The 56,729-nt window shown below is 75.3% G+C and carries 49 protein-coding genes and 1 pseudogene (1 of these 50 running past the window's edge); 20 read left to right on the plus strand and 30 right to left on the minus strand.

Going from position 1 to position 56,729, the window contains the following annotated elements; translation table 11 throughout:
- The 3 genes and pseudogenes from IE305_RS27540 to IE305_RS27550 form a co-directional block, all read right to left on the minus strand.
- Window positions 1-456, minus strand: a pseudogene (locus IE305_RS27540) (transglycosylase SLT domain-containing protein); the annotation flags it as partial.
- Window positions 457-771: 315 nt separating this feature from the next.
- Entirely contained in the window at window positions 772-1,059 is a 288-nt protein-coding gene (locus tag IE305_RS27545; RefSeq protein ID WP_190132495.1) for a hypothetical protein, read from the minus strand.
- A 147-nt stretch (window positions 1,060-1,206) separates the two neighbouring features.
- A complete protein-coding gene (locus IE305_RS27550) occupies window positions 1,207-1,869 on the minus strand; it encodes a TetR/AcrR family transcriptional regulator (RefSeq protein WP_190132496.1) in 663 nt (220 codons plus the stop codon).
- Between the two features lie 135 nt (window positions 1,870-2,004).
- Between IE305_RS27550 and IE305_RS27555 the strand changes: the two genes are divergently transcribed.
- The gene (locus IE305_RS27555; RefSeq protein ID WP_308440281.1) at window positions 2,005-3,210 is read left to right on the plus strand and encodes a cytochrome P450 family protein; all 1,206 of its coding nucleotides are present in this window, start codon (window positions 2,005-2,007) and stop codon (window positions 3,208-3,210) included.
- Here the strand turns inward: IE305_RS27555 and IE305_RS27560 are convergent.
- The 3 genes from IE305_RS27560 to IE305_RS27570 form a co-directional block, all read right to left on the minus strand.
- Window positions 3,173-4,441, minus strand: a complete 1,269-nt coding sequence (locus IE305_RS27560; protein ID WP_190132497.1) for a styrene monooxygenase/indole monooxygenase family protein — start codon at window positions 4,439-4,441, stop codon at window positions 3,173-3,175. The genes IE305_RS27555 and IE305_RS27560 overlap by 38 nt on opposite strands.
- 197 nt (window positions 4,442-4,638) lie before the next feature.
- On the minus strand, window positions 4,639-5,868 hold the full coding sequence (locus IE305_RS27565; protein WP_190132498.1) for an outer membrane protein assembly factor BamB family protein: 1,230 nt from the start codon (window positions 5,866-5,868) through the stop codon (window positions 4,639-4,641).
- 339 nt (window positions 5,869-6,207) lie between these two features.
- A complete protein-coding gene (locus IE305_RS27570) occupies window positions 6,208-6,900 on the minus strand; it encodes a DJ-1/PfpI family protein (protein WP_190132499.1) in 693 nt (230 codons plus the stop codon).
- A 196-nt stretch (window positions 6,901-7,096) separates the two neighbouring features.
- On the opposite strand from IE305_RS27570, the gene IE305_RS27575 reads away from it, so the two are divergent.
- Complete coding sequence (locus tag IE305_RS27575) at window positions 7,097-8,026, plus strand: LysR family transcriptional regulator (RefSeq protein WP_190132500.1); 930 nt, start codon at window positions 7,097-7,099, stop codon at window positions 8,024-8,026.
- 16 nt (window positions 8,027-8,042) lie between these two features.
- Here IE305_RS27575 and IE305_RS27580 read toward each other — a convergent pair whose 3' ends face one another.
- Window positions 8,043-8,807 (minus strand): class I SAM-dependent methyltransferase, encoded by a 765-nt coding sequence (locus IE305_RS27580; RefSeq protein WP_190132501.1) that lies wholly within the window; start codon window positions 8,805-8,807, stop codon window positions 8,043-8,045.
- A gap of 211 nt (window positions 8,808-9,018) precedes the next feature.
- Between IE305_RS27580 and IE305_RS27585 the strand changes: the two genes are divergently transcribed.
- The 4 genes from IE305_RS27585 (at window position 9,019) to IE305_RS27600 (ending at window position 12,529) form a co-directional block, all read left to right on the plus strand.
- Entirely contained in the window at window positions 9,019-9,915 is an 897-nt protein-coding gene (locus IE305_RS27585) for an alpha/beta fold hydrolase (protein ID WP_190132502.1), read from the plus strand.
- Between the two features lie 100 nt (window positions 9,916-10,015).
- Window positions 10,016-10,972: a pseudouridine-5'-phosphate glycosidase gene (locus tag IE305_RS27590; protein WP_190132503.1), complete on the plus strand. Its 957-nt coding sequence runs from the start codon at window positions 10,016-10,018 to the stop codon at window positions 10,970-10,972.
- Window positions 10,969-11,874 carry a carbohydrate kinase family protein gene (locus IE305_RS27595; protein WP_190132504.1) on the plus strand — a complete coding sequence of 302 codons (906 nt, stop codon included), beginning with the start codon at window positions 10,969-10,971 and terminating at the stop codon, window positions 11,872-11,874. Before IE305_RS27590 ends, IE305_RS27595 begins: the two co-directional genes overlap by 4 nt.
- 202 nt (window positions 11,875-12,076) lie before the next feature.
- The gene (locus tag IE305_RS27600; RefSeq protein WP_190132505.1) at window positions 12,077-12,529 is read left to right on the plus strand and encodes a hypothetical protein; all 453 of its coding nucleotides are present in this window, start codon (window positions 12,077-12,079) and stop codon (window positions 12,527-12,529) included.
- A 125-nt stretch (window positions 12,530-12,654) separates the two neighbouring features.
- Here IE305_RS27600 and IE305_RS27605 read toward each other — a convergent pair whose 3' ends face one another.
- Both IE305_RS27605 and IE305_RS27610 read right to left on the minus strand, forming a co-directional pair.
- On the minus strand, window positions 12,655-14,028 hold the full coding sequence (locus tag IE305_RS27605; protein ID WP_190132506.1) for an erythromycin esterase family protein: 1,374 nt from the start codon (window positions 14,026-14,028) through the stop codon (window positions 12,655-12,657).
- Between the two features lie 34 nt (window positions 14,029-14,062).
- A complete protein-coding gene (locus IE305_RS27610) occupies window positions 14,063-14,488 on the minus strand; it encodes a cupin domain-containing protein (RefSeq protein WP_190132507.1) in 426 nt (141 codons plus the stop codon).
- A gap of 208 nt (window positions 14,489-14,696) precedes the next feature.
- Here IE305_RS27610 and IE305_RS27615 point away from each other — a divergent pair, with 208 nt between their 5' ends.
- Together IE305_RS27615 and IE305_RS27620 are read left to right on the plus strand one after the other, a co-directional pair.
- On the plus strand, window positions 14,697-15,284 hold the full coding sequence (locus tag IE305_RS27615; RefSeq protein ID WP_190132508.1) for a TetR-like C-terminal domain-containing protein: 588 nt from the start codon (window positions 14,697-14,699) through the stop codon (window positions 15,282-15,284).
- Window positions 15,281-16,126: an alpha/beta fold hydrolase gene (locus IE305_RS27620; RefSeq protein ID WP_190132509.1), complete on the plus strand. Its 846-nt coding sequence runs from the start codon at window positions 15,281-15,283 to the stop codon at window positions 16,124-16,126. Before IE305_RS27615 ends, IE305_RS27620 begins: the two co-directional genes overlap by 4 nt.
- On the opposite strand, the gene IE305_RS27625 is transcribed toward IE305_RS27620, so the two are convergent.
- From IE305_RS27625 to IE305_RS27655, 7 genes are all read right to left on the minus strand, one after another.
- On the minus strand, window positions 16,107-16,394 hold the full coding sequence (locus tag IE305_RS27625; protein ID WP_190132510.1) for a hypothetical protein: 288 nt from the start codon (window positions 16,392-16,394) through the stop codon (window positions 16,107-16,109). The genes IE305_RS27620 and IE305_RS27625 overlap by 20 nt on opposite strands.
- A 26-nt stretch (window positions 16,395-16,420) precedes the next feature.
- Complete coding sequence (locus IE305_RS27630) at window positions 16,421-16,579, minus strand: hypothetical protein (RefSeq protein ID WP_190132511.1); 159 nt, start codon at window positions 16,577-16,579, stop codon at window positions 16,421-16,423.
- A gap of 13 nt (window positions 16,580-16,592) precedes the next feature.
- On the minus strand, window positions 16,593-17,483 hold the full coding sequence (locus tag IE305_RS27635) for a DUF2127 domain-containing protein (RefSeq protein ID WP_190132512.1): 891 nt from the start codon (window positions 17,481-17,483) through the stop codon (window positions 16,593-16,595).
- A gap of 89 nt (window positions 17,484-17,572) precedes the next feature.
- A complete protein-coding gene (locus IE305_RS27640) occupies window positions 17,573-18,949 on the minus strand; it encodes an NAD(P)/FAD-dependent oxidoreductase (RefSeq protein ID WP_190132513.1) in 1,377 nt (458 codons plus the stop codon).
- A 65-nt stretch (window positions 18,950-19,014) separates the two neighbouring features.
- Complete coding sequence (gene gad / locus IE305_RS27645; RefSeq protein WP_190132514.1) at window positions 19,015-20,454, minus strand: glutamate decarboxylase; 1,440 nt, start codon at window positions 20,452-20,454, stop codon at window positions 19,015-19,017.
- A gap of 57 nt (window positions 20,455-20,511) precedes the next feature.
- On the minus strand, window positions 20,512-21,912 hold the full coding sequence (locus tag IE305_RS27650) for a M1 family metallopeptidase (RefSeq protein WP_190132515.1): 1,401 nt from the start codon (window positions 21,910-21,912) through the stop codon (window positions 20,512-20,514).
- Window positions 21,909-25,796 (minus strand): Pls/PosA family non-ribosomal peptide synthetase, encoded by a 3,888-nt coding sequence (locus IE305_RS27655; RefSeq protein ID WP_190132516.1) that lies wholly within the window; start codon window positions 25,794-25,796, stop codon window positions 21,909-21,911. Before IE305_RS27655 ends, IE305_RS27650 begins: the two co-directional genes overlap by 4 nt.
- 394 nt (window positions 25,797-26,190) lie before the next feature.
- On the opposite strand from IE305_RS27655, the gene IE305_RS27660 reads away from it, so the two are divergent.
- The 3 genes from IE305_RS27660 to IE305_RS27670 all read left to right on the plus strand — a co-directional run bounded on the left by IE305_RS27660 (window position 26,191) and on the right by IE305_RS27670 (window position 29,868).
- On the plus strand, window positions 26,191-27,531 hold the full coding sequence (locus IE305_RS27660; RefSeq protein WP_190132517.1) for a cryptochrome/photolyase family protein: 1,341 nt from the start codon (window positions 26,191-26,193) through the stop codon (window positions 27,529-27,531).
- A 188-nt stretch (window positions 27,532-27,719) separates the two neighbouring features.
- A complete protein-coding gene (locus IE305_RS27665; RefSeq protein ID WP_229891605.1) occupies window positions 27,720-28,289 on the plus strand; it encodes a methanogen output domain 1-containing protein in 570 nt (189 codons plus the stop codon).
- A 1-nt stretch (window position 28,290) separates the two neighbouring features.
- Window positions 28,291-29,868 (plus strand): PP2C family protein-serine/threonine phosphatase, encoded by a 1,578-nt coding sequence (locus IE305_RS27670; RefSeq protein ID WP_190132519.1) that lies wholly within the window; start codon window positions 28,291-28,293, stop codon window positions 29,866-29,868.
- A 17-nt stretch (window positions 29,869-29,885) separates the two neighbouring features.
- Here IE305_RS27670 and IE305_RS27675 read toward each other — a convergent pair whose 3' ends face one another.
- The 12 genes from IE305_RS27675 to IE305_RS27730 form a co-directional block, all read right to left on the minus strand.
- Window positions 29,886-31,529, minus strand: a complete 1,644-nt coding sequence (locus IE305_RS27675) for a carboxylesterase/lipase family protein (RefSeq protein WP_190132520.1) — start codon at window positions 31,527-31,529, stop codon at window positions 29,886-29,888.
- Window positions 31,530-31,609: 80 nt separating this feature from the next.
- Window positions 31,610-33,652: a GAF domain-containing sensor histidine kinase gene (locus IE305_RS27680; protein ID WP_190132521.1), complete on the minus strand. Its 2,043-nt coding sequence runs from the start codon at window positions 33,650-33,652 to the stop codon at window positions 31,610-31,612.
- 2 nt (window positions 33,653-33,654) lie between these two features.
- Window positions 33,655-34,302: a response regulator gene (locus tag IE305_RS27685; RefSeq protein WP_190132522.1), complete on the minus strand. Its 648-nt coding sequence runs from the start codon at window positions 34,300-34,302 to the stop codon at window positions 33,655-33,657.
- Window positions 34,303-34,408: 106 nt separating this feature from the next.
- Window positions 34,409-35,335: a VOC family protein gene (locus tag IE305_RS27690; protein ID WP_190132523.1), complete on the minus strand. Its 927-nt coding sequence runs from the start codon at window positions 35,333-35,335 to the stop codon at window positions 34,409-34,411.
- 39 nt (window positions 35,336-35,374) lie between these two features.
- Window positions 35,375-36,937 (minus strand): FAD-dependent oxidoreductase, encoded by a 1,563-nt coding sequence (locus IE305_RS27695; RefSeq protein WP_190132524.1) that lies wholly within the window; start codon window positions 36,935-36,937, stop codon window positions 35,375-35,377.
- The gene (locus tag IE305_RS27700) at window positions 36,934-37,524 is read right to left on the minus strand and encodes a VOC family protein (RefSeq protein WP_190132525.1); all 591 of its coding nucleotides are present in this window, start codon (window positions 37,522-37,524) and stop codon (window positions 36,934-36,936) included. The genes IE305_RS27695 and IE305_RS27700 overlap by 4 nt, the downstream gene beginning before the upstream one ends.
- Window positions 37,521-37,922, minus strand: coding sequence for a cupin domain-containing protein (locus tag IE305_RS27705; protein ID WP_190132526.1), 402 nt, complete (start codon window positions 37,920-37,922; stop codon window positions 37,521-37,523). Before IE305_RS27705 ends, IE305_RS27700 begins: the two co-directional genes overlap by 4 nt.
- On the minus strand, window positions 37,919-38,659 hold the full coding sequence (locus tag IE305_RS27710) for a cupin domain-containing protein (protein WP_190132527.1): 741 nt from the start codon (window positions 38,657-38,659) through the stop codon (window positions 37,919-37,921). Before IE305_RS27710 ends, IE305_RS27705 begins: the two co-directional genes overlap by 4 nt.
- On the minus strand, window positions 38,652-39,878 hold the full coding sequence (locus IE305_RS27715; protein WP_308440282.1) for a sedoheptulose 7-phosphate cyclase: 1,227 nt from the start codon (window positions 39,876-39,878) through the stop codon (window positions 38,652-38,654). Before IE305_RS27715 ends, IE305_RS27710 begins: the two co-directional genes overlap by 8 nt.
- Window positions 39,879-39,888: 10 nt before the next feature.
- Complete coding sequence (locus IE305_RS27720) at window positions 39,889-41,055, minus strand: 3-dehydroquinate synthase family protein (RefSeq protein WP_190132528.1); 1,167 nt, start codon at window positions 41,053-41,055, stop codon at window positions 39,889-39,891.
- Between the two features lie 137 nt (window positions 41,056-41,192).
- Entirely contained in the window at window positions 41,193-41,762 is a 570-nt protein-coding gene (locus tag IE305_RS27725) for a methyltransferase family protein (RefSeq protein ID WP_190132529.1), read from the minus strand.
- Window positions 41,763-41,792: 30 nt separating this feature from the next.
- The gene (locus tag IE305_RS27730; protein ID WP_190132530.1) at window positions 41,793-42,275 is read right to left on the minus strand and encodes a nuclear transport factor 2 family protein; all 483 of its coding nucleotides are present in this window, start codon (window positions 42,273-42,275) and stop codon (window positions 41,793-41,795) included.
- Between the two features lie 239 nt (window positions 42,276-42,514).
- Here IE305_RS27730 and IE305_RS33590 point away from each other — a divergent pair, with 239 nt between their 5' ends.
- From IE305_RS33590 to IE305_RS27755, 5 genes are all read left to right on the plus strand, one after another.
- Window positions 42,515-45,478 carry an AfsR/SARP family transcriptional regulator gene (locus tag IE305_RS33590; protein ID WP_190132531.1) on the plus strand — a complete coding sequence of 988 codons (2,964 nt, stop codon included), beginning with the start codon at window positions 42,515-42,517 and terminating at the stop codon, window positions 45,476-45,478.
- Between the two features lie 120 nt (window positions 45,479-45,598).
- Window positions 45,599-46,588 carry an L-tyrosine/L-tryptophan isonitrile synthase family protein gene (locus tag IE305_RS27740; RefSeq protein WP_229891607.1) on the plus strand — a complete coding sequence of 330 codons (990 nt, stop codon included), beginning with the start codon at window positions 45,599-45,601 and terminating at the stop codon, window positions 46,586-46,588.
- Between the two features lie 32 nt (window positions 46,589-46,620).
- Window positions 46,621-47,463, plus strand: a complete 843-nt coding sequence (locus tag IE305_RS27745) for a TauD/TfdA dioxygenase family protein (protein WP_190132532.1) — start codon at window positions 46,621-46,623, stop codon at window positions 47,461-47,463.
- The gene (locus tag IE305_RS27750; RefSeq protein WP_190132533.1) at window positions 47,460-49,007 is read left to right on the plus strand and encodes a 4-hydroxyphenylacetate 3-hydroxylase family protein; all 1,548 of its coding nucleotides are present in this window, start codon (window positions 47,460-47,462) and stop codon (window positions 49,005-49,007) included. The genes IE305_RS27745 and IE305_RS27750 overlap by 4 nt, the downstream gene beginning before the upstream one ends.
- 1 nt (window position 49,008) lies before the next feature.
- Complete coding sequence (locus tag IE305_RS27755) at window positions 49,009-49,227, plus strand: hypothetical protein (RefSeq protein ID WP_190132534.1); 219 nt, start codon at window positions 49,009-49,011, stop codon at window positions 49,225-49,227.
- Here the strand turns inward: IE305_RS27755 and IE305_RS27760 are convergent.
- Both IE305_RS27760 and IE305_RS27765 read right to left on the minus strand, forming a co-directional pair.
- Window positions 49,202-50,389: an acyltransferase family protein gene (locus IE305_RS27760; protein ID WP_373311765.1), complete on the minus strand. Its 1,188-nt coding sequence runs from the start codon at window positions 50,387-50,389 to the stop codon at window positions 49,202-49,204. The genes IE305_RS27755 and IE305_RS27760 overlap by 26 nt on opposite strands.
- Window positions 50,382-51,386 (minus strand): alpha/beta hydrolase, encoded by a 1,005-nt coding sequence (locus IE305_RS27765; RefSeq protein ID WP_190132535.1) that lies wholly within the window; start codon window positions 51,384-51,386, stop codon window positions 50,382-50,384. Before IE305_RS27765 ends, IE305_RS27760 begins: the two co-directional genes overlap by 8 nt.
- Window positions 51,387-51,831: 445 nt before the next feature.
- Here IE305_RS27765 and IE305_RS27770 point away from each other — a divergent pair, with 445 nt between their 5' ends.
- The 4 genes from IE305_RS27770 to IE305_RS27785 all read left to right on the plus strand — a co-directional run.
- Entirely contained in the window at window positions 51,832-52,983 is a 1,152-nt protein-coding gene (locus IE305_RS27770) for a hypothetical protein (RefSeq protein WP_190132536.1), read from the plus strand.
- 389 nt (window positions 52,984-53,372) lie between these two features.
- Window positions 53,373-55,439, plus strand: a complete 2,067-nt coding sequence (locus IE305_RS27775) for an RICIN domain-containing protein (RefSeq protein ID WP_229891609.1) — start codon at window positions 53,373-53,375, stop codon at window positions 55,437-55,439.
- A 3-nt stretch (window positions 55,440-55,442) separates the two neighbouring features.
- Window positions 55,443-56,021 carry a hypothetical protein gene (locus IE305_RS27780; RefSeq protein ID WP_190132537.1) on the plus strand — a complete coding sequence of 193 codons (579 nt, stop codon included), beginning with the start codon at window positions 55,443-55,445 and terminating at the stop codon, window positions 56,019-56,021.
- A gap of 60 nt (window positions 56,022-56,081) precedes the next feature.
- Window positions 56,082-56,729: the 5' portion of a papain-like cysteine protease family protein gene (locus IE305_RS27785; protein WP_229891610.1), read on the plus strand. It continues 213 nt past the right edge of the window; the window shows 648 of its 861 coding nt (coding positions 1-648); its start codon is at window positions 56,082-56,084; its stop codon lies off the right edge, out of view.

Consider the following 56,729-nt stretch of genomic DNA (forward strand, 5'->3'; position numbering starts at 1 on the left):
GATGTCCAGCGCCTGGTTGATCCAGCCGTCCAGGTTGTCCGCGTACTTCTTCGGCGCCGGAGCAGCCGGGGCGGCGGGGGCGGCGGGCTTGACCGGGGCACGGTCGGCGGAACGGCTCGCGGCCTGCTCCTTGCGCTCCTTGTCCGCCTTCGCCTTCGCCTTCGCGGCGGCGTCGGCATCGGCCTTCGCCTTGGCATCGGCAGCGGTCTTGGCAGCGGCAGCATCAGCGGCGGCCTTGCCCTGAATGGCGTCCAGCTCCTTGGCCAGCTCGGCATCCTGCGTCGCACCAAAGCTCTCCGCGTTCCACGCCACCGGCTTCACCGTGGCGGAATCGGCGGCAACAGCGTTGCCCGCGACACCCAGCGCCACAGCAGCAGCACCGGCAGCGGCGAGAGTGGCAACGGAGATCTTGTGGGCCTTGGGCAGACGGGTATAGCCAGAGATGGTCGAACGCATAAGCGGAAAGAACCTCATCCAGTCGGGGACATCGCACCGGCCCACACACAGGGCACGAAACAAGCGCCGTACATCGGACACGGCGCCGCAGCGACCCCGTAATTGTTAGCGGCGGCGAAAACCCCCGACAAGAGGTGTGACCTACGACAAAACGCCGTAGAGAAGGGCAGGGAATGGCGAGTGATGCCCTGAAATGCCCCCTTCGGGGCCTTCGACCCTCCTACGTGACTTCGTATGTGACGGGCGCCTCATGAGGGGCCTCACAGCCGGGGCTGATCGGCTTCACAGCATGCATGCGTGCCCTTACGGACGGCGTCAGGAAGCCGAGTCGAGCAGCAGGCTTCCGGCCAGCGCCATCACCAGGCCGGCGAAGGCCAGGACCGCGCCCTGGAGACGGAAGCGCGTGACGCTGGTGGTCACGGACAGCCGCGGCGGGGTGCCCAGCATGTCGAGGCCGCCTCCGAGCCGACGGTGCATGCGCTCGGCGCGGTCCCGGGTGTACTGCGACCAGGCCGTGGTCATGCCGCGGACATTGAAGAGGAGGCCGACACCGAGAAGGGCGACGGCCACCCCGAGCACCACGAAGGCCAAAGAAAAGATCATCCACTGATCGTACGTACCGACCCCGGCAAGGGGCCGAGCCGCTCCTCGACCCGGGCTCGGAGCAGCAGGCGCGCAGCGCTCCGTCCAGGCCGAGCAGCGTCCAGGGTGTCATGCGCACAGCATCGCCGACGGCACCGACAGCCTCCGTCACGGCCGGACGCTCTCCCCGCCCAGGGCGTTGAGGACCTCCGTCAGCTGGCCGGGGGTGAGCGGCGGGGACGGGAGCGGGGGCGCGGCCGGGGCGGGGCGGAGGGCGGCCAGGAGGAGGTGGAGCTGGCGGCGCCAGGCGTCCGGGGCCACAGCGGTGGCCGCGGGGACGACGCGGCCCAGGGCGGCCAGGGCGAACAGCAGGTCCTCGACGACCACGTCGGCGCGGACCGCGCCGCGGTCGCGGGCGCGGGCCAGCAGGAGCGACACCGTTTCGTGGTGGTGGACCTTGAGGGCGTCGAGGGACGGGATGTCCGGGATGCCGGTGGTCATGAGGTCGTTCGAGCCGCGGTCCGTGGCCAGGCCCTCGAAGATGTGCTCCAGGTAGCGGACCAGGCCCTCCCACGGGTCCTCGGCGGCACGGGCCTCCTCGCCGCGGCGGAGCGTGCCGCCCAGGGAATCGCCGAAGACGGCCTCGATGAGCGCTCCCCGGGTGGGGAAACGGCGGTACAGCGTGGCGTTGCCGACGCCGGCGCGGCGGGCGATCTCGTCGAGCGGCGCGCCCAGGCCCTGTTCCGCGTAGAGCTCGCGGGCGGCGGCGACGAGGAGTTCGCGGTTGCGCCGCGCGTCCCGGCGCAGGGGGGTGCTCCGGCTGCCCGTCATGGCCCTCACCACTTTCCCGTCGGCCCGTTCACCGGGGCAGAGCCTAGCAACACAAGCGTGGACCGCTCCCCGGATAGCTGCTACGGTCACCGGCACAACCGGGGACTGCTCCCCATTTTGAAGGGACGGCACACCTTGTCCACCCTGCCCGTCTTCGACGGCCTCGCACCGGCCGGTACCGACTTCTCCCGCGACCCCCACCCCGTCCTCGCCCACCTGCGCGAGCAGGGCCCCGTCCACCGCGTGCCCACCGAGGGCGCGGGCGACGTCTGGGTGGTCGTGGGCCACGACGCGGCGCGCGCGGCGCTCACCGATCCCCGGCTCAGCAACGACGTACGGCACTCCGCCCGCTGGTCCGGCGACGGGGGCCACGCCATCGGCCGGAACATGCTGCAGACCGACCCGCCCGACCACACGCGGCTGCGCGGGATCGTCGCGCGGGAGTTCACCGCCCGGCGCGTCGAGGCGCTGCGGCCGCACATCGAGGAGATCAGCCGGGAGCTCCTCGACGGGATCGCGCCGCTGGGGCGCGCCGACCTCGTCGCGTCGTTCGCCCGCCCCCTGCCCGTCGCCGTCATCGGCGAGCTGCTGGGCGTGCCCGCGGAGGACCGCGAATCCTTCCGCACCTGGTCGGAGCTGATGGTCTTCGCCCCGGCCACCGAATCCGCGGCCGCGGCCGCCGGCGAGATGACCGCCTACCTCACGCGGCTCCTGCACGCCAAGGAGCGCTCCCCCGGCGACGACCTGCTGAGCGCGCTGGTCCGGGCGGAGGACGCCACGGGCGGGCGGCTGCCCGCCGGCGAACTCCTCGGCATGGCCTTCGTACTGCTCGTGGCCGGTCACGAGACGACGGTCAACCTGCTGGCCAACGGGACGTACGCCCTGCTCACGCACCCCGAGCAGCTCGCGGCGCTGCGGGCCGACCGGTCGCTCCTGGACGGCGCCGTGGAGGAGATGCTGCGCTACGAGGGCCCGGTGACGTCCGCGGCCTACCGCTGGACCGCCGCCCCGATGGACGTCGGCGGGGTGACGATACCGGCGGGCGAGGCCGTGCTGGTGCTGCTCGCCTCGGCGTCGCGGGACCCCGAGCGCTGCACCGAGCCCGATCGCTTCGACATCCGGCGCCCCCGCACCGGCGGCGGGCACCTGGCCTTCGGGCACGGTGTCCACCACTGTCTGGGCGCCCCGCTCGCCCGTCTGGAGGCGGCGGTGGCGTTCACGGCACTGCTCGACCGCTTCCCCGGCCTGGCCCTGGACGCCGACCCGGCGGACGTGCCGTGGCGGCCGGGCCTGATCCGCGGGATCACCCGGCTGCCGGTCCGCTTCGGCCCTCACCGGTGACCGCGAGCACCGCTTCCGCTCCCGCCGGGTCCATGAGCCAGTCGCGGTAGCCCACGGGGTCGGCGAAGCCGTTGACGTAGCGGTGCGCCAGGTCCGGGCGTTCGGCCGCGGCCGCGATGACGCGCTGGACGTGGTCGGGGAGCGGGCGCGTCAGCAGCATGCGGGTGAAGGCGTCGATGTGCCGGGCCCGTTCCCAGTACGAGGCGAACGTCGCCTCCATCCACGCCCGGTCGAACGGGCCCTCGCCGCGGTCGAGGACCGCTCGAAGGTAGTGGGCGGCGCTGCGGGCCGCGTTGTTGGCGCCCTGGCCGGTGAGGGGGTCGTTGAGGACGACGGCGTCCGCCATGCCGAGCACGGCACGGCCGTCGGCGCCCACCGGCGCCACCGGGTGCCGCACCACGGGGGTGATCGCGCCCGTCAGGGCGGCGCCGGCGTCGGTCGGCTCGGCGCCGGCGAGGAGGTCCGCCTCTTCCGGGCAGTGGGTCCGCAGCAGCTCACGGGTCCGGTCCAGGACCTCCTGCGGCGACGGCCGGTCCTGCCAGCGGTCGAACGGGCCTCCCGGCACGGCTTCCCACAGCACGATCGTGCACGGGCCCGACAGCGTCAGGGCGGGGATCACGAAGTACTCACCGGCGTCCGGGAAGGCGTACATGCGCAAGGTCCCGGCGGGCGCGGTGGGGTGGGGGGCCGCGCCGTGCACGTACACGACGGCGAGCCTGCGGCGGGGGCCGTCGAAGGGGCTGTGGGCCGCGTCGAGCGGGAAGATCCGGGCGAGGGAGCCGTGGCCGGTCGCGACGACCGTCAGGTCATGGGCCCGCGCCAGCGCGTCCAGGCCGGCGGGGTCGAGCGCCCGGTACTGGACGGTGCCGCCGCGCTCCTCGAACAGCTCCAGCCAGCGGGCGGTCTTGAGCCGCTGGTCGACGGAGCGGGCGGGCTCGTCGAGGGACCCCGCGATCGTGAGGGGCGGCCGGCTGCCCTCGGGGTCGGCCATGGCGAGGGTGACGCCGGGGATGGGCGGGGTGCGGTCGTCCCACAGGTCGAGGCCGGCCGCGCGCTCCAGGGCGAGCGCCGGCCCGTACATGAGCTGGGTGGACAGGACGGGGCCGGTGCGCACCTGGTCCGGCGTGCGGGCGGCGACGAGGGTGACGGCGCAGCCGCCCTGCTGGAGGCCCAGGGCGAGGTGGAGGCCGGCCTGACCGGCGCCGGCGATCGCGATGCGGGTGCTGGACATGGGGTGTTCCTCCCCGTGACCGCTCCGTCGCGAACCTGCCCGAACCCTGACCGGACCCTGCCTCCACCCTGACGTCTCCCGGATCCGCCGCACCGCGACAGCCGTTCCGCGGTCAACAGGAGGTCACGACCGCGAGCGGTAACCCGCGAGCCCTTTCAAGGACAGCACTGGCACTGGAAGCGCCAGCCATCGATGACTCACAGCTGGACAGCCTGGATCGCCTTGGCGGCGATGCCATACATGACGCCTGATACGACCTCGAAGCTGCCTGAGTAGGAGTCACCGGTATCCACGCGCCACGTCGGCTTGCCGGTGCGGGCGCTGTAGGCCCACCACGCCGAGCCATGTGCGACGATCACGTCCTCGCCGGCTGCACAGGGGGCCGACCAGCATGTCTGCAGGCGATCGGTGCGCCACAGCTTCTTGCCGCTGTCCGCGGACAGCGCGAGCACGTAGCCACGCTCGCCCCCCATGCCGAACAGTTCACCCAGCAGATCACCGACGCCCTCATGACCGAGCCCCTCTCCCGACGTGAGGAAGACACGCCCGTCATGCTGGACGGGGACGGGGCGGCAGACGTCCTTGGTGACGGTCCGCCGCCAACGCTGTTCACCGTTTGCGGCGTCGTAGGCGGCGAGCTCACCACGGTACGTACAGACATACACCGTGCTGCCGTCCTTCGTAGCGGTGATCACCCCGTCCATGGCGTCCGCCCGCCACCGGCGTTCACCGGCTTCGGTGCTGTAGGCACACAGCCGGTGCTGTTCGTCGAGCAGGTAGACGGTGCCACCGTCCGGCGCGAGAGCGACGGCGTCCTCCCCGCCGAAGGCGGAAGCCTTCCAGCGTGCCGTGCCCGTGCGAGGGTCCAAAGCCCCGACGGGGCGTGTGTCGCTCTGCCCACCGGCGAGCTCACCGGTGCGAGCCAAAAGAAGCTGCTGCTTCGGCAGCGCCATGAAGATCCTGGAGGGCGGGGCCGTCCAGCGCTCGCGCCCGGTGTCGGCGTCCAGGCCGCACAAGACGCCAGGCGCGAAAGGCCCGTCGTCGTCGGTACTGGCCATCAGGTGGACACAGACGGTGGAGCCGAGTACCAGGGGCGTCCTTGGAGTCCCGGTTCCAACCGGCCCGGCAGACCACGACTCCTGCCCGTCCTCCGCCCGATGCGCCCGCACCACGCCGTCTTCAGCGACCTGATACACGGTGCCATCGGCAACGGCAAGGGGCCCGCCCTCCCGGTACTCCTTGCCCACCTGCACCTTCCAGCCGGGCCGCCCCCCGGCGGCGTCCACGGCGAGGAGACGGGGAGGGTACTTGGTGGAGGCGAAGAGTCTGTGTCCGTCGCGAGCCCAGTCGGAACGCAGGTCGTCGTCGGCTTCGAAGGTCCACAGTGGTGTGCGCAGTGGAGGGGCTGGGACGTCCTCGTCTTGCATGAGTTGCCACCCCGTGTAAGTGCCGGCGCCAAGGGCGCCGGCTGCTGCGGTGAGCAGGAAGGCCCGTCGCGACGGGCGGCGTATGTTCGGGTTCAAGGGCACGCGCGCGTTTTCTTTCAGCTTGGTGTCGACGAGCCTGCGGGGCTTTGAGGGCCGGACTTAATGAGAACCCGTGCATCAGCTGCTGTTTCACCATGGATGGCGACGGCGGCTGCATCCGGGCTTGTTGCGTGACCGGGCTACTTGTACTTCCGCGCAGCCCCAGGTGCGCTCCGTTCCGCGCTCCACGGGCCCGCCGGGACGGGGCCGTGGAGCGCGGAATTCGCGGGGCGGGGCCGGTCAGAAGACCGCGGCGGTGGACGCGAAGGCCGTGGGCACCGGGCCCTGGACGCGCCAGGGGGTGCCGCGGCGTTCGTGGGCGAGCAACGTCTCCACGGTCTGGGCGATCTGCGGGCCGACCTCGCGCTCCAGCAGGTAGAGGGCCAGGTCCAGGCCGGAGGTGACGCCGGCGCCGGTGACGAGGTCCCCGTCGTCGACGACGCGCGCGGCCACCGCCTCGACGTCGGCGTCGACCAGCCGCCCCATCACGAGGTGGTGGGTGGTGGCGCGCCGGCCGCGCAGCAGCCCCGCCATGGCCAGCAGCAGCGAACCGCCGCACACGGCGGCCACCGTCACCGCCGGCAGCTCCATGGCGCTCTTCAGCAGCAGCGGGAGGTCGCTGCGCAGGGCGCGGCCGAAGAGGTCCGGGACGGCGGTCACCGGCCCGGCGCCCCCCGCGGCGCCGGCCAGGGTCTCCGCACTGCCCGCGGACCCGGGGACGAGCACGACGTCGGCTCCGCACGGGTCCAGGAGGGCCGTCGCCCGGAGCGTCAGCCCGCCGATGCTGCTGGCCACTTCGCGCGGCCCCTCTGCCGACACCAGTTCGGCGGTCACCTGCCCGCCCGACACGATGCCCGCGGTGTGCAGGACCTCGTACGGCGCGATGACGTCGAGTGGGTCGAAGCCGTCGAAGAGAACGATCTGTACGTGCATGGGTGTCCCTCGGAACAGGACGGCCCGACGGTCCGGGCCGTGATCGCCCCTGACGCTACGACCAGCGGGTTCCGCGACCAAGGGGCAGGAGCGTCATGCTGCGGCGGGATAACGCCATGCCGGCCGCCCAGGGGTGGCCGCTCCGCCGCACGTCACCGGCCGTATCGTCATGATCGCTCTCGATTAGGCTGCACGCATGATCACTCTGCGTCAGCTCGAATACCTGGTCTCCGTCGTCGAGGAGGGGTCGCTCACCCGGGCCGCCGAGCGGCTGTACGTCACCCAGCCCGCGCTGTCCCACCAGTTACGGGCGCTCGAACGCAGCATCGGCGGGCCCTTATTGGAACGGCTGCCGCGCTCGGTACGGCTGACGCCCATGGGCCGGGCGCTGCTGCCCCACGCGCGGGCCGCGCTGGACAGCGTGCGGCAGGGGCAGGCCGCCGCACGCCAGGCGGCCGGCGCGGAGGCGGGCGAACTGCGCATCGCCACGCTCCACTCCGTGAGCCTGGGCGTGCTGCCGCCCGCGCTGCGGGTGTGGCGGCGCAGACACCCGGGCGTGCGGGTGCACCTGGTGGAGCACCGCAACAGCGGGGAACTGGCCGCGGCGATGGGCGAGGGGCGGGCCGACATCGCCGTGGGACCGCCGCCGGTGGGGTGGGAGGGGCCGGTGTGTGTGCTGGGCGTCGAGGAGTTCCTGGTGGTCCTGGCCGCCGAAGAGCCCGGTCCCGCGACGGCGCACGGGGACGGCGGTCCGCCGCGCATCGGCCTGGCCGGGCTCGCCGACCGCGAGTGGGTGCACTACGGGCCCGGCAACGGGCTGGCCGTGGTCGTCGACGACGCCTGCGCCGCCGCCGGGTTCCGGCCGCGCGCCGCGGTCCGCACCGAGCAGACGGCGAGCGCGCCGGTGCTCGCCGCGGCCGGCCTGGGGCCCGCGCTCGTGCCGGCCAACATCGTCCCGGTGGCGTTCGGCGGCCGTCTCTTCCGCCCGGACCCACCGGTCCAGCGGGTGCTGGCCGCGTACACCCGCATCCGCCCGGACCCGCTCACCGATGCCTTCATCGACCTGCTCCAGCGGGAGGCGTCGATGATGCCCGGCCATGTGCGCCGGCAGCTGGAGGGCGGCTGACCACCGCACCGCGCCGTCAGCCGGCGACCTTCAGGAGCTGGACGGCGTACACACCGGCCTCCTCCTCCAGGGCGTTGAGCCGCCACGGTGTGCCGATGAGCAGCGAGCAGAGCTCGTCGACGGAGGGCATCAGGTAGTCGAACCAGTCGGTGGCGACTGTGCCGTGACGGATCCTCAGTCTCATCTGGCCCGGCATGCGGCCGCGTTCCTCGTTGAGCCGGCCGTACGCGGCGTGGGCCGGGTGACCGGTCTCGCTCTCGTCCGCGGCGGTGCCGAGCAGCTGCCCGCCCGGCGGGACCAGGGCGGCCAGCGCGGCCAGCACGCCGCGGGCGTGCTCCCGGCCCCGGAGCAGGCCGATGTTGTTGCCCAGCAGCGTGACGGTGTCGAAGAGGCCCAGCCCTTCGGCCGGCCCCTCCCCCGGCCGGTCCACAGTCCCGGTCACGGCCTTCAGGCCGCGCCGGGCGGCGACGTCCACCGCGCCCTCGGAGGCGTCCAGGCCCAGCACGTCGCAGCCGTTCCGCAGCATGGCGAGGCCCTGCCGGCCGGCTCCGCAGCCGACGTCCAGCACCCTGCCGTGCGCCTGGGCCACGGCCCAGCGCTCAGGGCCGTTCCACTCCTCGGGGGGCGCGAAGTACGCGGAGGCGTCCCGGATGCTGACGTAGCCGTCGTCCCGCTCGACCACCTCGTAGGCCGTCCCCGGCCGTCCGCCCGCCCGCCAGCAGCTCAAGAGGGCCTGCCCGAAGGCGTCGCCGGTGCCCACGGGTGCCAGGGGCTCGGTCATGTTCCTCCTCGGGTCGTCCTCCGGCGGTCCGGCGAACGGCACCAGCGTAGGTTCAGGTGTTCGAAGAGACCAATGAACGAAAGTCATGCGTGCGATGACAGACATTCATGGGGAGCCGGCCGGAAGGGGCAGGGTGCCGGTCGGCGCCGGATTCCGGTAGGTTCGGGGGGAGTTCGGGCATCTCCGGTCCGGCCCGGGAGAGGGTGGTGCGGTGAACGAGGAGAGGGCCCTGCGGGTCGGTCCGGCGGGGATCGAGGTGGCCTACGAGCGGTTCGGTGACCCGGGGGCGCCACCGGTGCTGCTGGTGATGGGCGGCGGCGCCCAGATGATCAACTGGCCGGAGGGGTTCTGTACGGAACTGGCCGGCCGGGGCACGTATGTGATCCGGTTCGACAACCGGGACGCGGGCCGGTCCACGCACTTCCCCGACGGACCGGAGCCCGACCTCCAGGCGGCGCTGGCGGGCGACTTCTCGTCGGCGGCGTACACGCTCTCCGACATGGCCGCCGACACCGTCGGCCTGCTCGACGTGCTGGGCCTCGACAGCGCGCATGTCGTCGGCGCCTCCCTCGGCGGCATGGTGGCGCAGATGGTCGCGATCGAGCACCCGCGCCGGGTCCGGTCGCTGACATCGATGATGTCGACCACCGGGGACCCGGCCGTCGGCCGGGCGGACCTCGCGAAGCTGCGCGACGTGGGGTCGCCGCCGGCGGACCGCGAGGAGTACGCCGCGTGGATGGTCCGGGCGATGCGCGCGGTCGGCTCCCCCGGCTTCCCCCTCGACGAGGCCGGCGTGGCCGAGCGGGCGAGGCTCGCGTACGACCGGGGTTACGACCCGCCGGCCACCGCCCGCCAGGCCGTCGCGGCCCTGGCCTCGGGCGACCGCACGGAGCGGCTGCGCCGGCTGGACGTGCCGGCGCTGGTCGTCCACGGCGCGGACGACCCGATGTGCGACGTCAGCGGCGGGCGGGCCACGGCCGCCGCGATCCCGGGCGCGGAGCTGGTGGTCGTCGACGGTCTGGGGCACAACCTGCCGCGCGAGGTGTGGCCCCGTCTCACGTCGCTGATCGCGGATCTGGTGCACCGTGCGGAGGCGGCACGCGTCTGAGGGGCGGACGTGGCCGCGGAGGCTTCCCGGGCGGCGGGCCGGGGAACGATCCCAGGGTTCCCGTGGCTGTGGCCGCGCTCCGCGACAGGAGGGACCCACGATGTCGGACGTGCCGGATGCGCCGCACGCGCCGGGAGAAGGGCCGCAGGCCGGGCCGCTCGTGGTGGCGGACGAGGTGCGGGAGGCGCTGGCCCGGCGCCGGCCGGTGGTGGCGCTGGAGTCGACGATCGTCGCGCACGGGCTGCCGCGGCCGCGGAACCTGGTGGTGGCGGAGGAACTCGAAGCGCTCGTCCGGGACGGCGGGGCCGTGCCCGCCACGATCGCCGTGCTGGACGGCGTGGCCCGGGTCGGCCTGGACGCGGCGCAGCTGGCGCGGGTGGCGGGCGAGGACGGCATCCGGAAGCTGGCCCACCGTGACCTGGCGCCGGCCGTGGCGGCGGGTGCCAGTGGGGCGACGACCGTGTCCGCCACCGCGTTCCTCGCGGCGCGGGCCGGTATCCGGGTGTTCGCGACGGGTGGGCTGGGCGGGGTGCACCGCGGGTGGGCGCAGACGCAGGACGAGTCGGCGGACCTGCGCCTGCTGGCGCGGGTGCCGGTCGCGGTGGTCTGCGCGGGTGTGAAGTCGGTGCTGGACGTGCCGGCGACGCTGGAGCGGCTGGAGACGCTGGGCGTGGGGGTGGTGGGGTTCCGCACGGCGGAGTTCCCCGGCTTCTATCTCACCGGTTCCGGGGAGCCGGTCGGCTGGACGGTCCGGTCGGCGGCGGAGGTGGCCGCCGTGCTGCGGGCGCAGGACGCGCTGGGCGGTCCGCCGTCGGCGCTGGTGGTCGCCAACCCCGTGCCTCCGGAGCAGCAATTGGACCCGGCGGTGCACGACCGGGTGCTCACGGGGGCGCTGGAGGCGTGCGAGCGGGAGGGGGTGACCGGGCAGGCGGTCACCCCGTTCCTGCTGGACCACCTGGTCCGGCACACGGGCGGCGCGTCGCTGGAGGCGAACGTGGCCGCGGTACGGGGCAACGCGCGGCTGGCGGCCGGCATCGCCGTGGCGTACGCGTCATGACGGGCGGCGGCGGGGCGTTGCTGGTGGTGGGTGACGTGGTGACCGATGTCGTGGCCCGGCACCGCACTCCCCTGGCGCCCGCGACCGACACGGCGGCCCGCATCACGACCGTGCCGGGTGGCGCGGGGGCCAACGTGGCCTGCTGGGCGGCGCGCGCGGGGGTGCGGGACGTGCGCCTGCTGGCGCGGGCCGGGGCGGACGCGGCGGACTGGCACCGGCGGGCGCTGGAGGCGGCGGGTGTGCGGCCGCGGCTGGTGGTGGACGAGGGGGCGCCGACGGGGACGGTCGTCGCCCTGGTCGGTCCGGACGGCGAGCGGACGTTCCTCACCGACAGCGGGGCGGTGCTACGGCTGTCGGCCGCCGACTGGGACGAGGGGCTCCTGGAGGGCGTGGGCCGGCTGCACGTGTCGGGCTATCTGTTCTTCGCCGCGGCGAGCCGGGAGCTCGCCGGGCTGGCGATGCGGGCGGCCCGTGCACGGGGGGTGCCGGTGAGCGTCGACCCGGCGTCGGCGGGGTTCGTGGCCCGTTTCGGGGTGGACCGGTTCCTCGCCGCCGTGGCGGGCGCGGACGTGCTCCTGCCCAACCGGGACGAGGCGGAGCTGCTCACGGGCCTGCCGGTGCCGGCCGGTGCGGCGGCGAAGCTCAGCCGGCAGTTCCCCCTCGTCGTGGCGACGCAGGGCGCGGAGGGCGTGCTGCTGGCCCGGGCGGGCGCGGTCGTCGGCCGGGCCGGCGGCGAGGCGGTCACGGTCGTGGACTCCACGGGGGCGGGCGACGCGTTCACCGGTGCGTACCTGGCGGCCGTCCTGACCGGGCACGACGTGCTCGCGGCGGCCCGCCGGGGCTGCCGCGCGGGAGCGGAGGCGGTGACGCAGGTGGGGGGCCGGCCCCGCACCCCCCTCTAGCGGGGAGCCGCCGCCGGCGGCTCTATGTACGGGTTTCGACCGGCTCTGGTCAGGACTCGGGAACTGTTGGGTCGCGAGTGCATCACAGTGTTACCGGCGGTATGGCACTTCGCCGGGACAGCTGCCTAGCGTGACGCGGACTCGTCAATGGCGCCGCAAAGGGTGCGCCATTCCTCACGCCACTTGATCGAGAGACGCCACTGTGAAGCTTCACCACGCCGTCCGTACCGCCACCGCCTCCGGGATCGCCGTCGTCGCGCTCTTGGGGGCGGGCGGATGCAGCAGCGACTCGGGCACGCACGAGTCCGCCGCCGGGTCGAGCAGTGCGCCCACCGCCGCGCCCGCGGCCGACGAGGGCCGCGACGCGGCGAAGGACGTCGAGGTCTCCGACTGCGCGTTCGCCGACAAAAAGGACCTCTCGGCCACGGTGAGCGCCACCAACAGCAGCGCGACGGCGACCTACACGTACGCCGTCACCGTGAACTTCACGGCGCCCGACGGCAGCCCGCTCGCCACGCAGACGTCCTCGCTGCCGTTCGTGCGCCCCGGCCGTACGGACACCCTGGACGTGAAGGCCCCGGCCACCCCGAAGGCCGGCACACCCACCGGCGCCGTCAAGTGCGCGGTCGCCAAGGTCGTGCGCACGACGGGTTGACTGAGCGGCAGCACGTCCGGACCGCAGTCGACGACTGCTTCACCGATCTGCTGCTCGAGGAGGGCGACGCCCTGCCGGCGGCCGTCGAGGCCAGTGCGCCGGCCGGGCTGCCGCCCCACCACTCGTCACCGGCCGGCGCCCGGCAGCGGCACCGACGCGTGCACGGTGTGCAGGTACAGCAGGGCGTCGTAGGCACGGCCCAGCGCCATCGGCGCGGTGGGCTGGTTGGGGTGGCGGCCGGGGATGACGTACGTCGGCCGCTCCGTGTCCAGCCACCCGGCCAGGGCCGGGTCACGGGTCGCGGCGCGCAGGTCGAGGAAGAAGTCGCGGCGGTCCACGCGATCGAGGGTGTCCTCGTTGCTGCCCGGCGCGGCGGGACCCACACCGAACACACCCGTCTCCCCCGTGGCCGTCCGGGCGCGGTACGCACCGCTGTGCAGGGCGGTGCCCACCGCGAGGTAATCCCGTCCCAGGAGGTCCCGCAGGTCGGCGCCCATGGTGACGGGGTAGACGGCGGGCATCACCGAGGTGCGGGACACATGCCCGTCGTGGGCGGACGCGACGACCCGGTCGCCGGTGTGCCGGTGCCACCAGACGACGGTCTCCGCCATCGTGCGGTCCCGGTGCCGGTTGAGGGCGGCGGCCTGCGCCGGGTCCCCGGTGTCGAAGGCGAACTCGGTGGCCATCTCCGCGAGCATCCGGGCCTCTTGCAGTACGAAGGGGTCCCGCGCGTCCGCCCGGGCGAGCATCTCGTACGCGGCCTTCGCGTCCCGCTCCATGGCCCGGCGCCGGTCGAGCGGGAGCGCGCCGTAGGCGGCGAGCCGGGCGGCGACCCCGCCCGGGAGGGCGCGGAACGCCGCGTAGCGGCTGCGGAGCGCGGGCACGAGCCCGGAGGCGTGGCGCCCGGCCCAGGCCAGGATGCGGTCGTACTGCTCCGGGCCGGCGTCGGAGAAGTCGAGGCCCACGACCCGCACCGGGCGGGCGGCCGTGCGGTTGTGCTCGCGCATCCAGGTGAAGAGCCGCAGCAACTCCTCGTTGTTCAGCAGGGAGTAGCCGTCCTGGAACTCCTCCCGCATGATCTGCCGCAAGTCGCCCTCGCCGGTACGGACGCAGGTGTCCAGGCGGACGCCCGCCGACCAGCTGATCTCCATGGCGAACGCGGAGAATCCCTCCCGCCGCACCAGCTCCCGGAACACCCGGTGCTTCACGTCGAACAGCTCCTTCGAGCCGTGCGACGCCTCCCCCAGGCCGACGACGGTGGCTCCCCGGGTCAGCGCGGCGAAGGGGGCCAGGTCGTCACCGCGCCCGCCGGGGTCGGTGGACCGCAGGGGGTGGGCGTACCGCCGGAAGGCGGCCGGCACGGAATCGCCGTGCGGGGACCGGCCGGTGGCGGCGGCGTTCCCCGCCAGGGCCGGCGGGGCGAGCGTCAGCGCCACGGCGGGGACGGCGATGCCGCGGAGCAGGGAGCGGCGGGAGAGCGGTAAAGATCGTTGCGTCATGCGGGAGTTATACCGGGACGCCCGGTGGGGGACGTCAGGCGGCCCCGTCCAGGTGGTACAGCTCCGGCACGGACACCTTGACCGGCTCCTGCGTGGTGCGGGCGATGACGACGACCACGGGCTCCTCCGGGTCGGGGTTCTCCTCGCGGTGCGGGACGAACGGCGGGACGAGCAGGAAGTCGCCGGGGCCTGCGGTGATCCGGACCTCCTCCGTGCCGTCGTGGTACACGAAGACGGGGTGCCCGCTGACGACGTAGATCCCCGCCTCCGACGCTCCGTGGTGGTGGTTGTCCGTGGCGCTCAGCGGCGGGTTCTCGACCAGGCCCATCCAGAGCTTCTTCGAGCCGACGGTGCCGCCGCTGATGGCGGCGTGGCCGTCCAGTTCGCCGGCCCGGACGTGGTGGACCCGGTCCGCCCGCGGCGCGTCGCTGTCGTGGTGGGCGGGGGTGGGGGTGCTCATCTCACTGCCTCCTGACGGTTGTCCGGCGGCCATGGCCGTGGGCCCGTGGCCGTGCGAACAGGCTGCGGCCACCCCTGGATCAGCAGCAACGTTCTTTGCGGAATCAGCAATCCTGCCCGTGAGCACGACGGGACACGAACATGATCGACACAGAAAGCTAGACGCATTAGGTTTCTCCCTAGACCCCCTAGGAAACGGAGGTGGCCGCATGGTGCGTGCCGGAATCACCGCGGCGCGGCTGACGGAGGCGGCCGCGGCCATGGCCGACGAGGCCGGGCTCGAGAAGGTCACCCTCTCGGCCCTCGCGCGGCACTTCGGCGTCAAGGACGCCAGCCTCTACTCGCACGTCCGCAACCTGCGCGACCTGCACGTCCGCATCGCCCTGCTGGCGTCCGAGGAGATGACCGGGCGCATCGCCGCCGCGGTCGCCGGCCGCTCCGGCAAGGAGGCGCTCGTCGCCTTCGCCGACGCCTACCGCGACTTCGCGCTGGAGCGGCCCGGCCGCTACGCCGCGACGCAGCTTCAGCTGGCCCCGGAGGAGGTCGCCGACTCCGTGGGTTTCCGGCGCAGCGTCGAGCTGACGTACGGCATGCTGCGCGCCTACGGCCTGGCCGAGCCGGACCTCACCGACGCCGGCCGGCTGCTGCGCAGCACCTTCCACGGCTATGTCCACCTGGAGCTCAGCGGCGGCTTCGGGCACACCCGTCCCGTGCGGGAGTCCTGGGCGCGCTCGCTCGACGCCCTCCACCTCGTCCTCACGAACTGGCCGTCCCGGCCCGATGGGAGCAACCGATGAACGAGCCCACCACCGGCACCCTCACCGTCCCCGGCGCCACCCTGTACTACGAACGGCGCGGCAGCGGCCCCCTCCTGCTGCTGATACCCGGCGGCGCGGGCGACGCCGGCCTGTACACGGCCATGGCGCGGCAGCTGGCCGCCCGGTACACCGTGGTGTCCTACGACCCGCGTCCCCTGTCGCGCAGCACCCTCGACGAGCCGCTCGCCGACCAGGACGTGCGGGTGTGGAGCGACGACGCGGCACGGCTGATCGAGCGGCTCGCCCCCGGCGGGGACGTCTTCGTGCTCGGTTGCAGCTCGGGCGCCATCACCGCCCTCGCCCTGCTGGCCCGGCACCCGGAGCGGGTGCGGCGCGTGGTCACCCACGAGCCGCCGCTGCTGGAGCTGCTGGAGGACTCCGCACGGCACCGGGCGCTCTTCGCGGACGTGCGGGACACGTTCCGCGCCGAGGGGGCCGGGCCGGCGATGGCCCGGTTCGCCGAGGCCCTCGGGGACCGGCCGGCGGAGCGGGCGACCGAACTGCCGCCGGAGATCCTGGAGATGGCGCCGCGCATGCACGCCAACCTGCCGGTCTTCCTGGAGCACATCCTGGTGCCCTTCTCCTCGTCCGCGCCGGACCTGGCGGCGCTCCGGCCCGTCGCCGGCAAGCTCGTACCGGCGGCCGGGCGCGATTCGCGCCATCAGGTGCCGCTGTACGGGCCGGCCGCCCGGCTGGCGGACCTGCTCGGCCGTCCGCTGGTGGAGTTCCCCGGCGGTCACCTGGGCGCCACGGAACATCCCGCTGCGTTCGCCGAGCAGCTCGTGGCGGTGCTGGAGGGCGTCAGCCCCGTTGCCGCCTGATCCAGGCGACGAGGGCCACCAGTCCCACCGGGACCAGCAGGCCGCCCTTGACCGCCACCTTCGCGGTGAACCACCAGAACCCGGGCCCGCCGTTCCAGTCGAACTGCCGCGCAATGACCCATATGAGGGCGCCCGTCACCAGGGCGCCGCCCGCGATCAGGGCGCCCTTGACGACCTTGTTGCCGGCGACGTCGGAGGTGTCGGTGGTGTCGGGGGCGGGCCCCGGCGGTGCGCCCGGCGGCGTCTTCTTCAGCATGTTCTCGTCCACGAGGGCGAACTATATGCAGGAGTCACCTACTCCGGCCCCGGCGCGTCGCCGGGACGGGCCAGTCCCAGCCGCAGGTGGACGATGCGGGCGACGTCGGCGACGGTGCCCTCGCTGCGCAGCAGTTCCATCGACGGGAGGTCGATGTCGTACTGCTGCCGGAGGGTGACGAGCAGTTCCGCGCCCATGAGGACGCCGGGGTCACTCCCCCGCGGCCGGGCCGTGCCCGGGTCCGCGCCCGTGCCCGTGGCCCGGGAGGACGCGTTCCAGGGCCTCCCAGCCCGTGTCGCGGGCGCGTTCGGCGGCCTCGGCGCGCCCGCCGCCCCGCAGGCCGAACAGCCGCTTGGCCAGGAGGAGGTACAGCACCACGGCGAGGTTGACGACCAGGGTGAGGACCTTGGTCGCGCCGACGTGGCCGGTGAGTTCGTAGAGTTCCGGCACCAGCAGGACGGTGGTGGCGACGAAGGTGAGGTACTCGGCCCAGCGCCGGCCCTTCCACAGGCCGACCGCCTCGACGCCTTCGAGCAACGCGTAGGCGCCCAGGACGGCGCCGATGGCCCACAGGGTGGAGGAGCGGGCGGCGAAGGCGCGGTCCAGTTCGCCGAGGAGGCCGTGGCCGTGCCGGCCGCTGGGTCCGCCGACGCCGTTCTGCAGGGCGTCCGTCACGCGGTAGAACGGCCCCCGGAGCCGTTCCCGCCGGTCGGCGAAGAGCAGGACGGCGACGGACAGGGTGCCCAGCACGAGGAAGTGCAGCAGCCGGTCGGCGGCGATGAGCCGGAGCATGTAACGGTCGCGCAGGGGCCGGCCGCGCAGCGGGAGGGCGATCTCCTCGCGGGCGGGGGGCACCTCGCGCCCCGGGCGGCCGGGGCGCGGCAGCACGACCCAGGCGTCGCAGCGCAGACAGCGGTGCCAGCGCAGGCCGTCCGGCGCCTCCCGGGCCAGCAGCGCGTCCTCCGGCCGCAGCCGGGCCGCGTCGGTGCCCACCACGTGGTGGCCGTGCAGGGCGCAGCCGAGCAGTTCGTACCGCAGCCCGCGGCGCTTCCCCTCCACGCCGGGCGCCGGCTGCAGCCGCGGTCCGTTCCGTTCGCTCACGTCGCCCACACCTCCGCATCATGGCCCGGCCGGACGGCCCGCGGGCACCGCCCCGCGGGGTTTCCTCCGAACAGGGGCCGCGCCGGCAGTCAGCCGTGTGCCGGGCCGCCGGGGCCGCCGGGCCGGACGGCCGTGCGGGCGCGGATCTCGTCGCGGTCGAGGTACGTGGTGGTCTGCTCGAAGTCCTGGAGGGTGGCCGGGCAGTGGTGCTGGAAGCCGGTGCGGACGTAGTCGTCGCCGGCGGCGGCGTTGAGCAGCCAGTTGGTGACCGTCCTGGTCCGGGCGACGCCGGTGGGGAGGGCCAGCAGGTGATAACCGCGGGCCACGGCCTGGGCGGGGAGGCCGGTCAGGGGCAGCCCGACGGGGTTGGCGACGGCTTCGTGGCCGCCGAGGTCCACGACGAGGCCGAGGTCCTTGTGCCGGTAGGGGCGCAGGGGCCGGCCGCGCAGGTGGGCGGCGACGTTGTCGGCGGCGACCACGCCCTGCCGCTGGGCGTGCTGGGCGGTGGGCGGGCACACCGCGCCGTCGCCCTTGGCGAGGTCGGGGACGGCGGCGGCGTCGCCGAGGGCGAAGACGCCGTCGTGGCCGGGCAGGGTGAGACGGTCGGTGACGGCGAGCCGGCCCTTGACGGTCTCGGCGCCGAGCGTGGCGACGAGGGGGCTGGCGGCCACGCCGGCGGTCCACACGAGGGTGCGGCAGGGCAGTTCCCGCCCGTCGGTGAGGGTGACGCGGTCGGGCCCGGCCTTGGCCACGGAGACGCCGAGGGACACCTCGATGCCGCGCCGGCGCAGGGCGCGCAGGGCCCGGTCGCCGAGCCGGTCGCCGAGCTCGGGCATGAGCCGGGGCGCGAGGTCGACGACGTGCCAGCGGATCTGCCGGGGGTCGACGCGGCGGTACCGGCGGGCGGCGGCCGCGGTGAGGCGCTGGAGGGCAGCAGCCGTCTCGGTGCCGGCGTATCCGCCGCCGACCACGACGAAGCCCAGGCGGGCGGCGCGTTCGGCCGGGTCCTCGGTGGCGTCGGCCAGGTCGAGCTGGGCGATGACGTGGTCGCGCAGGTGGGCGGCCTCGGCCAGGGTCTTCACGCCGTGGGCGTGCTCGGTGAGGCCGGGGATGTCGAAGGTGCGGGTGACGCTGCCGGGGGTGAGGACGACGACGTCGTACGGTTCGTCGACGGTCTCGTCGTCGATCCTCCGGATCACGCAGACCTTGGCGTCCGGGTCGACGCCCACGGCCCGGCCGGGCAGGACCCGGGTGCGGCGCAGCCGGCGGCGGAGCGAGACGGCCACGGACTGGGGGGTGAGGACACCGGACGCCACGTGGGGCAGGAGGGGCAGGTAGAGCTGGTAGTCGGTCGGGGTGGCCAGCGTGATGCGGGCCTCGTGCGGTGCGAGCGTGCGTTCCAGGCGGCGGGCGCACGCCAGTCCGGCGAAGCCCCCGCCCACGATGAGGACACGTGGACGATTCATACGGCACGTGTGCTCGCTCGGCCCGGCTTCAGTCCTGCCGTCCGGGCGCTTCGGTGCCTGTTCCGTCAGCGGCGGCCGGGTTCGCGGGGGTTGTGGGTCTCGGCGCCGTGGGCGAAGGCGCCGGCGTCGTCCCGGCTGCGCTGGGGCCGGCCCTGTTTCTCCAGGCGCGGCAGGACGCGCCGCAGGTCGTCGAGGAAGAGGCCGGCGAGGTCGTGGCTGAAGCCGTTGCGCACCACGACGCGGAGCACGGCCAGGTCGGTGCGGTTGGCGGGGAAGGTGTAGGCGGGGACGAGCCAGCCGCGTTCGCGCAGGGCCGCGGAGACGTCGAAGACGGTGAAGGCGCCGATGCCCTCGCGGACGCGGAAGGCGAGGACGGGCAGTTCGCTCCCGTCGGTGACGAGGTCGAAGGGGCCGAGCCGGGCGATCTCCGCGGCCAGCCGGGTGGCGACGTCGCGGCAGGTCTGCTGGACGCGGCGGTATCCCTCGAAGCCCAGCCGCAGGAAGGTGTAGTACTGGGCGACGACCTGGGCGCCGGGCCGGGAGAAGTTGAGTGCGAAGGTGGGCATGTCGCCGCCGAGGTAGTTGACGTGGAGGACGAGGTCCTCGGGCAGCGCGTCGGCGTCGCGCCACAGGGCCCAGCCGACGCCGGGCATCACCAGGCCGTACTTGTGGCCGGAGGCGTTGACGGAGGCGACGCGGGGCAGCCGGAAGTCCCAGACGAGGCCGGGGTCGAGGAAGGGGGCGACGAAGCCGCCGGAGGCAGCGTCCACGTGCACGGGGATGTCGAGCCCGGTGCGCTGCTGGAGGTCGTCCAGGGCGGCCGCGACGGCGGACACGGGCTCGTACGAGCCGTCGAAGGTGGAGCCGAGCACGGTGACGACGCCGATGGTGTTCTCGTCGCAGCGCTCGACGGCCTCGGCCGGGCCGAGGTGGTACCGGTCGCCCTCCAGGGGGACGTAGCGGGGCTCGACCTCGAAGTAGTCGGCGAACTTCTCCCAGCAGACCTGGACGTTGGCGCCCATGACCAGGTTGGGCCGCCCGGCCGGCGCGCCCGCGGCGCGGCGGCGGTGCTGCCAGCGGCGCTTGAGCGCCAGCCCGCCGAGCATGGCCGCCTCGCTGGAGCCGGTGGTGGAGCAGCCGACGGCGTGCTCGGGGGCGGGGGCGTGCCAGAGGCGGGCGAGCATGTGGACGCACCGCTCCTCCAGCTCGGCGGTCTGCGGGTACTCGTCCTTGTCGATCATGTTTTTGTCGGCGCACTCGGCCATCAGCCGCAGCGCCTGCGGTTCGCCCCAGGTGGACACGAACGTCGCCAGGTTCAGCCGCGCGTTGCCGTCCAGCATCAGCTCGTCGTGGATCAGCTGGTAGGCCGTTTCGGGTTCCATCTCCCCGCGGGGCAGCGTGTGGCGGGGGACGCGGAGCGGCTCGCGGCTGAAGACGGGGTTGACCTCGATGTCGCGGGGCCTGGGGCCGGTGCGGTGTCCGTGGTGCGGGTGCTGGAGCGGCATCGTCGGCTCGTCCTCTCCTCGTACGGGCGGTCCGTCGCCAAGGACTCGGGGGAGACGTTACTCGGGGAAGCCGGGGAGCCGCTCCTCGAACAGCCACGGGCGCAGGACCTCGTCCGGGTCGTGGCCGGTCACGCGGTGGACGTGGGCGAGGAAGGCCGTGGTGTCGGCGCTGCCGCCCCGGTGTGCGGCGTGCCAGGTGCGCAGGACGGTGAAGAAGGCGCGGTCGCCGACCGCCAGGCGCAGGGCGTGCAGGGTGCAGGCGCCCCGCGTGTAGACGCGGTCGTCGAACAGCCGCCGGGGGCCCGGGTCTGCGGTGCACAGGTCCTGGGGGCGGCGGGACAGCTCGTGCCGGGCCTGCCGGGCGAGCGTGTCGGCGTCGTCCTCCCCGAGGTGTTCCGACCAGAGCCACTCGGCGTAGGTGGCGAAGCCCTCGTTGAGCCAGATGTGGCGCCAGTCGGCCAAGCCGACGCTGTTGCCGAACCACTGGTGGGCGAGTTCGTGGGCGACGAGGGTCTCCCAGCCGCGCCGGCCGTCGACGTGGTTGCTGCCGAAGACGGAGAGGGTCTGGTTCTCGACGGGGGCGGCGAGTTCGGCGTCGACGACCACGGCCCCGTAGGTGTCGAAGGGGTAGGGGCCGAAGAGGGCGGTGAAGGCGCGCATCATCGCGGGCTGGCGGGCCAGGTCGTGGCGGGCCTGCTCGCCGAGCCGGTCCGGGTAGGCGTTGCGCAGGAAGTCCTGCTCGTCGAGGGTGAGGCGGCCGGTGTAGACGGCGGCGAGGTAGGAGGACATGGGGCCGGCGTGGTGGTGGGTCCAGCGCACTCCCCCGTCGACGGGGCGGCGTTCCACGGGCGTGCCGTTGGCGAGGGCGGTGTATCCGTCGGGCACGGTGACGGAGATGGTGTAGGCGGCCTTGTCGTCGGGGCGGTCGTTGCAGGGGAACCAGGAGGGGGCGCCGAGGGGCTGGGAGGCGACGAGGGTGCCGCCGTGCGGGTCGCCGGTGCGTTCCCAGCCGATGGTGCCGAAGGGGCCGCTGACGGGCCGGGGCCGGCCGCCGTAGCGGATGTCGGCGGTGAAGGGCCGGTCGGGTGCGAGCGGCCGGTCGCCGGTGAGCAGCAGTTTGCCGCCCCGGTGGCGTACGGTCGCCGGGGCGCCGTCGAGGTGGGCGGAGCGGACCGACAGCCGGTGCAGGTCGAGGGCGACGTGCGGGGTGAGGCCGGTGGCGACGGCGTGGATGCGGGCGGTGCCTTCGAGGTGGTCGCGCACCGGGTCGTAGCTGAGCCGCAGCTCGTACGAGAGGGTGCGGTGGCCGTCGCTGCCGTGGTCGGGGAAGTAGCGGGGGGCGGCGGGTGCCCGCCGGCTGTCGCCGCCGCAGAGCGCGGCGGCGACAGCCGGCGGGAGGGCGGCCGCGGCCCTGAGCAGGCCGCGGCGGCTGCACCGTAAGCGGGGGGCGGTGGTCATGCCGCCCGTCCCGCCGCGACGCCGGCGATCGGGTTGCCCGTCCACTCGGTGCCGGCGGGCACCGTCTCGCCGCGCATGACGAGGGACGAGGGGCCGATGGCGGCGTGGTCGCCGATCGTGGTGCCCGGCAGGGTGATGCCGTGGGGGCCGAGCGAGGCGCCCGGGCCGAGCCGGACGGTGTCCATCCGCATGATGCGGTCGTGGAAGAGGTGCGTCTGCAGTACGCAGCCGCGGTTGACGGTGGCGCCGTCGCCGAGGCTGACCAGGTCGGTCTCGGGCAGCCAGTACGTGTCGCACCACACGCCGCGGCCGACGCGGGCGCCGAGGCTGCGCAGCCACCAGCCGAGGACGGGGGTGCCGGTGAAGGGGCCGGCGAACCAGGGCACGGCGAGCGACTCGACGAAGGTGTCGTACAGCTCGTTGCGCCACACGAAGGAGCTCCACAGCGGCCGTTCGGTGGCGGTGAAACGTCCCACCAGGAGCCATTTGGCGGCGGTCGCGACGAGGGCGGCCACCAGGCCCGCGGCCAGCAGCAGTGGCCCGCCGACGAGCGCGGCCAGGCCGAGGCCGCCGGCGTCCAGGGCCTCCTGCTGGCCCAGCAGCACGACCTCTGCGAGCGCCAGTCCGCACATGAGGGGCAGTATGCGGCACATCTCGACGGCCGCGCGGGCGACGACGAGACGGCGTGGCGGCTCGAAGGTGCGTGCGGCGTCGGCGGTGGCCGCCACCCGGGGCAGCGGCAGGGCGGGGCGGCCCAGCCAGGAGCTGCCGGGTTCGCTGTGCTCGGGGGCGTCGGACAGGACGCCGACGAGGCCCCGGTCGGGCACCGCGCGGCCGGGGCCCACGATGCCGGAGTTGCCGACGAAGGCGCGGTGGCCGATGCGGACCGGGCCGAGCAGCATCCGCCCGGCGCGCAGCTCGAAGGGGGCGACGAGCGTGTCGTCGGCGAGGAACGCGCCGTCCTCGACGGTCAGGAGCGAGGGCAGCGGCAGCACCGTGGAGATCTCGGCGCGGCGGCCGACGCGGGCGCCCAGCAGGCGCAGCCACAGCGGGGTGGCCAGGCTGGCGTAGAGGGGGAAGAGGGAGGAGCGGCTGCCGTCGAGGAGGCGGGCCACCAGCCACACCCGCCAGGCGACGCCGCCGTCGGCGGGGTGCTCGCCGGGCCGGATGCCGCGGCCCAGGGCGCGGACCAGCCCGGCGACGAGCAGGATCTGGCAGACGAGGGTGAGCAGGGTGAAGGGCGGTACGGCGAGCAGCATCCACAGGGCCGCGGACGACAGGGTGGCGCAGTCCCGGACGAGGAGGTAGGTGCCCACGAGCGCGGGCAGCGCGGCGGTGAACGGCAGGAGCGGGAGCCCGGCGAGCGAGAGGGCGTAGGCGGGGTCCCAGCGGCGCGAACGGCGGGGGCGGCGGGGGGCGGCGGGTGCGGCGCCGGCGGGGCGGGCCGGGGAGCCGGCCCATGCCTGGCCGGCGGGCAGGTGGCCCGCCAGGCAGGCGCCGGCGGCCAGTTCGGCGCCTGCGCCGAGGGAGGCGCCGGGCATCAGCATGCTGCGGTGCCCGACGCGGGCGCCGGCGCCCACCTCGACGGATCCGATGCGCAGGACGTCGCCGTCCAGCCACCAGCCGGCGACGTCGGCCTCCGGTTCGACGGCGCAGCCGTCGCCGAAGGAGGCCAGGCCAGTGACCGGGGGCATGGCGTGCAGGGCGGCGTCGCGGCCGGTGGTGCAGCCGAGGGCGCGGGCGTAGCGGGCGGCCCAGGGCGTGCCGAGCAGGGCGGGCACGCCGAACGAGGCGACGGTGCGTTCGGCGGTCCACAGCCGCAGGTGGACGCGGCCGCCGCGCGGGTACGCGCCGGGGGTGATGCCCCGGGTGAGGAGGCGGGCGGCGGCCGCGCCGGCGACGAAGCGGGCGGGGGCGCTGACGAGGAGCAGCCAGCCGGTGAGGACGAGCCACCAGGGGGTGTGCGGGGCCCAGGCGTGGGGCGCGAGGAGGCCGAGGACGTTGTCGGCGGCGGCCAGGCCCACGAGGGCGCGCAGGCCGGCGACGCCGAACAGGGCGCCCTGCACGAGGATCTGCGCGGCTCCGGTGCGGCGGCGCACGGGCCGTACGGGGGCGCGGGTGGCGTCCTGGGCGGTCAGGGAGTCGAGGTGGGCCGCCATGTCGCGCAGGACGGGGTGGCGGTAGAGGTCGGCGACGGAGACGCCGGGGTGGTGCTGCCGCAGGGCGGAGGCGAGGCGGGCCGCGGCGAGGCTGGTGCCGCCGAGGTCGGTGAAGTGGCTGTCGGGTCCGGGCCGGATGCCGAGGAGTTCCTCCCACAGGGCGGCCAGGCGGGCGGCGGTGCCGGAGAGGGGCTCGCCGCCGGCGGGGCCGGCGGTGGTGGGCAGGGGCCAGGGCAGGCGGTCGCGGTCGACCTTGCCGGAGGTGCGCGTGGGCAGGACGGGGACCTCGGCCAGGACGGGCACGAGGGCGGCGGGCAGGCGCCGGGCGAGCAGTTCCCTGGCCCGTTCGCGGTCGTAGCCGTCGCCGGGGACGACGTAGCCGGCCAGGAGCGTGCCGCCGGCGGGGGTGGTGCGCACGGCGGCGGCCGCGCCGCGCACGCCGGGCAGTGCGGCGAGCGCCGCGTCGATCTCGCCGAGTTCGAGGCGCCGGCCGCCGATCTTGATCTGGTCGTCGGCGCGGCCGGCGAACACCAGTCCTTCGGGGTCGGCCCGGACGAGGTCGCCGGTGCGGTAGGCGCGGGCGGTGTTGAGGACGGGGCAGGGGCGGAAGCGTTCGGCGTCCTTGCGGCGGTCGAGGTAGCGGGCCACGCCGGCCCCGGAGACGACGAGTTCGCCCTCCTCGCCGGGCGCCACGGGCTCGCCGGCCTCGTCGACGACGGCCAGGTCGTAGCCGTCGAGCGGCAGCCCGATGCGGACGGGCTCGCCGGGCAGCAGCCGCGCGGCGCAGGCCACGACGGTGGTCTCGGTGGGGCCGTAGGTGTTCCACATCTCGCGGCCGGGCACGGCGAAGCGGTCGACGAGTCCGGCGGGGCATGCCTCGCCGCCGACGATGAGCAGCCGGACGCGGGTGAGGCACTCGTCGGGCCACAGGGCGGCGAGGGTGGGGACGGTGGAGACGACGGTGATGCCGCGTTCGACGAGCCAGGGCCCGAGTTCGTGGCCGGCGCGGACGAGGGAGCGCGGCGCGGGCACCAGACAGGCGCCGTGCCGCCAGGCCAGCCACATCTCCTCGCAGGAGGCGTCGAAGGCGACGGAGAGCCCGGCCAGGACCCGGTCGCCGGGGCCGAGGGGGGCGTCGCGGAGGAACAGCCGGGCCTCGGCGTCGACGAAGGCTGCGGCGCTGCGGTGGCTGACGGCGACGCCCTTGGGGGCGCCGGTGGAGCCGGAGGTGAAGATGATCCAGGCGTCGTCGTGCGGGGCCGGCGGGTACCCGGCGCGGCCGGCGGGCGCGGTGACGCCGGGTGCGGGGACGCCGTCGCCGGTCAGGACGGCGCAGACGCCCGCCTCGGTGAACACGGTGGTGGCGCGCTCGTCGGGGTCGTCGGCGTCGACGGGTACGTAGGCGGCGCCGCAGCGCAGGACGGCCAGGATCGACAGGTAGAGCTCGGCGGTGCCGGAGGGGACGCGCACGCCGATCCGGTCGCCCGGCCCGGCACCGGCCCGGCGCAGCCGCTCGGCCCGGACGTCGACCTCGGCGAGCAGGTCACGGTAGGTGAGGAGGTCCGTGCCGGTGTCGAGGGCGGGGGCGTCGGGGTGGGTCCCGGCGGTGGTGTCCAGGACGTCGAGCAGCGTACGGGCCGGCGCCGCCGGGGCGCCGCGGTAGTGCGCGACGGCGGTGCGCGGCTCCGGGGGGAGCGGTAGGGAATCGGGAAGGGGCAGTGACATTCGGTACGTCCCTGGTCGGGCTGGGCAACGCGGACACGTGAGGCGTCCGCACCCCCAGACGGCGGGGACGCGGGTCCGGTTCACGCGGCGGAGCCGACCGCTCCGGAAATCGAACAGTCCGGTAAAGAACCGGTAGGGGGCTTCACATCCCACCTCGGAGGGCCGTTCCGGTACGGAATCCACGGCCGGAAGGCCGTCCTCCATGGGGATTCCTTGGTCAAGAATTAGCCACCCCCTGGCACTCTTTTCGGTCACCATGCGGTCGGCGTCCGGTCTGTTTTCGGTCGGCTTCCGGTCGGCTTTCGTCGGCTTCCGGTCGGCGCGTCCGCCCTCCCGGGGCCGTCGCCCCGTGAGACGATCGGCCCCCACGCCGCGACGGACGCGGGAGGGCGGCATGGCGGTCTCCATGGTCCTGTTCACCTCCGACCTCCGGGTCCACGACCACCCGCCGCTGCGCGCGGCGCTGCGGGCCACCGACGCGGTGGTGCCGCTGTTCGTCCTCGACACGGGGATCGACGCCACCGGGTTCGCCGTGCCGAACCGGCGGGCCTTCCTCGCCGACTGCCTGACCGACCTCGACGCCGCCCTGCGCCGGCGCGGCGGGCGGCTGGTGGTGCGGCAGGGCGAGGTGGTGGCCGAGGTGTGCCGGGTCGCCGCCGAGGCGGGCGCCGGCGAGGTGCACGTGTCCGCCGGGGTCACGGCGTACGCACGGCGGCGCGAGGAGCGGCTGCGCCGGGCGCTGGAGTCCGCCGGCCGCCGGCTGGTCGTCCACGACGCCGTGACCACCGTGGTGCCGCCGGGAGTGCTCACACCGGCCGCCTCCGACCACTTCGCCGTCTTCACCCCTTATTTCCGGCACTGGTCGCAGCACCGCCCGCGCGACGTGCTGGGGGCACCGCGCGTGGTCCGGGTGCCCGACGGCGTGGGCTCCGCGGACCTGCCGGCGCGACGGGACGTCGCCGGGGTGTCCGAGGGCCTGGCCGCCGGCGGGGAGACGGCCGGGCGCCGGCGGATGGCGGCGTGGCTGCGCGACGGCATCGCCCGGTACGCCGGCACCCACGACGACCTGGGCGCCGACGCCACGTCCCGGCTCTCGGCCCACCTGCACTTCGGCACCGTCTCCCCCACCGAGCTGGTACGGCGGGCGCGGGCGGCGGACGGCGCCGGCGCCGGTGCCGAGGCGTTCGTCCGGCAGCTGGCCTGGCGTGACTTCCACCACCAGGTGCTGGCCGCCCGGCCGCACGCCGCGACCGCCGACTACCGCACCCGGCACGACCGCTGGCGGACCGGCCCGCGCGCCGAGGCCGACATCGAGGCGTGGCGGGAGGGGCGCACCGGCTACCCCCTGGTCGACGCCGCGATGCGGCAGCTGCGGCACGAGGGCTGGATGCACAACCGGGCCCGGATGGTTGCCGCGTCGTTCCTCGCCAAGACGCTGTACGTGGACTGGCGCACGGGTGCCCGGCACTTCCTGGACCTGCTGGTGGACGGCGACGTGGCCGACAATCAGCTCAACTGGCAGTGGGTCGCCGGCACCGGCACCGACACGCGCCCCAACCGGGTCCTCAACCCCCTCGCGCAGGCCCGGCGGTACGACCCGGACGGGACGTACGTACGCCGCTGGCTCCCCGGTTCCGCGGGCGCGGACGGCGGCGGGCCCCGGCCCGTCGTCGGCCTCGCCGAGGCGCTGGACCGCTTCCGGCAGGCCCGCGGGCCGGCCCGGCCGGCCGTCTGACGACCGGCCGCCCGGTCACTCGCGTCACCCCTGCATCGCGCGCTTACCTCGAACGGCGAAGGCCGGGACGGTACACACATCTGCGGGACGGGTCCTATGCTCGAAAGGGGCGGTCGTCCGCCCCGGGCGAAGGCCCCCGCGCCGGCCGGTCGGCGGTGCTCCACGAAAGACGACGAAGGGAGCGTGCTGTGAGGCTGGCGAGCGGCACGGACGTCGACCTGGACCGCGACGTGTTCATGCGCACTCTGGTGCGGGAGTTGGCGACGTCGCTGGAGTCGGTCGTCGGGCTGGAGGAGGCGTCCGGGTACATCAGCCTGGTCGGCCAGTCCGTCGGCTCGCAGATCAACGAGTCCTACATCCGGGCGCTGGGCGTCCGGCGGCTCTCCCGCGAGCAGGTCGCCGACGTGCTCGTCGACTTCAAGCAGCGCATCAAGGGCGACTTCTACCTCATCTCGCAGGACGACGAGAAGATCGTGCTGGGCAGCCGCAGCTGCCCGTTCGGGGACAAGGCGCTGGGCCGGGAGTCGATGTGCATGATGACGTCGAACGTGTTCGGCACCATCGCCGCGCAGAACCTCGGCTACGCACGCGTCGAGCTGGAGGAGACCATCGCCCGCGGCAGCTCCGGCTGCCGCGTCGTCGTCCACCTCGTCCCGGAGGTCGACATGGAGGACGAGCCGGGGCGCGAGTACTACGGCGACTCCGGGCCACCGGAGGGCGGCGGTCCCGCCGTTCCCCCCACCCCGCCGGGCCGCTGACATGGATGTGACGGTCTTCCGGGCCGTCACCCGGCCCCTCCCCCACGCGGTGCTGCTGTGCACCGCGTCGGGCCGCATCCTCGCCACCAACCCGGCCACGCGCCGCACCGCGGACTGCCTGCGGACCGGCGCCGACCTCCTCGGCCTGGCGCTGGACGCGGACAACCTGCGGGTCCGGCTCGACCAGTGGCTGCGCAGCGGCTCCCCCCTGCCGGGCGTCGCGACCGTGCGCGACAGCACCGGCACCGCCGTGCGGCTGCGCTGCCACGGCGCCCGCGCCGCGTGGTGGCGCGGGGACGAACCCGCCGTCCAGCTCCACCTCGCCCGCCTCGACGCCACCGACCGCTTCGTCGCCCTCAGCCAGCAGGTGCGGCTGCTGCACCGGCAGACGGCCTACCGCCTCGCCATCGCCGAGCAGCGCGACCGGCTGCTGCGCAGCGAGACGCGGGCCCGGGCCCGGATGCAGCGCCTCTACCGCCTGACCGCCGCCCTCGCGGCCAGCGCGACGCTGGCCGACGTGTGCGACGCGGTGCACAAGTGCGCCCCGCAGGCGCTGGACGCGGTGGACGTCACGCTGGAACTGCACTCCCGGCGCATCGTGCCCTCCCTCGGGCCCACCGACCGCTTCCCCGCGCTGGGCGCCTGGATCGACCTGGACGCCGTGCCCGCGCCGGAACCCGTCACGTCCGGCCCCGGATACGGGCTGCGCGTGCCGCTGGAGGCCGAGGGCATCATGCTCGGCTCCCTGGTCATACATCAGGCGCCGCACGCCGAGCGCGACTCGGAGCACACCACGGCCATCGCCCAGCAGATCTCCCAGGCGGTGCGGCGCGCCGGTCTGTTCGAACACGAGCACCGCCTGGCCGAGCGGCTCCAGCGCAGCCTCCTCCCCACCCTCCCCGAGGTCGAGGGGCTGGACATCGCCAGCGGCTACGCGCCGGGCACGCACATGGTGGACGTCGGCGGCGACTGGTACGACGTGCACCTGCTCACGTCCGACACGGTGGGCTTCACCATCGGTGACGTCGCCGGCCACGGCATCGCCGAGGCCACCGCCATGGCGCAGATCAACACGGCACTGCGCAGCATCGCCCGGCGCTGCGGCGAGCGCCCGCCGGCGGTGCTGACCCAGCTCAACGACTTCCTCGGCACCTACCACCAGGGCCTGATGGCCACCGCGTGCTACGCCGCGTACGACCGCCGTACCCGGGTGCTGCGGCACACCCGCGCCGGCCATCCGCCGCCGCTGCTGATCCATGCCGACGGCACGAGCCGCTACCTGGAGGGCACGCCCGCGCCGCCGCTGGGCCCGGTGCCGGACACGCGTTTCCCCGTGAGCGAGATCCGGGTCCCGGAGGACGCGAAGCTGGTGTTCTACACGGACGGGCTGATCGAGCGCCGTGGCGAGAGCCTGGACGCGGGTCTGGGCCGGCTGGCGCAGACGGCCCGTTCGACCCCCGGGCTGGGGGCCCGGGAGGTGTGCGAGCTGCTGCTGCACCAGCAGGTGGACACCGAGATGCCCGACGACCGGGCCCTGCTGGTGGTCGGTTTCCCGGGGCGGGAGGGCGAGCGGGGCTGAGGGGCCGCCGGCCCCGGTCAGCGCCGGTCCCCGGTACGGAGCGGGGGCAGGATCAGGTCGGTGGCCGTGGGACCCTGGGAGGTCGGCGGCGGCACCGTGGCCCAGAAGTCGCACTGGTGGCCCGCCTCGAAGCCGGTGCGGGGCGCGATGGCGTCCGGGGCCAGGGACAGCGGCCGGTACGGGCCCGTGGTGACGGGCGGCCAGGTGCCGGGCGCGGGGTCCGCGCCGCCGGCGAACCGCGCCCAGGCGGCCGTCATGGCCTCCGCCAGCCGCGTCTGCGCCGGGTCCAGGTGCACCTCCGCCCCCGTCCCCCGGTAGCCGAACAGGTAGGGGATCTCCGACCCGTGGTAGGCGCCCAGCGGGAAGCCGGGCGGCGAGGCGTAGAGGACGGGGGCGTTGCGGTCGGCGAACTCGTACCCGAAGACGCGGCCCGGTGTCGTCGCGGCGAACCACTGCGCGGTCTCCCGGGCGGGGCAGGCGACGAGGTAGTCGCCGAAGGCGGCGGCGAACGCCAGGCGGTGGTCGCCGCCGTACCGGGATGCCGGGTAGCGGGCGGCGATGCGCGGGCCGTCCGTCCCGAACAGGGCGGTGAGGACGAGCGGGTAGGTGACGGCGTTGAGGCCGACGCCCGAGGACTCGACCATCACGGAGCCGATGGTGCCCTCGTCGAGGGTGTTGCCGGTGAGCACGGGAACCGTGGCGTAGTCCCCGGCCGCGATGGCCTCGCCGGGCGGGACGGGGAGGACGGGGGTGCCGGAGACCGGCCACCAAGGGGCGGCGCCGGTGACAGGGACCTTGAGGAGGTCGGCGGCGGACTTCGCGCGCAGGCAGGCGACGACGGCGGGGGCGGAGCCCAGGCAGCCGGCCCCCGTGGCGAATCCCGTGCCAGTGGACTCGGCCCGGGCGAGCGGGCGGGCGGCCACCTGGCAGGGGGCGCTCTGCACGAGGGCGCGGGCGAACAGGCCGCGGGAGAGCGGGGAGACGAGGTGGTCGCAGACGCTGAGCCCGCCGGAGGACTGCCCGCCGACGGTGACCCGGCCGGGGTCCCCGCCGAAGGCGGCCGCGTTGTCCCCGACCCAGCGGAGGGCGGCCTGCTGGTCCATCAGGCCGTAGTTGCCGGAGCCGGTGTCCGGCGCCTCGGCGCCGAGGCCGGGGTGGGCGAGGTAGCCGAAGGCGCCCAGCCGGTAGTTGGCGGTGACCACGACCATGTCGCCGGCGCGGGCGAGGCGGGACGGGTCGTAGTGCGCGGCCGAGCCCGACACGAACGAGCCGCCGTGGAACCAGACGAGGACGGGCCGGCCGGTGCCGCCGCCGGGCGGCGTGTGGACGTTCAGGTAGAGGCAGTCCTCGTTGGTGCTCTCGGAGGTGCCGAGCAGCGGGCGGGCCGGCTGGGCGCACGGACCGGCGGCGCGGGTGGCGTCCCGTACCCCGGGCCAGGGGGCGGCCGGGCCGGGCGGCCGCCAGCGCAGCGCTCCCACCGGGGGCGCGGCGAACGGCACGCCGAGGAAGGCCCGGCCGCCGTCGGTGACCACGCCGCGGATCGCGCCCCGGTCGGTGGTGACCACGGCCGGGTCCTCGCGGGCCGCGACGGGCACGGCGGTGCCCAGGAGGGCAACGACGGTGAGGAGCAGGGGGGCGAGCAGCCTGCGAGGGGTGGCCATGGGTGATGACTACCCGTGCACGGAGGGCGATCCTCCGCTCCGGGGCGGCGCACATGTGCGCGGTCGTGCACCGGTGCGGGTCAGCCCGGGAACGGCCCGTCGACGGGCGGGAACGAGGCCCGGACCACCATGCCGCCGTCCGGGCCGGGCTCCAGCGCGAACCGTCCGCCGAGTTCGGTGGCGCGTTCCCGCATGGACCGGATGCCCACCCCGGTGCGGTCGCCGCCGGGCGGCAGCCCGTGCCCGTCGTCGCGCACCTCGATCGTCACCTCGTCCGGCACCACGCGGACGGCCAGCGCGGCGGACCGTGCGCCCGCGTGCCGTACGACGTTGTTGAGCGCCTCGCCGCCGATGAGGTACACGGCGACCTCGACGGCCGCCGGCAGGGCCGGCAACGGGTCGGGGGTGAAGCGCACGGTCACGGGCAGCCGGCGGCCGAAGCGGTCCGCGAGCTGCCGCAGGGCACCGCCGAGGCCGTTGCGGTCGAGGGCGGCCGGGGCGAGGCCGGCGGAGATGCGGCGCAGTTCGGCAATGGCCTGCCCGATGCCCTCGGAGGCGGTCTCCAGCGGCCGGGCCGCCGCCGAGCCGTCCGGCACCGCGTACCGGGCGGCGTCGACCTGGAGGCGGGCGCCGGAGAGCGCGGGCCCCAGGCTGTCGTGGAGGTCGCGGCGCAGGGCGCGGCGGGCCTCCTCGCGGGTGAGGACGAGGCGTTCGCGGGCGGCCCGCAGATCCTCGTAGAGCCGCAGCGAGGCCAGGGCGGGGGCGGCCTGGCCGGCCAGCGAGCGCAGCACCTCCGCGTCCTGGGGGTCCAGGGCGCGTTCCCCGGCACGCGGGGTGACGTGCAGCCGGCCGATGACGCCGCCCTCGAAGAGCAGCGGGAAGCCGGGGGCGTCCAGCGCCGGGCTGCCGGCGGTGGCCAGGGTGCGGGGGCCGCCCCGGGTGTGCAGCACCACCGCGGCGCCGGACAGGTGGAGGGTGCTCACCACCGTGTCGCAGAGCAGCCGGGGGGCGTCGGCGGGCGCGGCGGCCTCGCCGAGCCGCTGGGAGAGGGCGCGCACCACGTGGTAGGGGCGGGCGCGGTCGCCGTAGTAGAGGCGGTCCACGGCGTGGGTGGCCAGGCGGGCGCTGGGGTAGAGCAGGCAGCCGAGGGCGATGCCCAGGACCTCGGCGCCCAGGGCCGCCGCGTGGGTGCCACCGGGCACGAAGTGCAGGGCGACGACGGAGACGACGGTGAACACGGTGATGAGGACGGCGGTGAGGAGGAGGGTGGCCAGGGCCTTCCGGGTGGCGCGGTCGAGCTGGGCGGAGCGGTCGCGGCTGATGCCGTAGACGGCGCAGAAGGGCCACAGGGCCGCGATGCCGTATGCGACCGTCCACAGGCCTCCGGTGAGCGGGGCGAGGCGGTTGAGGTAGACGAGGACGAGCCACAGCACGTACGGCAGGACGGGCACGATCTGCCGCCGGTCGGGCGTCTGCCACCAGCGCACCGTCATGACGGCGAGGCCGGTCACGAGGACGGCGGTCATGAAGGGGACGACGGGGACGTGGCCGACGAGTTCCCTGCGCAGCCGGCCCCAGCCGCCGTGCCAGGTGGGGTCCGGCAGGCCGTAGCTGCGGGCGGCCACCCGGTCGGCGTAGGCGTGCACCAGGCTCCACGCGGCGAGCAGCGCCACGTAGCAGCGCCACAGCCGGTGGCGGGGCAGCTCGCCGCTGGGCAGGTGGAGCGGCAGCACGTAGAAGGTGAAGACGGCCAGCGCGTAGGTGAGCACCGACAGGACTGCGAGGAGGTCGGTGACGGGGCGGGGCGCGCCGGTCGCGGCGGCGCCGATCAGGGTGGCGTCGGAGACGACGTTGCCGGTGCCGGTGGCGACGAGCAGCGGGCCGAGGACGCTGCGGGGCCGGTGGGCCGTCATGAAGGAGCCGAAGAGGACCACGCCGATGGCGGCGACCACCGGCACGCCCCGGCTGACGATGTAGGGGACCAGCGGGGGGTCGTCGAGGTGGGTGAGGGCGAAGGCGGTCCAGGTGACGGCGGCGGCGACGGTGAGGCCGTACGCGGCGAAGGCCGGGACCCGGTGGCGGCGCACGGCTCGGGTGCCGGGCCCGGCGGCGCCCCCGGGCATGGTCAGCCCTCGTCGCCCAGGCCGGCGTCGCGGGCCCGGGCGACGGCCTCGGCGCGGGTGGTCACCTGGAGCTTGTCGAAGATGTGCGTGACGTGGTTGCGGACGGTCTTCTCGGACAGGAACAGTTCGCGGGCGATGCGCCGGTTGTCCTGTCCGCGGGCGATGAGTTCGAGCACTTCCGCCTCCCGTGCGGTCAGGCCGGGGAAGAGCTGTCCGGCGTCGCGGCGGCGGCCGCCGGACAGCAGGGCGGTGAGGCGGCCGGCGGTCTCCGGGCCGAAGACCGCGCCGCCGGCGGCGACGGTGCGCACGGCGTGCAGGACCTCGCCGGCGCCCGCGCCCTTGACGAGATAACCGCGGGCGCCGGCCTGGAGGGCGGCGAGGAGGCTGCCGTCGTCGTCGGACATGGTGAGCATGAGCACCGGCAGCCCGGGGTGGTCCCCGGCGAGCCGCCGGGTGACGTCGATGCCGGAGCCGTCGGGCAGGGCCAGGTCCATCACGACGACGTCGGGCCGCTGCCGGGCCACGGCCTCCAGGGCCTCGGCGGCGGTGGCGGCCTCGGCGACGACCTCGGCGCCGCCGGTGCTCTCCAGGGCGGCCTTGAGGCCGCCGCGGAACAGCGGGTGGTCGTCGACGATCAGGACACGGGGCACGGTGGCGTCCTCGGCGGTGTCTTCTCGGTCTTCTCGGTCTGTTGCGTCGTCTTGTCCCACGGACCGACGCTAACGGCGGTCCGTGCGTGCCGCGCGGCGGCGGCCGTCAGGCGGCGGTGTGGGCGCCGGTCATCAGGGCGGCGAGGTCCTCGGGGGCGATCCAGGAGGGCGGGGGCGGCTGGCCCCAGCTGAAGAAGCTCTCGTTCACGTCGAAGACCTCGGGGTCCCACAGCTGGTCGTCGACGATGCAGTCCATGTCGGAGTAGTACTCGGTGAAGTTGCCGGCCGGGTCCTTGAGGTACCAGAAGAAGTTGGACCCGATGTGGTGGCGGCCGAAGCCCCAGATGTGGCGTTCGGGGTGGTCCTCCAGCATGGCCATGGCGCCGCGCCCGATGTCGTCGACGTCGTCGACCTGCCACGAGGTGTGGTGGAGGAAGGGGACGGGCGCGGCGAGGACGAGGATGTTGTGGTGGTCGGTGGTGCAGCGCAGGAAGGCGCCGGCGTCGCCCAGCGAGTCGCTGACCTTGAAGCCGAGGCCGTCGCCGAAGAAGGCGGCGGTCGTCCGGGGGTCGGGGGTGCCGAGGACGGCGTGGCCGAGCTTGCTGGGCCGCACCCGCCCAGGGCGGAGGATGCCCGGTGCCCGCCCGGCGGTGCGTTCCTCGCGGCCGGGCCCGTTGTACGGGGTGGGGGGCGTGGCGGGCGGGACGGCGCGGGGCTCCACCTGGAGGACGGCGCGGGCGCCGGTGACGGGGTCAGCAGCGGTGAGGCGGTCACCGGGGCCGGTGGTGGCGGGGACGCCCATGCGGTGGAGGCGGGCGGCGGCCGCGGCGAGGTCGCCGGGGTCGTCGGCGCCGATCCGCATCTCCACCAGGCGGCGGGTGGGGGCGGGCACGATCCGCAGCTGGCGGCCGCCGTCGCGGGTGGTGAACCAGCCGTCGGCGTCCTGCCGGAGGCCGAGCTCGGTGTAGTAGGGGGCCGTTCCGGCGGGGTCGGGGACGCCGATGGTGACGGAGGAGAGGCGGTGCAGGGGCATGACGGCTCCTTCGGGTCTCGGGCGGGTCGGGGTGTCGTGTCACGGGTCCCGCAGGACGGCCCGGCGGGCCGCGCGCAGGGCCTGCGCGACGATGGTGAGGGTGGGGTTGACCGCGGCGGACGAGGGGAAGAACCCGCCGTCGACGACGAACAGGTTGGGCACCTCGTGGCTGCGGCAGTAGGGGTCGAGGACGGACCGGGCCGGGTCGTGGCCGGCGACGGTGGTGCCGCACTGGTGGCCGGTGTGTTCGACGCCCATGCGGTGGGTGAGGACGAGGGGGTGGCCGGCGCGGCGCATCATCCGGGCCCCGGCGGCGACGAGGCGGCGGTGGGCGCGGGCGTTGACGGGCCGCCAGTGCAGAGTGATGCCGCCGTCGGGGCCCAGCAGCACCCGGTTGCCGGGGAGCGGCAGGTCCTCGGAGATCAGCCACCAGTCGACGCTGCGGTCGGCCAGCTCGCCGAGGAGACGCCGGGGCACGTGCGGGTGCGCGGTGGCCATGGCGGCGGGGTGGACCTTGCCCATCAGCTGGAGGTTGCCCAGCGGGCGGGGGGTGTGGGGGCCGGCGTGGTAGTAGTCGTTGACGGCGAGGGTCTTCTGGAAGACGGCGGGGTCGCGGCGCGGGTCGACGGCCATGAGCATGCTGTTGTGGTGCAGCATCAGGTTGCGGCCCACGAGTCCGCTGCCGTTGCCGAGCCCGCCGGGGTGGGCGCCGCCCGCCGAGCGCAGCAGGAGCGCGGCGGAGTTGACGGCGCCGCAGGAGACGACGACGGTGCCGGCGGTGATGGTGACGGGGTGGCCGTTGCGGTGGGCCTCGACGGCGGTCACGGTGCGCCCGGAGGCGCCGGTGCGCAGCCGGGAGACGTACGTGTGGGTGAGCAGCCGCACGGTGGGCGAGCGCAGGGCCGGGCGCAGGGCGCGGGTCTCGGCGTCGCTCTTGGCGCCGACGCGGCAGGGGAAGCCGTCGCAGGTGCCGCAGCGCACGCAGGTGCCGCCCTCGCGCAGGTCGATGCCGAGTTCGAGGGGGTGGGGGTGGAGGCCCTGGGCGCGCAGGCGTTCGGCGAGTTCGGCGATGCGGGGGGCGTGGGCGACGGGCGGGTGGGGGTGGGGGCCGGAGCGGGCGGGTTCGGTGGGGTCCTGGCCGGCGCGGCCGTGCACCCGGTAGAGGCGTTCGGCCTCGGCGTAGTACGGCTCCAGGTCGGCGTAGGGGAAGGGCCAGGCCGGGGAGGTGCCGTCGGGGTGTTCGGCGGCCTCGAAGTCGCTCTCGCGCAGCCGGGGCAGGCTCGCGCCGTAGACCTTGGTGGTGCCGCCGACGTAGTAGTGGGCGGCGGGGGTGAAGGGGGTGCCGGCGGTGGTGTGCCAGGTCTCGGCGTTGCGGTAGCGGCCGTCGCCGAAGACGGCCTCCGGTGACCAGTTGGCGGCCTCGCGGGGCAGGAAGCCGCCGCGTTCGACGACGAGGACGCGGGCGCCGGTGGCGGCCAGGGCCCAGGCCACGGTGGCGCCTCCGGCGCCGGAGCCGATGACCGCGACGTCGGCGTCGTAGTGGCTGTCGTCGCGCCGGACGACGGGCGGGGTGCCGGGTCCCCAGATGCCGGTGGTGGTCATGCGGGGGCCTCCTCGGGCGGGGCCGCCGGCCGGAACAGGCGGACGGCGGTGTGCTGTTCGTAGGGCAGTCCGTCGGGGGCGTGGACGAGTTCGAGGTGCAGGCCCCAGGGGGTGGCGAGGTAGACCCAGCGGGTGCCGCGGATGGGGCCCTCGTTCACCTGCTGCGGCTCGCCGAGCATCCGTACGCCGGGGACGGCGGTGAGGCGGCGGACGGAGGCGTCGAAGTCGTCGGTCCACAGGGCCAGGTGGTGGCCGCCCCAGTCGCTGTTGCCGGGCATGCGCCGGCGCCGGTCCGGGCCGCTGTACTCGAACAGTTCGAGGTTGAGGGTGGGGCCGAGGCGGAGCATGGCGATGTGCGCGGTGGAGCGCGGGTGGACGCCGAGCTGCCGCCGCATCCAGTCGCCGTGGGGGTCGGGGTCGGCGACGGGCCCGGTGCGGTAGGCGGTCTCGGCGCCCAGGACGCCGGTGAAGAAGGCGACGGCCTCGTCCAGGTCGGGCACGGTGAAGGCGACGTGGTGGACGGCGCGCACACCGGGCACGCCCGGGCGGGCGGGAGCGGGGGCAGGGGTCGTGGCGGGGGTGGTCATGGTGTCGGCTCCTCGGGGGTGTGGTCCCCGGTCGTGTCGGGGGTGCGGGGCGGGAGGTGCCGGGTGACGGCCGGCGGGGTGAGGGTGAGGCAGAGCAGGTCGGCGCCCTCCGGTCCGGCGCGCAGGGTGACGTCCTCGCCGTGGGGGGCCAGGAGCAGGTCGCCGGTGTGCAGTGGGGTGCCGGTGCCGGTGGTGAGGGTGCCGCGCAGGACGTACCAGGCGGCCTCGGTGCCGTCGCGGCCGGTGAGGGCGTAGTGGGCGCCGGGGGCCAGGCCCACCCGGTCGACGGCCTCGCACTCGCTGTGCAGCATGCCGCGCCGGGCGAGGCAGCGGACGCGGACGTGTTCGCGTCCGCCGGCGAGGAGGACCGCGGCGCGCCGGCCGGCGTTGACGATCATCGCTGCTCCTCGGTGGGGACGGCCAGGACGGCGTGGAAGTACTCCAGGCCGTGTGTGCCGGCCCGGAGCTCGGCGTGGGTGCCGAGCGGCAGGGTCAGGGCGACGCCGGCGGCGAGGGGGACGCGTGCGGAGGCGGTCCGCGCGGTGCCGGTGCCCTCGGTGACGTAGAGGGTGTGCTCGACGCCCCGGGCGGTCAGCGCGGCCGTGCCGGCGGGCAGCAGGCGGGTGACGCGCACGGTGCGCAGCGGCCCGGTGAGGACGGTGGAGGCGTCCACCGGGCCGGCCTGGTGCAGGTCGGGGACGACGGTGCTGCGGGAGGGGCCGGTGGGGTGCATGACGGTGTCCTTGGTGGGTCGCTGGGTGGGGTCCTTGGTGGCGTGCGGGGCGGGGAGTTCGACGACGAGCCAGGAGAGCGGCTCCTCGCCGGTGTTGCGCAGCCCGTGCCGGCTGCCGGCCGCGGTGAGGACGGTGGTGCCGGGGCGTACGGGGCAGGGGCGGCCGTCGAGGGTGAGCTCGCCGCGGCCGGTGAGGACGTGGTAGAGCTCCTCGGTGCGGGTGTGCCGGTGTTCGCCGCTGACGCCGCCCGGCGGCAGCCAGGCCCACTCGACGGCCTCCCAGCCGCCGTGCAGTCCGGCGCGGCGGGCCAGGCACGTCCAGCGCGACAGGCCCTCGGCGGCGTGCACGCCGTGCACGTCGGCCGGCTCGTGGACGGTGGCGACGACGACTGCCTCACGCATGGCCGGCCACCGCCGTCCGTGCGTGGTACTCCTTCAGATGGGCGGCGGCCGCGGCGAGTTCGTCCGGCGTGAGGTCGTCGACGAAGACAGCGCCGCCGATGCCGACGGGAAGGGGCAGCCGCTGGCTGCCGTCGCGGTGCCGGACGGTGTCGGCGAGCGCCTCCTCCAGGACGGCGGGGGCGCACAGCCGGTGCCAGACGGGCAGCCGCAGGGCGCGCATCAGGTCCAGGACCCGCCGCCGCTCCGCGGGGCGCACCAGGCCGCGCCGTTCGGCGACGACGGTGGTGAGCGCCATGTCGAGGCAGACGGCCTCACCGTGCAGCAGCTCGGGCAGGGCCCGCATCTCCAGGGTGGGGCTGAAGGAGTGGCCGTAGTCGACGACCCGTTCCAGCTCGTGCTCCCACAGGTTGCCCTGGAGCTCCTCCAGCATGCCGTGCACGGCGCGGCCCAGGACCTCGCGGGCCACGGGGCGCAGGGCGGGGCCGCCCTGGAAGCGTTCGGCGATCAGCCGGGGGCCGTACGCCTCCAGCAGGCGGAACAGTGCCCGGTCCTTGATGAGGGCCAGCTTGAGGATCTCCGCGGTGCCGTTGCCGACGTGGCGCCGGTCGAGGGTGGCCAGGAAGGCGGGGTCCAGCAGGGTCTGCGCGGCGGGGTGGTAGGTGCCGAGCCGGTTCTTGTACGGGCCGAAGTTGACGCCGGTCTTGGCACCGACGCCCGCGTCGACCAGGCCGACGAGGGTGGTGGGCACGCGCACGTAGGGGGTGCTGCGGCGGTAGAGGCTGCACGCCAGGCCGACGACGTCGAGGAGGACGCCGCCGCCGAGGGCGACGACGGGTTCGCTGCGCCGGGCGACGCCGAACCGGTCCATGGCCTCCACCACGGAGAAGACGGCGTCCATCGTCTTGAGTCGCTCGTGGGCGGTGAGCACGTGGACGGCGTGGTCCAGGCCGCGGGCGGCGCAGTAGGCGCGGACGCGGTCGCCGTACAGCTCGTCCACGGTGGTCTCGACGACGAGCAGCCGGCGGGCCGGCGCGGGCCCGGGGGCGGGGGCGGGGGCGCCGGCGCGGGCGAGCGCGGGGTTGCGCGGGTCCAGCACGTCCGGCGTGAAGGCGACCTCGTAGCGGACGGGTTTGGCGGTGCTCACGGTCCAGGAGCGGACGGGCTCGCCGGCGGTGAACAGGCCGTGCGGGTGCGGGGGGCGGGGGGCCAGGGTGGTCACGGTGTTCTCCTCACGGGAGGCGGGACCCCGGGCGGGGCCGGAACGTCACGTCCTTCACCACGCTGGGCGTCCCGCCGCCCCGGGCGCATGAGCCCCCGGTCCCGGCCGGGTCCCGGTCCCTGTCCCGGCCGGGGGAGGGCGGGCGGGAGGGGGCGAGGGCGGCGCTCAGGGTGGGGTGGGCGACCTCGGTGACGGTGCTGCCCGCCGTCAGGTGGGGCCGGCCGAGGCCGTCGAGGAGCACCATGCCGACGGTGCCGGGGCCGCCGTCCCGCCGCAGCACGCGCAGCACGTCGGGGGGCGTGACGGGGGCCGGCAGCACGGCGGGCGCGCCCCAGCGGGCGAGCAGGGCGTGGTGGGCGCGTTCGCCGGCCGCGTCGAGCAGCCCGAGGCTGCGGGCGCAGCGGGCGGCCGCGAGCATGCCCAGGGCGACGGCGTCGCCGTACCGCAGGGCGCCGACGCCGAGCACGCGCAGGGCGTCGGCCACGGCGTGCCCGTAGCGGAAGGCGCCGGCGGGGCCCTCCTCCAGCGGGTCGTAGCAGGTGAGGGCGGTGCGGGCGTCGGCGCACAGGGCCAGGAAGGAGGCCAGGGCGGGCGCGTCGTACCGGCCGTCGGGGCGGAGCCGGGCGCACACCTGGTCGTACGAGGCGGGGCAGACGGACAGGACGTGCCGGACCAGGGCGTACAGCCCGGGCCGGACGGCGCCGGGGGCGAGGGTGCCGAGGAACTCCAGCTGGGCGCGGACCAGCGCGGGGACGGGCCGGGGCCCGGCGGGGCCGGCCAGGGACAGGGCGGTGTCGGACATGGCCGGGAGGGTGGTCGGCAGCAGCAGGGGGCGGCGGGTGCCGCGCGCGGCGAGGCGGGCGGCGGCGTCGACGACGCCGGTGCCGCCGAGCCCGACGACCACGGCGTCCTTGGGAAGGGTGCCGTTGCCGTCGGTGGGGGCCGTCCGCAGGAGGCGGGTGGGTGCGGCCCGGCGGAGGTGGTGCAGGACGCGGTCGACGTGGGGCGTGGGCACGCCGGTGTCGGTGACGAGGAGGAAGCCGCCGGCGTCCAGCCGGTGCGCGGCGTCCGTCAGCCCGTCCCACGAGGCGGGCCCGGCCCGCACCTGGAGCGGGAAGGCGGCGAGGCCGGAGCCGATGCTCCGGTCGAGGGTCACGGACGGAAGCAGGGAGGTCATCTGGGGGCTCGCAGACGGGCGGTCGCCCGGCGGGGGTGGTTGCCCTCCCACCGTCGGCCGCCCCGGGCCCCGGGCACATGAGGCGCCGGCCCCGTCGCCGCCCCGGTGCGCGGTCCCGGGTGGGGTTCAGCAGAGGTTCAGTAGAGGAAGGGCACCAGGCGCTTGGTGTCGCGCCGGTAGCCGGCGTACTCCGCGCCGAACGCGGCCAGCAGCAGGCGTTCCTCGGCGGCGATGCGCCAGCTGTAGGCGGCCAGCAGCACCGCGGCGACGAGGAGGAACGCGATCCAGCCCGCGGTGGCCAGGGCGTAGCCGGACCACACGAGGAGGCTGCCGCTGTAGCCGGGGTGCCGGATCAGGCGGTACGGGCCCTCGCGGACGACCCGGTGGCCCTCGGTGGTGCGCAGCGTACGGGTGTAGAACCGGCCCAGCGTGCGCATCCCCCAGGCGCGCACCGCGAGGCCGGCGACGGCGAGGGCGACGCCAGCCCACCGCCACGGGGTGGGCACCCGCCCGGCGTCGTGACCGGCCAGCAGGACGACGAGGACGACGGACAGCGCGTAGGCGGCCAGCAGCAGCCGGGTGCTGCCGCGGTCGCCGGCGCCGCCCTGCCAGCTCGCGGTGCCGGAGTCGTCGCGGCGGCGGAGCAGCACCTCGTACCCGGCCCACAGGACGACGGCCGCGATGGCCAGCACACTCGGGAGCGCCATGGAGGGATACTGCCCGGCCGGGCGGCAGGGTCATGCCTCCGTACGTCCGTGCGCCTCCTCCGGGAGGACCGGGGGTTCGCCGGTGGTCCAGACGGGCTCGATGCGCATCTCGTGGAAGCGCCAGCCGGCGGGGGTGCGGACCACGTCGGTCTCGTAGTGGGCGCCCACGGTGAAGAGGGGCGTGGCGCCCGCGCCGCGCTGCCGGAGGGTGGCGTCGTGGTGCACGTGCGTCATGACGGCGTTCCAGGAGACGGTGGCATGGCCGGTGGCCGGGTCGCCGTCGACGAGGACGCCGGTGGCGACGTGCTGGGTGCGGGCGAAGCGGCCGAGCGCGGTGGCGGTGTGGCGGACGGTGGCGGCGGCGCCCTCGGTCGTGCCGATGGGCGTCACGGTGCGGACGTCGTCCGTGAGGTAGGTGCGGGCCCATTCCTCGTCGATGCGGCGTTCGTCCAGGGAGCGGAAGAAGCGGTTGACCAGGGTGGTGAGGGCGGCGTGGTCCGGCTGTGCGTTCATGGCGCCGAGCCTGCCGCCTCAACCGCGGTCGAGGTCAAGGCGGGGGAAAGGCAGGGGAAAGGCAGGGGAAGGCTGGGCGGCCGGCCCGGGGCCCGGGGCGGGAGTGGAGTGGAAGATCTCACACCGTGGGGCCGCCCGGGGCCGCGTCCCGCCGTGCCGGCCCTTGTTTGAATCGTGTACCGGAGCGCGCCGGCGCGCGTTCCGCGTCATGTGTCACCGACAGAAAGGGCCGTCACGCGGTGCAGCCTCGGCGCGTCGAATTCACTGTGCTGGGGCCGCTGGCGGCCGCCGCCGAGGGCCGGTCGCTGCCCCTGGGCGGGCCCCGGCAGCGGACCCTGCTCGCCACCCTGCTGGCCCACGCCAACACGGCGGTCGGCACCGAGCGGTTGCGCGAGGCCGTGTGGGGCACCACCGCTCCCCCGTCGGCCCAGGCCAACGTCCGCAGTTACGTCGCCGCGCTGCGCAAGGTCCTCAACCGGGGCCCGGACGACGAGCGGCTGAGCCTGGGTCACCACGGCTACCGGCTCCACGTGGGCCGCGACGAGCTGGACCTGTACGTCTTCGAGGACCTGGCCGCGCGGGGCCGGGCGGCCCTGGCCCGCGGCGACCACCGGGAGGCCGCCGGCCGGCTGGAGGAGGCCCTGGCGCTGTGGCGCGGCACCCCGTTCGAGGGCGTCGCGCACCACGACACGCTGCCCCTGGAGACGGCGCGGCTGGAAGAGGCGCGGCTGGCCGTGCTGGAGGACTGGGCCGGGGCGCGGATCGCGCTGGGCGAGGCTCGCGAGGTGGTGGGCACGCTCCGTGGGGAGGCGGCGCGGCACCCGTTGCGCGAGTCGCTGTGGGCCCGGCTGATGACCGCCCAGTACCGCGCCGGCCGGACCGCCGACGCCCTGCACTCGTACGCCCGGGCGCGTGCCGCGCTCCGTGCCGAACTGGGCCTGGAACCGGGCGAGGAGCTGCGCCGGCTGCACCACGCCGTCCTCAACCGCGCCCCGGTTCCCGGCACGCCCCCGCCGTCCGCGCCGGTGGCGCAGGCCGCGGCGGAGTGGCGGCCGATGAGCCAGCTGCCCACCGACGCCACGGACTTCGTGGGCCGCGAGCACCTGCTGGCCGAGGCCGCCGCGCTGCTCGACCCCTCCGGGCCGGCCCGGGCCGGCGCCACGTGCGCGGTGCCCGTCGCCGTCCTCACCGGGCTGCCGGGCGTCGGGAAGACCACGCTCGCCACGCGCCTGGCCCACGAGTTGCGCGACGTGTTCCCCGACGGCCGGCTCTTCGTCCACCTCGACGGGGCCCGCGGCCCCGGGCGCTCCCCCGCCGCCGTCCTCGCCGACCTGCTGCTCAGCCTGGGCGTGCCGGGGTCGTCCGTGCCGGAGGCCGGCGCGGACCGGGCCGCGCTGTTCCGTTCGCTGCTGTCCGGGCGCAGGGTGCTGGTGCTGCTCGACGACGCGCGCGACGAGGCGCAGATCCGTCCGCTGCTGCCGGGCACGCCCGGCTCGGCGGCGCTGGTCACCAGCCGGGCCCGGCTCACGGGCCTGGACGGGGCACGTCTGCTGGACGTCGAGCCGTTCGGCCCCGGGGAGGCGCAGGACCTGCTGCGCCGCCTCGTGGGGCCGCGGCGGCTGGCCGCCGAACCGGAGGCCACCGAGCGGGTGCTGGCCGGCTGCGCGGGGCTGCCGCTGGCGCTGCGCGTGACCGGGGCCCGGCTGGCGGGCCGGCCGCACTGGCGGATCCGGCGGCTGGCCGACCGGCTCGCCGACGAGCGCGGCCGGCTGACCGAACTCACCGTCGGCGACCTCGCCGTGCGCAGCTGCGTGGCCACCAGCTACCACGGCCTGGAGCCCGGCGCGGCCCGCGCCTTCCGCGCCGTCGGCCTGCTGCCCTCCCCCGAGTTCCCGGGCTGGGCGCTGGGCGCCCTGCTGGACTGCCGCGACCCCGAACCCGTCACCGGCGCCCTGCTGGACGCGAACCTCCTCCAGGTCGCCTGCGTCAACGCCCACGGGCAGCCGCGCTACCGCATGCACGACCTGCTGCACGTCTACGCGGCCGAGCGGGTGCGCGCCGAGGAGGACCCGGCGTGGCGGCGGCAGGCCCTGGAGCGCGTCCTCGACGGCTGGCTGGAGCGCCTCCGCGCGGCCCGCGACCAGCTCGTCCGGGGCCGTGCCCGGCCGGCGGCGGGCGCGCCCGGCGCGGAGGACACCGCGGACCAGGGCGGTGACCTCGTGGGCTGGCTGGAGGCCGAGCGCCATGCGCTGGTCACCGGCACGGAGTTCGCCGCCGCGGAGGGCTTCGGGGAGCAGACGGCCGGGCTGGCCGCCGCCCTGGAGGAGGTGTGTCACCTCCTCAACTGGTGGGACGAGTGGGAGCGGGTGGCCCGGGCCGCGCTGGACCGTGCGACGGCCGACGGCGACGCGGTGGCCGCCGCCGTCGCGCTCGGGTCGCTGGCCCGCTCGTCCGCGGTCCGCGGCCGCGTCGGCGAGGCGGTCTCCCGCTGGGCGGACGCGGTGGAGCGGCTGGACGCGCTGGGCGAGGCGCACCACGCGGCGCGGCTGCGCGTGCACCGCAGCTTCGCCGTCGCCGACCACGGCATGGCGGCCCTGGCGGAGGAGGACGCCCGCGCGGCCGTGGCCGTGCTGCGGCGGCTCGGCGACGAGCACGGGCGCGTCACCGCGCTGCGCAGCCTCGCCTTCGCGCTGTCGTGCCGGGGGCGCGGCGCGGAGGCCGTCGAGGTGCTGTCGGTCGCGCTGGAGTCCGCCGAACGCCTGGACCGGCCCCTGGCCCTGGCGGACGTGCTGCAGATGCTGGGCTGGGTGGAGACGGGCGAGGGCCGGTTCGCGGAGGCCGGGGACCACCTGCGGCGGGCGCTGGCGGGGTTCGGGGCGGTACGGCACCGGCCCGGCGAGGCGTACGCGCTGCTGGGCCTGGGCCGGCTGCACCTGACGGCGGGCGGCGCCGCGGCGGCGGCCCGGGCGCTGGGCCCGCTGGACCGGGCCCTGGCGGTCTTCACGGAGCTCGGCGAGCGGCGGGGCGAGGCGCTCACGCTGCACTGGCTGGGGCGCGCCCACACCGCGCTCGGGGACTCCGCGCGGGGCGCGCTCCTCCGCGCGGAGGCGGCCGGCGCGTTCGCCGCGCTGGGCATGGCGTTCTGGGCGGAGGAGGCGGAGACGGAGACCGGGGCGGAGGCGGAGGCGGGCTGCTACGGCTGAGCCTCCAGGACCGGCAGGAGGCGGGGTGTGCGTCGGCTTGTGCGCCCGCGTGTGCGCTGCTTGTGCGTTTCTCATGCGCCCCCGGTGAACGGTGGACCCCAGTCCACGAAGGGAGGCGCGGTGCACCGTTCCGCCGCACCCGATATCGCATTACTCGCCGTCGACATCCTCCGGGAGGTCCTGTCCCACCAGCGCCGGCTCCGCGACGGCGGCTGCGCCGGCACCGTCTGCCGGCACTGCGTCCGGCACCATCTGGAGGCCGTGCGCGCCGCCGTGGAGGCCGGCCGCCGCATCGAGTTCGTCCTGCCGGCGTTTCCGGTGAAGTCCCCCAACCCGGCCAAGGTCAGCGGCCCGCTGCCCGACATGGCCGAGGAACTCGCGCTGCGCTTCCTCGACGCGCTGTGCGAGCGCATCGGCGCGGTGCACGCCCCCGGGGCGGTCATCCGCATCTGCTCCGACGGCCGTGTCTTCAACGACCTGCTCGGCGTGAGCGACGAGAACGTCACGGCCTACGCCCGCGGTCTCGACGCGACGATCGGCCGGATCGGCGCCCGCCACCTGGAGCAGTTCACGCTCGACGACGTCCACCCCGGCGTCGGCCACGAGGACATGCGGGCCCTCCTCACCGACGGCCACGCCCCCACCCTGGAGGAGCTGCGCGCCGAGGTGCGCGGCGGAGGTGCGCCGCTCGCCATGTACCGGGGCATCACCCGGTTCATGCTGGAGGATTTGTCCGGCCCGCAGTGGACCGGCACCCGCTCCGCCCTCCAGCGCAAGTGCCGCGACCTCGCCTACCGCGTCATCCAGCGCAGCCGTGCCTGGGGCGACCTGCTGGGCGAGCTCTTCCCCACCGCCCTGCGGCTGTCCATCCACCCGCAGCCCTGCTCCACGGAGAAGATCGGCATCCTCCTCGCCGACACCCCCGACGCCTGGCTCACGCCCTGGCACGGCGTCGCCGTCGAGACCGGCGGCCGCTTCACCCTCATGAAGCGCGCCGAGGCCGAACGGGCCGGGGCACGGCCCGTCCTCGCCGACGGCCGCACCAGCCACTACGTGCTGGAACCGGCCGCGAACGCGCCGGTGGCCTCCCCCGCACGCGCCTGCGCGTGAACCCCCACCCCCCGCATCACCAGGAGACCCGTATGACCACCCTGCTCCCCTGCGAACCGGCCCCCCTCGAACCGTTCGGCGTCGCTCTCCACGCGCCCCGCCCCGGCACACCCGTCGATGCGATACCCGTGGCGGCCCTGCGGTCGCTCACCCGCGACCACCACCTGGTGCTGCTGCGCGGCTTCGACGGCTTCGCCGGGCCGGAGGAGATGTCCGCCTACTGCGCGCAGTGGGGCGAGTTGAGCGTCTGGCCCTTCGGCACCGTCCTCGACCTGGTCGAGCGGGAACAGCCGGAGGACCACATCTTCGCCGCCGGGCACATGCCCATGCACTGGGACGGCATGTACCGCGAACACGTCCCCGAGTTCCAGGTGTTCCACTGCGTCCAGGCCCCCGGCGCGGGCAACGGCGGCGAGACCACGTTCTCCCACACCACGGCCGTGCTGCGGGACGCCGGACCGGACACGGTCGCGCGGTGGTCGCAGGTGACCGGCACCTACCACCGGGCCATGGAGTACTACGACAGCACCACGGTCGCGCCCGTCGTGGACGCCCACCCCGTCCACGGCGCGCCCGTCATCCGCTACAACGAGCCCACCGACGCCGGCGACGACAGTTTCGTCAACCACCCCGACCTGACGTTCACCGGCCTGCCCGCCGACGAGCTGGACGCCTTCCACCGCGAGCTGCGGGCCGCGCTGTACGACCCCGCCCACCTCTACGCCCACGCGTGGCGGACCGGCGACGTCGTCCTCACCGACAACCACACGCTGCTGCACGGCCGGAACGCCTTCACCAGCGGCGCGCCCCGGCACCTGCGGCGCGTCCAGGTGCTCGGCACCCCGCCGCTGGTCAACCCGGGGCTGGTGCGATGACCCCCACGACCACGACCACGACCACGACGACGCCCACGGCCGGCAACCGGCTGATGACCGGCGCGGACTACCTGGAGAGCCTGCGCGACGGCCGGCAGGTGCACCTCGACGGCGAGCGCGTCAAGGACGTCACCCGGCACCCCGCCTTCCGCAACGCCGCCCGTTCCGTGGCCCGGCTGTACGACGCCCTCCACGATCCCGCCACGTCCGGTGTGCTCACCGGCGTGGACACGGCCACGGGCATCCGCACGCACAGGTTCTTCCGGCCCAGCCGGTCGGCGGCCGAGCTCGTCGAGGCGCGCGAGGCCATCGCGGCCTGGGCGCGGATGAGCTACGGCTTCCTGGGGCGCACCCCCGAGTACAAGGCGTCGTTCATGGCGGGTCTCGGCGTCAACGCCGCCTACTACGGCCCGTACGCGGACAACGCGACCGCCTGGTACCGGGAGTTCGCGAGCCGGGCGCTGTACCTCAACCACGTCATCATCAACCCGCCGCTGGACCGCAGGCGGGCCGTCCACGACATGGAGGACGTGTTCGTGCGCGCCGTGCGCGAGACGGACGCGGGCATCGTGGTGAGCGGGGCGAAGATGCTCGCCACCGGGTCGGCGATCACCAACGCCGGGTTCGTGGCGCCGGTCGGCTCGGCGGTGCTGGAGCCGGGGAGGGCCGAGGCGTTCGCGCTGGTCTTCTTCGTGCGCATGGACAACCCGGGCGTACGGCTGATCTGCCGCACCCCCTATGCACGGACCGGCACCCGGCCCTTCGACGCGCCGCTGAGCAGCCGGTTCGACGAGAACGACGCGGTGCTGCTGCTCGACGAGGCGCTGATCCCGTGGGAGGACGTCCTGGTGTACCGGGACGTCGAGCGGGCCACGGGCTTCTACGCGACCTCGGGCTTCGCCAACCTGTACAACTTCCAGTCCGGCGTGCGCATGGCGGTCAAGCTGGAGCTGATGGCCGGGCTGCTGTCCCGCGGCACCCGCGCCAACGGCACCGACACCTTCCGCGGGGTGCAGGCGGCCGTCGGGGAGCTCGTCACGCTGCGCGACACGGTGTGGGCGCTGACGTCGGCCATGGCGTACGACACCGAGCCGGGCAGCGGCGGCACGGTGCTGCCGCGGCTGGAGCACGCCTCGGCGATGCGGATGTACAACGCCCAGGTCTGGAGCCGGGTGCACGAGCTGTTCGAGACCACGCTGGGCGGGGCTCCGCTCGCGGTGCCGGCCGGCGCCGGCGACCTGGCGGACCCGGAGCTGCGGCCGCTGATCGACCGCTACTACCGGGGCGCCGAGGGCACAGCGGAGGACCGCATCAAGCTGCTGAAGCTGGCCTGGGACGCGATCGGCACCGAGTTCGGCGGCCGGCACGAGCTGTACGAGCGCAACTACTCGGGCAACGGCGAGCAGGTGCGCCTGGACGCCCTCCGCTGGGCGGGCCGGCGCGGCAGCCTCGCCCGGTACGAGGCCCTCGTGCAGGAGTGTCTGGACGACTACGACACCGCCGGCTGGCGCAGAGGCCCCTGGACCGAGAGGGAGGACGACTGACATGTGCGGCATCACCGGCCTCACGGCCGCGGCCGGTGACGCGGGGGCGCCGCTGGGCCCGTACCTCGACGGCGCCGCCGTCGCCCGGCTGACCGGCCGGACCACGGCCGGCAGCAGCCTGTCGGAGCTCGAGCGGATCCTCGTGGAGTCCACGGTCCGCCTGGACGCGTGGCTGCGCGCCTACGGCGTGGAGCTCACCGGAGTGGAGGGGGCGCGCTGACGCCTGCCCTTTGCACCGGCCGGCCGCGGGCGCCGGCGCGGTGCTGCTCGTGGTGGCGGAACGCGGTCCAGCACACGGCGAGGGCCAGGGCGAACAGGGGCATCCACGTCAGCCGGGCCGCGAGCCAGGCGGTGCCGTCCGGTGCGGTGTGCAGGCCGGGCAGCGGCCCCGCCCACAGCAGGCCGGCCGTGACGGCCATCAGCGCCGTCTGGTGCCACAGGAAGACGGTCATGGCGTAGCGGTTCACGAACGTCACGCCCGCCCACGCCGCCGGCCGGCGCAGCACGCGGCGCAGGGACGGCGCGAGCAGGAACGCCAGGCCGCACTGGGCCAGCCCGAAGGTGACGGCGGCGAGCGTGGGCGGGCTGAGGTTCGACACCGGGGCTCCCGGCACGCCCACCATGGCCGCGGGGTAGCCGCACCCGGCCACGAGCACGACGGTCGCCGCGGCGCCGCCCAGCAGCAGGGCCCACCCCGTGCGCCGGTCCGCCCCGAACGGCGACCGGGGCCGGGAGGCGCCGAGGGCGAACGGTACGAGCCAGCCCGCGGCGACGTTGACCCAGCCGAGCCAGGCGGGGCCGCCGAGCCCGAAGCGTACGGCGTCCACGGCGGCGACGGCGGCGAGCGGCCACAGCGGGTGGCACCGTGCCACCAGCGGCGTGGCGGCGGTCAGGGCGGCGAACACCAGCAGGAACCACAGGGGTGACAGGGCCAGTTTGAGCAACGTGTGCACGGTGGTGAGGTCGGCGCCGGAGGCGAGCATGCCGGCGGCGGCCACGGCCCACAGCACCAGCACGGCGGCGACCGGCCGGAACAGCCGTGCCAGGCGGGCCGCGAGCCACGGCCCGTACGCCGTGCCGCGGGCCCGCGCCGCCGCGTGGCCGCGTGCGGCGACATGCCCGCCGACGAGAAAGAACACGGCCAGCGACTGGAAGACCCAGGTGATGGGCGTGAGGCCGGGCAGGAACTGCAGCGGGCTTGCCGTGCGGACGGTACCGCCCTCGGCGACGAGGGCGGTGACCACCCAGTGGCCCAGCACCACGCCGGCGATGGCGGCGGCCCGCAGGGCGTCGACAGCACGGTCGCGGTCGCGGCCGGTGGGCGTGGTGGGGACGGCGCGGCGGGCGGGCGGCGTCCGCACGGGCAGGAGGACGTCAGTCACGGGTGGTGTCCTTCGGGGTGGCCGCGCGGTCGGTGCCGAGCACGATGCGGGCGAGGCTGTCCAGGGCCACGGACCCGGGCTTGAGGTAGTCGCTGTGGCCGCCCGGGCCCGCGGGGAAGACGCGGGCGCCGAAGCCGGCGGAGACGGGGTCGGCGCCGAAGCCGACCGTGGTGCCGGCGACGGTGACGTGGGTGTGCGGCACCCCGGCGATCCAGTCGTCCGCGCCGCGCCCGGCCCAGACGCGGGCGGTCGTGTGCAGGCCGGCCACCGAGTCGGCACCCGTGCCCGGGCTGCCGAAGACGGCGATGTCGGTGACCGCGCGGAGCCCGGGGGCGGCACGGCCGCAGACCACCGAGCCGTAGGAGTGGCAGAGCAGGGAGATGCCCGCCCGCGGGTTGAGGCCGTGCAGCTGCTGCACGAACCGGGTGAGCGGGCCGGCCGCCTCGTCGGCGCGCCCGGTGGTGGCGACCTCGGTGCTGACGGTGCCCGGGGTGTCGTAGCCGAGCCAGGCGACGACGGCCGTGCCCGGTCCGAGCCGGTCGTGCAGCGCCACGGCGCCGGCGCGGAACCGCTCGTAGGTGTCCAGCGTGGTGTCCGACCCGGGCACGAGGACGGCGACGCGCCGCGCCGTGGCCAGGTCGCCGAGCACCTCGGTGACGCGGCCGCCGCCGCGGGCGTCGAAGTCCAGCAGCCGGCGGCCGGGGTCCGCCAGGGCCCGCAGGTGGTCCGCGCGGTGCCGGTCGCCGTGCGCCTCGGCCATGCCGGCGGCCCGCGCGGCGTTGGCGCGGTGGGCGTCGTACCGCTCCTGCGGGCCGGCGCCGGCCGGGAGCGCGGCGGGGGCCGGCGCGGGCACGGCGGGCCGGGCGGCGGCCGACACGGGGACGACCACGGCGGCCGCGACGAGCAGCGCGAGGACGGTCCGCCCCGATCTCCGGGGCCGGCGACGGGGGCCTTCCGCTTCGTCCGCCTGCGCTGCCGTGCCCTGATTCCCCGTCACCGGTCATTCCTCTCGTCGCCCTTGGTGTGCTGTGCGTTGCGGGGCGTTTCCGCCCGGCGGGGAGGACGTTAAGGAGGGGGCTGTCCGGCCGGCGTCACCCCGCAGCGCCAAAGGCGGGGTAGCACCCAGGTATGACCGGTATGACGAACGGTAGGTTGTGCGCATGGGACTACCCACCGTCACGGCACGGGCACGTATGCACATTCTCACGGGGCTCACGACGAATCCGGCCGCGCCGGAGCACGTGCTGATCCGGCTCGCAAAAGCACCGTGGGCGGCGCGGCATCTCGCCTGGCGGCGGGAGAGCATCCCGGAGGAACTCGGCGCGGTATTGGCGGCTTCGGACGACGAAGAAGTCGCTCACGCCCTCGCGAGCATGCCTTCTCTTCCCCTTTCCCTGCGGACGCGGTTCGCCGCCGATCCCGATCCGGAGATACGTGCTGCCGTGGCTGGGCGTCTCACCGGCGGCGAGCTGCTGGAGCGCCTCGCGGCCGACCCGGACGCGACGGTCCGCACCGCCGTCGCCGGCAACGCCGGGACGCCGGACCGGCTGCGCACCCGGCTGGCCACCGACCCGGCGGCCACGGTACGGACCGCCCTGGCCAAGGCGTGGCGGACACCGCCCGCGGCCGTGCACCGCGCCCTGCTCACGGACGACGACCCCACCGTGCGGGCCGCGGCCTGCTCGGACGACCACCCGGTGCCGCCCGCCGACCTGCACGCCGCGCTGCTCGACGACCCGCGCACACGGCGGTACGTGGCGCCCCGCGCCGCCCTCACTCCGGAACTGGCCGAGCGCCTGGCCCGGGACCCGGACCAGGAGGTGAGGGCGGAGCTCGCCCGCAACCCCGGGCTGCCCGGTGCGGCCCTGGACCTCCTGGTGGCGGACCACGACTTCGGAGTGCGGTACACGCTCCTGGTCTCGCCCCGCATCTCCCACGACCTCCGCTCGCGGCTCCACGAGGAGGTGGTGACCGGGGCCGAGGAGGGCGACGACGAGTGGGACATCGCCGCGACGCTCCTCCCCCTCGCATGGACGGGCCGCGACCTGGCCTGGGTGCGGACCGCGCCGCTCGAGGAGCGGCTGGGCCTCCTGGGCTCCGCGATGCCGTTCCTGCGGTACGCGGTGGCCGCGCAGGCCCGGGAGCTGCCCGGCCCGGTGGTGGCCCGGCTGCTGGCCGACCCGGACCCGCAGGTCCAGCGGCTCACCGCCCGCTCGGCCGGGTCCGTTCCGCCGGAGGAGCTGGAGCGCGTCGTCGTGGACCACGGTGACCTGCGCAAGACCGCGCCGGGCATCATGGCGCGCCCGGACTTCCCCACGGACGCCTTCGTGCGCTTCGCGACATCGGGGAACGACCGGCTGCGCGCCGCGGCGGCGGCACGGCCCGGCCTGCCGGCCGGGCTCCTGCGGATGCTCGCGGCCGATCCCGCGACCCGGGTGCGTGCCGGGGCGGCCGGCAACCCCGGCCTGCCGCTCGACTGCCTCGCCGCCCTGCTCACCGACGAGGACCCGGACATCGCCGAGGAGGCGGGCACGTCGGCCGTGCTTCCGGTCGCGTGGATGGAGGAGCTGCTCACCGCCGAGGGGCTGTCATAAGTGCGCCTTAACGCTTCCTTAAGGAATTCCAGGGCTTGGTGATCATGCGTGACAGCAAGGCCACGCAGTGCCATTGCACACAAGCGGACTCCTTTATTCCGAGATAACGATCTCGCCAAGTGAAGCCCAAGAAAAGCAGAGCGAGTTGGATCAGACCATTGTCAACTGCTCGGTAACTCAACGTAATGCAGAACCAGTTGGCAATTGCTCCGCGACCCCTTCCATTAATCCTTGGCCCCTACAGCCGATTTCCCGTCGATTCACGACTGTCTGACGACGCGTCCGTTCTGGCACACTTCCCGCCACCCACCAACTCCCCCCACAGGAAATGAGGAGTGGCTTTGCCTGGTCGCAGAAGACAGGTGCAGCAACGACGGCGAAAACGCGGCATGTTCATCGCCGCCGTGGCCGTCACGGCCGGTGCGCTCACGGGCGCGGCGGCACTCGGCGGGGTCTTCGACTCCGGGGCGGCACGGCCGGAGGCCGTCACCGCGCAGACGGCCGCCGCCGGCCCGGCGGCGGCCCCCGCGCACGACCGCACGCCGGACCCGGTGGCCCGAATACCCTCCGAGGACCGTGCGCACGGCATGGTCTACCGGGGGCTGAGCCCGGCGCCGAAGGGCGACCGCTGCGCGGGTGTGCTGCGGACCGCCGACGGCCGGTGCACCCACGGCCCCGACAAGCCGCCCAAGGGCGTGGACATCGCCAAGGACACCTCGCCCGTCGTCAAGTCCGCGGCCACCGCCGCGACTCCCGGCGACACGCCCGACGACGCGCCGTCCACCGCGCCGGCCACCGGTGACGCGAGCGGTGACGCCAACGGTGACGCGAAGCCCGCGCCCGGCCGGCCGGCCTCCGGGCCCGCCGTCCCGGTGGACGCCCGCGCCGCCGGCACCGCCGCCGCGAAGAACCCGCCGGCCGCACCCGCGTCGCCCCGGCCCGGCCCCACGGGCGGCGGCAAGGCCGCACCGGCCGGCCAGGCGGTGCAGTGCGACGGCGACGGCAGCACCGGCAACCGCGTCCAGGTGGTCTACGTGCACGGCCCCGGCAACGACCGGTACGCCCAGTACCTGCCGTCGTTCCGCGCCTGGGCCGCCGACGCCGACACCATCTACTTCGCCAGCGCGCAGGAGACCGGCGGCGTACGGCACATCCGGTTCGTGACCGGCGCCGACTGCACGCCGACCGTGATCAACGTGGAGGTGCCCGACCAGGCCCTGGCGGAGTTCGGCGCCATGAACACGGCGCTGGCGGCGAAGGGCTTCGACCGGCGCGACCGCAAGTACATGGTCTTCGCGGACGCCAAGGTGTACTGCGGCATCGGCACCTTCAACGGCGACGAGCGCCCCGACTCGAGCAACCTCAGCAACTTCGGCCCGTCCTACGGCCGTACGGACGCGGGGTGCTGGGGCGGTTCGACGGCCGCGCACGAGCTGGGGCACAACCTCGGCGCCGTGAACAACAGCGCGCCCAACAGCAGCCGCGCCGCGCACTGCACCGACGAGTGGGACGTCATGTGCTACTCCGACGCGCCGTACTACCCCGCGATGCGCACGGTCTGCCCGGAGCGCGGCCACGACGAGCGCCTGGACTGCCGGCACGACGACTACTACAACACCAGTCCGTCGCCCGGCAGTTACCTCGCCACCCACTGGAACGTGGCCGACAACCAGTTCCTCATGAAGGGCAACGGCACCGGGCCCGACACCGGCCCCTCGCCCTCGCCCACCCCGCGCCCGACCGGCAGCACCGGACCGACGCCCTCGACCGGGCCCGTACCGGTGGTCGGACAGCTCACGTCCGACACGGCCGTCGTCAGCTGGCCCGCCGTGCCCAACGCGGCCTGGTACCAGCTGCTCCTGGACGGCAAGTACCTGGCGTGGGTCCAGGGCACCTCGGCCCGCATCTACAACCTGCGGCCGGACACCGCCTACACCGTCGCCGTCGCCGTCCGCGACAGCGCCGGCCACGACGCGCGGCCCGGCCGGGCCGTGTCGTTCCGCACGCCCGCCGTGGGCGTCACCACCACGCCCGGCGCCCGGTACACGCTGACCAACGGCACCACCGGGCTGGCCGCCGCGGTCTGGGGCGGCAGGACGGCGGACGGCACGGTGCTGGTCGGCGACCAGCCCAACGGCCTGACGCTCCAGCAGTGGTACGCCGACGACGCCGGCGGCGGCCACGTGCGGCTGCGCTCGGCCGTGTCGGGCAAGTGCCTCCAGCCCGGCGGCACGCCCCGGGCCGGCCAGTGGGTCGCCCAGCAGCCCTGTTCCGGCAGCAGCACCGCCCAGCAGTGGCGGCTCGACCGGTCCGGCGACGGCCTGCGGCTGACCGCCGGTGACGGCCGGCTGGTGCTGGGCGTCGGCAACCGCCCGTACTACGGGGCCTGGCTGCTCGAGCTCCAGGACTCCGACAGCTCGGGCCGGCAGCTCTGGACCCTGCAGAAGGCGTCCTGAGCCGTGTCCCACCGCCGCACCACCACTGTGACGGCCGCCGCCGTCCTCGCGGGCCTGCTCGTCCTGGGGCCCGCGACGACGGCACGGGCCCACGGCGACAGCATCCGGCTGACCGTCGGCGTCTCCGCCGGCCACCCGGTCACCTCGGCGACCTGGGAGAACGACGGCGACCCCGTGGACGAGGACGTTGCGGGCACCGTCACCGCGACGGCCACGGACGGGACGACGCTCGGCCCCTGGCGGTTCGTCAAGGTGCCCGGCAAGCCGGGCACCTTCACCACCGCCGAGGCCCTGCCCGCCGGCAGCTGGACGATCACGGCGCAGACCGCGTTCCCCGCGCTCGGCCGCGCCGAGTCGCGGGCCGAGGTCACCGCCGCGTCCCCGGCCGCACCCGCGGCCCGGGACGCGGCCGGGCCGGCCGCCGGGCCGGCCGCCGCACCGTCGGCGGCTCCCCGGGCCGCCGCCTCCTCCGGCGGCGGAACGGGGCCGGGCGCGGTGACCCTCGGCGTCACCGCCGCGGCCCTCGCCCTGGCGGGCGGCTGCGCGGCCCTGTGGCTGCGCCGCCGCGCCCGCCGCTCCTGATCAGCACTCCTGACCAGCACATCGGCACCACGAACCTCTTCACGTTTCGAGGAACCCCCCATGCACAAACTCCGCATCCGCAGAAAGGTCCGCGGCACCGCCCGCGGACGCACGGTCCGCTCCGCGGTCGTCGCCGCCCTCTCCGGCGGGCTGCTGCTGGCCTTCGGCCCGCAGGCGCAGGCCGCCGTCACCGGCACCGTCACCGGCGGACAGGGCAACTTCAGCACCGTCAACCAGCGGGCGCTGCCCTCGCTGTCCGCGAACGTCACCGGCACCTCGCCCGTCGGCGACCACATCCCCATGGTGTGCCGGACCACCGGCGACGTGGTCGAGAACAACTCGCGCTGGATATGGTCGGGCGCGTACTACATCGCCGACGCCTTCGTCCGGGAGGACACCGGCGGCCTGCCGGTGTGCACCACGACGCGGCCCAGCGGGTGGACGGCCCTCAACATCGGCATGCAGAAGCAGGTCCGCGACCAGTGGTGCTGGGACGCCTCCGGCCTGACCATCGCCAACTACTGGGGCTACACGCAGTACAACCAGTACGACTTCTGCCGCCTGGCCGCCCAGGGCAACAGCGGGCTGGACTGCAACAACCGGCCCGCCACGCTCGGCGACATGGCCAACGGCCTCCGGAACATGGGCTTCCGCAACAGCGGCACCGACCTGTGGCGCAACGCGTCCTTCGGCGAGACGCAGAACGAG

It is taken from the genome of Streptomyces mashuensis (assembly GCF_014654785.1).
Classification (GTDB): Bacteria; Actinomycetota; Actinomycetes; order Streptomycetales; family Streptomycetaceae; genus Streptomyces; species Streptomyces mashuensis.

Excerpts from the sequence above, each read along its gene's own strand:
- IE305_RS27630 (WP_190132511.1), bottom strand. The coding sequence starts at position 16,579 with ATGGGCGCGGAACTGCTCGTCACCCTCCGGCAGCAGTACGACATCGAC.
- IE305_RS27550 (WP_190132496.1), bottom strand. The coding sequence starts at position 1,869 with ATGACGGGCAGCCGGAGCACCCCCCTGCGCCGGGACGCGCGGCGCAAC.
- IE305_RS27590 (WP_190132503.1), top strand. The coding sequence starts at position 10,016 with ATGTCGGACGTGCCGGATGCGCCGCACGCGCCGGGAGAAGGGCCGCAG.
- IE305_RS27680 (WP_190132521.1), bottom strand. The coding sequence starts at position 33,652 with ATGCCCGGGGGCGCCGCCGGGCCCGGCACCCGAGCCGTGCGCCGCCAC.
- IE305_RS27690 (WP_190132523.1), bottom strand. The coding sequence starts at position 35,335 with ATGCCCCTGCACCGCCTCTCCTCCGTCACCATCGGCGTCCCCGACCCC.
- IE305_RS27730 (WP_190132530.1), bottom strand. The coding sequence starts at position 42,275 with ATGAACGCACAGCCGGACCACGCCGCCCTCACCACCCTGGTCAACCGC.
- gad (WP_190132514.1), bottom strand. The coding sequence starts at position 20,454 with ATGCCGCTCCAGCACCCGCACCACGGACACCGCACCGGCCCCAGGCCC.
- IE305_RS27620 (WP_190132509.1), top strand. The coding sequence starts at position 15,281 with ATGAACGAGCCCACCACCGGCACCCTCACCGTCCCCGGCGCCACCCTG.
- IE305_RS27700 (WP_190132525.1), bottom strand. The coding sequence starts at position 37,524 with ATGACCACCCCCGCCACGACCCCTGCCCCCGCTCCCGCCCGCCCGGGC.
- IE305_RS27570 (WP_190132499.1), bottom strand. The coding sequence starts at position 6,900 with ATGCACGTACAGATCGTTCTCTTCGACGGCTTCGACCCACTCGACGTC.
- IE305_RS27725 (WP_190132529.1), bottom strand. The coding sequence starts at position 41,762 with ATGGCGCTCCCGAGTGTGCTGGCCATCGCGGCCGTCGTCCTGTGGGCC.
- IE305_RS27655 (WP_190132516.1), bottom strand. The coding sequence starts at position 25,796 with ATGTCACTGCCCCTTCCCGATTCCCTACCGCTCCCCCCGGAGCCGCGC.
- IE305_RS27615 (WP_190132508.1), top strand. The coding sequence starts at position 14,697 with ATGGTGCGTGCCGGAATCACCGCGGCGCGGCTGACGGAGGCGGCCGCG.
- IE305_RS27710 (WP_190132527.1), bottom strand. The coding sequence starts at position 38,659 with ATGCGTGAGGCAGTCGTCGTCGCCACCGTCCACGAGCCGGCCGACGTG.
- IE305_RS27545 (WP_190132495.1), bottom strand. The coding sequence starts at position 1,059 with ATGATCTTTTCTTTGGCCTTCGTGGTGCTCGGGGTGGCCGTCGCCCTT.
- IE305_RS27650 (WP_190132515.1), bottom strand. The coding sequence starts at position 21,912 with ATGACCACCGCCCCCCGCTTACGGTGCAGCCGCCGCGGCCTGCTCAGG.
- IE305_RS27605 (WP_190132506.1), bottom strand. The coding sequence starts at position 14,028 with ATGACGCAACGATCTTTACCGCTCTCCCGCCGCTCCCTGCTCCGCGGC.
- IE305_RS27610 (WP_190132507.1), bottom strand. The coding sequence starts at position 14,488 with ATGAGCACCCCCACCCCCGCCCACCACGACAGCGACGCGCCGCGGGCG.
- IE305_RS27560 (WP_190132497.1), bottom strand. The coding sequence starts at position 4,441 with ATGTCCAGCACCCGCATCGCGATCGCCGGCGCCGGTCAGGCCGGCCTC.
- IE305_RS27595 (WP_190132504.1), top strand. The coding sequence starts at position 10,969 with ATGACGGGCGGCGGCGGGGCGTTGCTGGTGGTGGGTGACGTGGTGACC.
- IE305_RS27755 (WP_190132534.1), top strand. The coding sequence starts at position 49,009 with ATGTGCGGCATCACCGGCCTCACGGCCGCGGCCGGTGACGCGGGGGCG.
- IE305_RS27695 (WP_190132524.1), bottom strand. The coding sequence starts at position 36,937 with ATGACCACCACCGGCATCTGGGGACCCGGCACCCCGCCCGTCGTCCGG.
- IE305_RS27640 (WP_190132513.1), bottom strand. The coding sequence starts at position 18,949 with ATGAATCGTCCACGTGTCCTCATCGTGGGCGGGGGCTTCGCCGGACTG.
- IE305_RS27580 (WP_190132501.1), bottom strand. The coding sequence starts at position 8,807 with ATGACCGAGCCCCTGGCACCCGTGGGCACCGGCGACGCCTTCGGGCAG.
- IE305_RS27565 (WP_190132498.1), bottom strand. The coding sequence starts at position 5,868 with ATGCAAGACGAGGACGTCCCAGCCCCTCCACTGCGCACACCACTGTGG.
- IE305_RS27670 (WP_190132519.1), top strand. The coding sequence starts at position 28,291 with ATGGATGTGACGGTCTTCCGGGCCGTCACCCGGCCCCTCCCCCACGCG.
- IE305_RS27775 (WP_229891609.1), top strand. The coding sequence starts at position 53,373 with ATGTTCATCGCCGCCGTGGCCGTCACGGCCGGTGCGCTCACGGGCGCG.
- IE305_RS27705 (WP_190132526.1), bottom strand. The coding sequence starts at position 37,922 with ATGATCGTCAACGCCGGCCGGCGCGCCGCGGTCCTCCTCGCCGGCGGA.
- IE305_RS27750 (WP_190132533.1), top strand. The coding sequence starts at position 47,460 with ATGACCCCCACGACCACGACCACGACCACGACGACGCCCACGGCCGGC.
- IE305_RS27575 (WP_190132500.1), top strand. The coding sequence starts at position 7,097 with ATGATCACTCTGCGTCAGCTCGAATACCTGGTCTCCGTCGTCGAGGAG.
- IE305_RS27675 (WP_190132520.1), bottom strand. The coding sequence starts at position 31,529 with ATGGCCACCCCTCGCAGGCTGCTCGCCCCCCTGCTCCTCACCGTCGTT.
- IE305_RS27720 (WP_190132528.1), bottom strand. The coding sequence starts at position 41,055 with ATGACCTCCCTGCTTCCGTCCGTGACCCTCGACCGGAGCATCGGCTCC.
- IE305_RS27660 (WP_190132517.1), top strand. The coding sequence starts at position 26,191 with ATGGCGGTCTCCATGGTCCTGTTCACCTCCGACCTCCGGGTCCACGAC.
- IE305_RS27745 (WP_190132532.1), top strand. The coding sequence starts at position 46,621 with ATGACCACCCTGCTCCCCTGCGAACCGGCCCCCCTCGAACCGTTCGGC.